The organism is Paenibacillus lautus NBRC 15380 (assembly GCF_004000945.1).
GTDB lineage: Bacteria > Bacillota > Bacilli > Paenibacillales > Paenibacillaceae > Paenibacillus_AQ > Paenibacillus_AQ lautus.
Genome location: NZ_BIMF01000005.1, coordinates 57,672 through 115,342, shown reverse-complemented (window position 1 = coordinate 115,342; position 57,671 = coordinate 57,672). Strand labels below are relative to the sequence as shown.

Annotated in this window: 59 protein-coding genes and 1 tRNA gene (2 of these 60 cut by a window edge); 46 read left to right on the top strand and 14 right to left on the bottom strand. The window is 49.9% G+C overall.

The genetic code is table 11. The features are described 5' to 3' along the window. The 5 genes from PLA01S_RS11710 to PLA01S_RS11690 form a co-directional block, all read left to right on the top strand. A protein-coding gene (locus PLA01S_RS11710; RefSeq protein WP_127592384.1) for a DUF4129 domain-containing protein crosses the window boundary here: on the top strand, positions 1-979 show its 3' portion. Its footprint begins 326 nt before the window's first position; 979 of the gene's 1,305 nt are visible here — the last part of the coding sequence; the start codon falls outside the window, past its left edge; its stop codon occupies positions 977-979. A 12-nt stretch (positions 980-991) separates the two neighbouring features. Continuing rightward, a complete protein-coding gene (gene pulA / locus PLA01S_RS11705) occupies positions 992-2,944 on the top strand; it encodes a type I pullulanase (RefSeq protein WP_127592383.1) in 1,953 nt (650 codons plus the stop codon). A gap of 138 nt (positions 2,945-3,082) precedes the next feature. Further along, a complete protein-coding gene (locus tag PLA01S_RS11700) occupies positions 3,083-4,654 on the top strand; it encodes an S-layer homology domain-containing protein (protein WP_246059450.1) in 1,572 nt (523 codons plus the stop codon). Between the two features lie 130 nt (positions 4,655-4,784). Then, positions 4,785-5,240, top strand: coding sequence for a RidA family protein (locus PLA01S_RS11695; RefSeq protein WP_127592381.1), 456 nt, complete (start codon positions 4,785-4,787; stop codon positions 5,238-5,240). Between the two features lie 2 nt (positions 5,241-5,242). Then, positions 5,243-5,758 (top strand): GNAT family N-acetyltransferase, encoded by a 516-nt coding sequence (locus PLA01S_RS11690; protein WP_127592380.1) that lies wholly within the window; start codon positions 5,243-5,245, stop codon positions 5,756-5,758. Positions 5,759-5,831: 73 nt separating this feature from the next. Here the strand turns inward: PLA01S_RS11690 and PLA01S_RS11685 are convergent, their stop codons facing one another. Next, a complete protein-coding gene (locus PLA01S_RS11685) occupies positions 5,832-6,680 on the bottom strand; it encodes an alpha/beta hydrolase family protein (protein WP_127592379.1) in 849 nt (282 codons plus the stop codon). A 192-nt stretch (positions 6,681-6,872) separates the two neighbouring features. Between PLA01S_RS11685 and PLA01S_RS11680 the strand changes: the two genes are divergently transcribed. The 9 genes from PLA01S_RS11680 (at position 6,873) to PLA01S_RS11640 (ending at position 12,126) form a co-directional block, all read left to right on the top strand. After that, positions 6,873-6,945 (top strand) — tRNA-His (locus PLA01S_RS11680). Positions 6,946-7,077: 132 nt separating this feature from the next. Then, on the top strand, positions 7,078-7,338 hold the full coding sequence (locus PLA01S_RS11675; RefSeq protein ID WP_071220257.1) for a YqkE family protein: 261 nt from the start codon (positions 7,078-7,080) through the stop codon (positions 7,336-7,338). A gap of 173 nt (positions 7,339-7,511) precedes the next feature. Continuing rightward, a complete protein-coding gene (locus PLA01S_RS11670; protein WP_127592378.1) occupies positions 7,512-8,090 on the top strand; it encodes a uridine kinase family protein in 579 nt (192 codons plus the stop codon). Between the two features lie 136 nt (positions 8,091-8,226). Continuing rightward, positions 8,227-8,946 carry a DsbA family oxidoreductase gene (locus tag PLA01S_RS11665; RefSeq protein WP_127592377.1) on the top strand — a complete coding sequence of 240 codons (720 nt, stop codon included), beginning with the start codon at positions 8,227-8,229 and terminating at the stop codon, positions 8,944-8,946. Positions 8,947-9,045: 99 nt separating this feature from the next. Continuing rightward, positions 9,046-9,852, top strand: coding sequence for a GNAT family N-acetyltransferase (locus tag PLA01S_RS11660; RefSeq protein WP_127592376.1), 807 nt, complete (start codon positions 9,046-9,048; stop codon positions 9,850-9,852). A gap of 38 nt (positions 9,853-9,890) precedes the next feature. Further along, positions 9,891-10,490 (top strand): DUF4269 domain-containing protein, encoded by a 600-nt coding sequence (locus PLA01S_RS11655; protein WP_127592375.1) that lies wholly within the window; start codon positions 9,891-9,893, stop codon positions 10,488-10,490. Continuing rightward, positions 10,483-10,953, top strand: a complete 471-nt coding sequence (locus tag PLA01S_RS11650) for a DinB family protein (RefSeq protein WP_127592374.1) — start codon at positions 10,483-10,485, stop codon at positions 10,951-10,953. Before PLA01S_RS11655 ends, PLA01S_RS11650 begins: the two co-directional genes overlap by 8 nt. 53 nt (positions 10,954-11,006) lie before the next feature. Further along, a complete protein-coding gene (locus PLA01S_RS11645) occupies positions 11,007-11,624 on the top strand; it encodes a TVP38/TMEM64 family protein (protein WP_164817407.1) in 618 nt (205 codons plus the stop codon). A gap of 184 nt (positions 11,625-11,808) precedes the next feature. Continuing rightward, the gene (locus PLA01S_RS11640; RefSeq protein WP_127592373.1) at positions 11,809-12,126 is read left to right on the top strand and encodes a hypothetical protein; all 318 of its coding nucleotides are present in this window, start codon (positions 11,809-11,811) and stop codon (positions 12,124-12,126) included. A 93-nt stretch (positions 12,127-12,219) separates the two neighbouring features. Here PLA01S_RS11640 and PLA01S_RS11635 read toward each other — a convergent pair whose 3' ends face one another. From PLA01S_RS11635 to PLA01S_RS11625, 3 genes are read right to left on the bottom strand one after another with little or no spacing between them, the layout of a single operon-like run. Further along, the gene (locus tag PLA01S_RS11635; RefSeq protein ID WP_127592372.1) at positions 12,220-13,932 is read right to left on the bottom strand and encodes a CotH kinase family protein; all 1,713 of its coding nucleotides are present in this window, start codon (positions 13,930-13,932) and stop codon (positions 12,220-12,222) included. 18 nt (positions 13,933-13,950) lie between these two features. Beyond that, complete coding sequence (locus tag PLA01S_RS11630) at positions 13,951-14,658, bottom strand: DUF4956 domain-containing protein (protein ID WP_127592371.1); 708 nt, start codon at positions 14,656-14,658, stop codon at positions 13,951-13,953. Positions 14,659-14,661: 3 nt separating this feature from the next. Then, positions 14,662-15,375, bottom strand: coding sequence for a polyphosphate polymerase domain-containing protein (locus PLA01S_RS11625; protein ID WP_127592370.1), 714 nt, complete (start codon positions 15,373-15,375; stop codon positions 14,662-14,664). Positions 15,376-15,635: 260 nt separating this feature from the next. Here PLA01S_RS11625 and PLA01S_RS11620 point away from each other — a divergent pair, with 260 nt between their 5' ends. The 4 genes from PLA01S_RS11620 (at position 15,636) to PLA01S_RS11605 (ending at position 19,422) form a co-directional block, all read left to right on the top strand. Beyond that, positions 15,636-16,982: a sensor histidine kinase gene (locus tag PLA01S_RS11620; RefSeq protein ID WP_127592369.1), complete on the top strand. Its 1,347-nt coding sequence runs from the start codon at positions 15,636-15,638 to the stop codon at positions 16,980-16,982. After that, complete coding sequence (locus PLA01S_RS11615; RefSeq protein WP_127592368.1) at positions 16,979-17,617, top strand: response regulator transcription factor; 639 nt, start codon at positions 16,979-16,981, stop codon at positions 17,615-17,617. The genes PLA01S_RS11620 and PLA01S_RS11615 overlap by 4 nt, the downstream gene beginning before the upstream one ends. A gap of 190 nt (positions 17,618-17,807) precedes the next feature. Then, a complete protein-coding gene (locus PLA01S_RS11610) occupies positions 17,808-18,761 on the top strand; it encodes a DoxX-like family protein (protein WP_127592367.1) in 954 nt (317 codons plus the stop codon). Further along, positions 18,745-19,422, top strand: a complete 678-nt coding sequence (locus PLA01S_RS11605; protein WP_127592366.1) for a DUF4166 domain-containing protein — start codon at positions 18,745-18,747, stop codon at positions 19,420-19,422. Before PLA01S_RS11610 ends, PLA01S_RS11605 begins: the two co-directional genes overlap by 17 nt. Here the strand turns inward: PLA01S_RS11605 and PLA01S_RS11600 are convergent. Continuing rightward, entirely contained in the window at positions 19,412-20,710 is a 1,299-nt protein-coding gene (locus PLA01S_RS11600; protein ID WP_127592365.1) for an MFS transporter, read from the bottom strand. The genes PLA01S_RS11605 and PLA01S_RS11600 overlap by 11 nt on opposite strands. A 157-nt stretch (positions 20,711-20,867) precedes the next feature. Here PLA01S_RS11600 and PLA01S_RS11595 point away from each other — a divergent pair, with 157 nt between their 5' ends. From PLA01S_RS11595 to PLA01S_RS11560, 9 genes are all read left to right on the top strand, one after another. After that, positions 20,868-21,623 (top strand): DUF2087 domain-containing protein, encoded by a 756-nt coding sequence (locus PLA01S_RS11595; RefSeq protein WP_127592364.1) that lies wholly within the window; start codon positions 20,868-20,870, stop codon positions 21,621-21,623. A gap of 27 nt (positions 21,624-21,650) precedes the next feature. Further along, a complete protein-coding gene (locus PLA01S_RS11590; protein WP_100537905.1) occupies positions 21,651-22,004 on the top strand; it encodes a GIY-YIG nuclease family protein in 354 nt (117 codons plus the stop codon). A 150-nt stretch (positions 22,005-22,154) separates the two neighbouring features. Continuing rightward, positions 22,155-23,003, top strand: coding sequence for a DegV family protein (locus tag PLA01S_RS11585; RefSeq protein WP_100537904.1), 849 nt, complete (start codon positions 22,155-22,157; stop codon positions 23,001-23,003). Positions 23,004-23,126: 123 nt separating this feature from the next. Continuing rightward, the gene (locus PLA01S_RS31935) at positions 23,127-23,282 is read left to right on the top strand and encodes a hypothetical protein (RefSeq protein WP_164817406.1); all 156 of its coding nucleotides are present in this window, start codon (positions 23,127-23,129) and stop codon (positions 23,280-23,282) included. A gap of 149 nt (positions 23,283-23,431) precedes the next feature. After that, positions 23,432-24,775 (top strand): beta-N-acetylhexosaminidase, encoded by a 1,344-nt coding sequence (nagZ, locus tag PLA01S_RS11580; RefSeq protein WP_127592363.1) that lies wholly within the window; start codon positions 23,432-23,434, stop codon positions 24,773-24,775. A 257-nt stretch (positions 24,776-25,032) separates the two neighbouring features. After that, positions 25,033-25,983 (top strand): RNA polymerase sigma factor RpoD, encoded by a 951-nt coding sequence (gene rpoD, locus PLA01S_RS11575; protein ID WP_076322045.1) that lies wholly within the window; start codon positions 25,033-25,035, stop codon positions 25,981-25,983. 202 nt (positions 25,984-26,185) lie between these two features. Beyond that, positions 26,186-27,208: a UDP-N-acetylmuramate dehydrogenase gene (locus PLA01S_RS11570; protein ID WP_127592362.1), complete on the top strand. Its 1,023-nt coding sequence runs from the start codon at positions 26,186-26,188 to the stop codon at positions 27,206-27,208. Positions 27,209-27,333: 125 nt separating this feature from the next. Then, positions 27,334-28,263 (top strand): manganese-dependent inorganic pyrophosphatase, encoded by a 930-nt coding sequence (locus PLA01S_RS11565; RefSeq protein ID WP_127592361.1) that lies wholly within the window; start codon positions 27,334-27,336, stop codon positions 28,261-28,263. A 334-nt stretch (positions 28,264-28,597) separates the two neighbouring features. After that, a complete protein-coding gene (locus PLA01S_RS11560; protein ID WP_127592360.1) occupies positions 28,598-29,113 on the top strand; it encodes a hypothetical protein in 516 nt (171 codons plus the stop codon). Positions 29,114-29,338: 225 nt separating this feature from the next. On the opposite strand, the gene PLA01S_RS11555 is transcribed toward PLA01S_RS11560, so the two are convergent. Further along, positions 29,339-30,064: a DUF1707 domain-containing protein gene (locus tag PLA01S_RS11555; RefSeq protein ID WP_127592359.1), complete on the bottom strand. Its 726-nt coding sequence runs from the start codon at positions 30,062-30,064 to the stop codon at positions 29,339-29,341. A gap of 283 nt (positions 30,065-30,347) precedes the next feature. Here PLA01S_RS11555 and PLA01S_RS11550 point away from each other — a divergent pair, with 283 nt between their 5' ends. From PLA01S_RS11550 to PLA01S_RS11525, 6 genes are all read left to right on the top strand, one after another. Continuing rightward, positions 30,348-31,115 carry an amino acid ABC transporter substrate-binding protein gene (locus PLA01S_RS11550; RefSeq protein ID WP_127592358.1) on the top strand — a complete coding sequence of 256 codons (768 nt, stop codon included), beginning with the start codon at positions 30,348-30,350 and terminating at the stop codon, positions 31,113-31,115. Between the two features lie 155 nt (positions 31,116-31,270). Further along, positions 31,271-31,930 (top strand): amino acid ABC transporter permease, encoded by a 660-nt coding sequence (locus PLA01S_RS11545; protein WP_113058793.1) that lies wholly within the window; start codon positions 31,271-31,273, stop codon positions 31,928-31,930. A 15-nt stretch (positions 31,931-31,945) separates the two neighbouring features. Then, a complete protein-coding gene (locus tag PLA01S_RS11540) occupies positions 31,946-32,692 on the top strand; it encodes an amino acid ABC transporter ATP-binding protein (protein ID WP_127592357.1) in 747 nt (248 codons plus the stop codon). Positions 32,693-32,885: 193 nt separating this feature from the next. After that, entirely contained in the window at positions 32,886-34,379 is a 1,494-nt protein-coding gene (locus tag PLA01S_RS11535; protein WP_127592356.1) for an alpha-N-arabinofuranosidase, read from the top strand. Between the two features lie 8 nt (positions 34,380-34,387). Beyond that, positions 34,388-34,663 (top strand): DUF6171 family protein, encoded by a 276-nt coding sequence (locus PLA01S_RS11530; RefSeq protein WP_127592355.1) that lies wholly within the window; start codon positions 34,388-34,390, stop codon positions 34,661-34,663. Between the two features lie 144 nt (positions 34,664-34,807). Further along, positions 34,808-36,049 carry an MFS transporter gene (locus tag PLA01S_RS11525; RefSeq protein WP_127592353.1) on the top strand — a complete coding sequence of 414 codons (1,242 nt, stop codon included), beginning with the start codon at positions 34,808-34,810 and terminating at the stop codon, positions 36,047-36,049. A gap of 164 nt (positions 36,050-36,213) precedes the next feature. On the opposite strand, the gene PLA01S_RS11520 is transcribed toward PLA01S_RS11525, so the two are convergent. After that, positions 36,214-36,606: a DoxX family protein gene (locus tag PLA01S_RS11520; RefSeq protein ID WP_127592351.1), complete on the bottom strand. Its 393-nt coding sequence runs from the start codon at positions 36,604-36,606 to the stop codon at positions 36,214-36,216. A gap of 131 nt (positions 36,607-36,737) precedes the next feature. Then, the gene (locus PLA01S_RS11515; RefSeq protein ID WP_127592349.1) at positions 36,738-37,652 is read right to left on the bottom strand and encodes an AraC family transcriptional regulator; all 915 of its coding nucleotides are present in this window, start codon (positions 37,650-37,652) and stop codon (positions 36,738-36,740) included. Positions 37,653-37,844: 192 nt separating this feature from the next. On the opposite strand from PLA01S_RS11515, the gene PLA01S_RS11510 reads away from it, so the two are divergent. Further along, complete coding sequence (locus tag PLA01S_RS11510; RefSeq protein ID WP_127592347.1) at positions 37,845-39,608, top strand: glycoside hydrolase family 35 protein; 1,764 nt, start codon at positions 37,845-37,847, stop codon at positions 39,606-39,608. A 95-nt stretch (positions 39,609-39,703) separates the two neighbouring features. Here the strand turns inward: PLA01S_RS11510 and PLA01S_RS11505 are convergent, their stop codons facing one another. From PLA01S_RS11505 to PLA01S_RS11495, 3 genes are all read right to left on the bottom strand, one after another. After that, positions 39,704-40,957, bottom strand: coding sequence for an MFS transporter (locus PLA01S_RS11505; protein WP_127592345.1), 1,254 nt, complete (start codon positions 40,955-40,957; stop codon positions 39,704-39,706). Between the two features lie 29 nt (positions 40,958-40,986). Next, positions 40,987-42,030 (bottom strand): ROK family transcriptional regulator, encoded by a 1,044-nt coding sequence (locus PLA01S_RS11500; protein WP_246059448.1) that lies wholly within the window; start codon positions 42,028-42,030, stop codon positions 40,987-40,989. A 184-nt stretch (positions 42,031-42,214) separates the two neighbouring features. Further along, positions 42,215-42,961, bottom strand: a complete 747-nt coding sequence (locus PLA01S_RS11495) for a sulfite exporter TauE/SafE family protein (protein ID WP_127592341.1) — start codon at positions 42,959-42,961, stop codon at positions 42,215-42,217. 128 nt (positions 42,962-43,089) lie between these two features. Between PLA01S_RS11495 and PLA01S_RS11490 the strand changes: the two genes are divergently transcribed. The 4 genes from PLA01S_RS11490 to PLA01S_RS11475 are packed head-to-tail and all read left to right on the top strand — an operon-like array spanning position 43,090 to position 47,237. Beyond that, positions 43,090-44,142, top strand: coding sequence for a LacI family DNA-binding transcriptional regulator (locus PLA01S_RS11490; protein ID WP_127592339.1), 1,053 nt, complete (start codon positions 43,090-43,092; stop codon positions 44,140-44,142). Positions 44,143-44,167: 25 nt separating this feature from the next. After that, positions 44,168-45,328 carry a Gfo/Idh/MocA family protein gene (locus PLA01S_RS11485; protein ID WP_127592337.1) on the top strand — a complete coding sequence of 387 codons (1,161 nt, stop codon included), beginning with the start codon at positions 44,168-44,170 and terminating at the stop codon, positions 45,326-45,328. A gap of 50 nt (positions 45,329-45,378) precedes the next feature. Next, the gene (locus PLA01S_RS11480) at positions 45,379-46,110 is read left to right on the top strand and encodes a ThuA domain-containing protein (protein WP_127592335.1); all 732 of its coding nucleotides are present in this window, start codon (positions 45,379-45,381) and stop codon (positions 46,108-46,110) included. A 20-nt stretch (positions 46,111-46,130) separates the two neighbouring features. After that, a complete protein-coding gene (locus tag PLA01S_RS11475; protein ID WP_127592333.1) occupies positions 46,131-47,237 on the top strand; it encodes a Gfo/Idh/MocA family protein in 1,107 nt (368 codons plus the stop codon). A 132-nt stretch (positions 47,238-47,369) separates the two neighbouring features. Here the strand turns inward: PLA01S_RS11475 and PLA01S_RS11470 are convergent, their stop codons facing one another. Beyond that, entirely contained in the window at positions 47,370-48,062 is a 693-nt protein-coding gene (locus PLA01S_RS11470; RefSeq protein WP_127592330.1) for a pentapeptide repeat-containing protein, read from the bottom strand. Positions 48,063-48,143: 81 nt separating this feature from the next. Then, a complete protein-coding gene (locus PLA01S_RS11465) occupies positions 48,144-49,973 on the bottom strand; it encodes a DUF2334 domain-containing protein (RefSeq protein ID WP_127592328.1) in 1,830 nt (609 codons plus the stop codon). 172 nt (positions 49,974-50,145) lie between these two features. On the opposite strand from PLA01S_RS11465, the gene PLA01S_RS11460 reads away from it, so the two are divergent. The 3 genes from PLA01S_RS11460 to PLA01S_RS11450 all read left to right on the top strand — a co-directional run bounded on the left by PLA01S_RS11460 (position 50,146) and on the right by PLA01S_RS11450 (position 52,286). Further along, complete coding sequence (locus tag PLA01S_RS11460) at positions 50,146-50,673, top strand: GNAT family N-acetyltransferase (protein WP_127592326.1); 528 nt, start codon at positions 50,146-50,148, stop codon at positions 50,671-50,673. A gap of 94 nt (positions 50,674-50,767) precedes the next feature. Then, positions 50,768-51,853: a redoxin domain-containing protein gene (locus PLA01S_RS11455; protein WP_127592324.1), complete on the top strand. Its 1,086-nt coding sequence runs from the start codon at positions 50,768-50,770 to the stop codon at positions 51,851-51,853. Between the two features lie 100 nt (positions 51,854-51,953). Then, complete coding sequence (locus PLA01S_RS11450) at positions 51,954-52,286, top strand: hypothetical protein (protein ID WP_127592322.1); 333 nt, start codon at positions 51,954-51,956, stop codon at positions 52,284-52,286. A gap of 203 nt (positions 52,287-52,489) precedes the next feature. On the opposite strand, the gene PLA01S_RS11445 is transcribed toward PLA01S_RS11450, so the two are convergent. After that, positions 52,490-53,383, bottom strand: a complete 894-nt coding sequence (locus tag PLA01S_RS11445; protein WP_127592320.1) for a hypothetical protein — start codon at positions 53,381-53,383, stop codon at positions 52,490-52,492. A gap of 361 nt (positions 53,384-53,744) precedes the next feature. Here PLA01S_RS11445 and PLA01S_RS11440 point away from each other — a divergent pair, with 361 nt between their 5' ends. The 5 genes from PLA01S_RS11440 to rhaA form a co-directional block, all read left to right on the top strand. Continuing rightward, positions 53,745-54,584 carry a WXG100 family type VII secretion target gene (locus tag PLA01S_RS11440; protein ID WP_127592318.1) on the top strand — a complete coding sequence of 280 codons (840 nt, stop codon included), beginning with the start codon at positions 53,745-53,747 and terminating at the stop codon, positions 54,582-54,584. A 17-nt stretch (positions 54,585-54,601) separates the two neighbouring features. Next, a complete protein-coding gene (locus tag PLA01S_RS11435; protein ID WP_071220301.1) occupies positions 54,602-54,802 on the top strand; it encodes a hypothetical protein in 201 nt (66 codons plus the stop codon). A 5-nt stretch (positions 54,803-54,807) separates the two neighbouring features. Beyond that, positions 54,808-55,128, top strand: a complete 321-nt coding sequence (locus tag PLA01S_RS11430) for a DUF4176 domain-containing protein (protein ID WP_127592317.1) — start codon at positions 54,808-54,810, stop codon at positions 55,126-55,128. 202 nt (positions 55,129-55,330) lie between these two features. After that, the gene (locus PLA01S_RS11425; RefSeq protein ID WP_127592315.1) at positions 55,331-57,400 is read left to right on the top strand and encodes a bifunctional aldolase/short-chain dehydrogenase; all 2,070 of its coding nucleotides are present in this window, start codon (positions 55,331-55,333) and stop codon (positions 57,398-57,400) included. A gap of 114 nt (positions 57,401-57,514) precedes the next feature. Continuing rightward, positions 57,515-57,671, top strand: the 5' end (the start) of a protein-coding gene (rhaA, locus tag PLA01S_RS11420) for an L-rhamnose isomerase (protein ID WP_127592313.1). It continues 1,109 nt past the right edge of the window; the window shows 157 of its 1,266 coding nt (coding positions 1-157); its start codon is at positions 57,515-57,517; its stop codon lies beyond the right edge, outside the window.

Here is a 57,671-nt window from a genome sequence, read left to right as displayed (position 1 = left end):
GGTAAGCTGGAATCTGATGTTTCCGGGGACGTATTTCTTAATCGGTTTGATTTTGTACGGGGTCAGCAGTTTCATATTAAGTTTCATGGATTCGTTCCGTGGTGGAATATCTTCTCTGACATGGATGGGGGCAGCCGCGTTAGGATTGACCCTGTTGATTATCAATCGGCAGTTGGTGTTGGATGAGACCCTGCCAGGCAATGATCAGCCCGTATTGGAACGGCGCGTGCTGCGCTACAATCGCTGGTTTATCATCGTATTGCTGCTTCTTGTTGCGGTCGTCGCTTTTCTACCGCAGCTGCAGCAATGGGTCTCTGATATGGCGCGGGGGATCGCTGCATGGATCTCCGGATGGTTCGCTTCCGGAGCGGAGCAGGCCCCGGAGCCGCCTTCGATGTCGGAGCCTCCGCCCGAAATGTCATTTCTCGATGAAGAAACCAAGCCGCCGAGCCCATGGATGAAAGTATTGGAGCAAGTGCTGATCTATGGCGTGTTCACCGTTATAGGGATCGGGATACTGTATGTTCTATTCAGGTTTGGCAAAATACTGCCTAAGCTGTATAGAAGATTCTCTGCATGGATGAACAGGATGATGAACAGACAGAACATTCAACCCTCGCTAGGTTATGAGGATGAAGTGGAGAATATTGAACATGACCCGGCATCCAAGCGGCTAAAACGGCTGTTGTCCGGCATGCGTATCGGTGGAAAGTTTCGGGCGGGAGAAGGATCGGAGCATTTGAATGAGAAAATTCGCCAAATGTATCGCATGATACTTTCCCGAAGCATCAGGGAAGGCTATAATTGGAAAGCGTCGCTAACACCGCGGGAAACCGAAAGCGATCTTAAGGAATGGGACGGGCGGAAGGAACGTATTCCACAATCCTTGATTGAGCTTTACGAGGAAGCCCGCTATGGTACCCGTACCATCACGGAAGAAGAAGTTGAACAGGTACGATTGGATAGGAAGCATACATGAGGAGTGAACATCTTGTCGGTACAAAAAGAAAGCAACGCTGTTATTCACTACGGAGATCCCGCGGTCACCGGGGGAGTCTCCGTCTTTGATAAGGAATTTGACAAGCTATTTTATTACGATGGAACGGATCTGGGTTTAACTTACCAACCTCAAGAGTCCACGTTTCGCCTGTGGGCACCGACGGCTAGTGAGGCATACGTTCTGCTCTATCCGGATTGGCAGGCAGCAGAAGCCCGGCGTTTCGCGATGACTCGTGATGTGAAGGGAACTTGGCTGCTGAAAGTAGGAGAAAACCTTCAAGGCATGTTCTACACCTATCAGGTCCTTATCGGGGATCAATGGAACGAAGCTGTCGACCCCTATGCCGCCGCTGTAGGCGTCAATGGGGATCGTGCTTACATCTTGGATATGGCCTCGACCGATCCAGAACAGTGGACAGAAGACAAACCGCCATTCCATAGTCCTCTAGATGCCGTGATTTATGAACTGCATGTTCGTGATTACACCATTCATCAAGACAGCGGAGTTAAGTTTAAAGGCAAGTTTAAAGGTCTGGCGGAGACAGGTACCCGAGGTCCCGGAGGGATTCGTACAGGGCTTGATCATATTGTCGAGCTTGGGGCCACCCATGTGGAGCTGCTCCCGATCTACGATTTTGCAACGGAAAGCGTGGACGAAACCAGGCTTGATGAGCCGCAGTACAATTGGGGATATGACCCGAAGAACTACAATGCTCCCGAGGGTTCGTATGCTACGGATCCGTACGTGCCGGAGGTTCGGATTCGTGAACTGAAGCAGCTGATTCAGACATTCCACGATCAAGGCCTTCGAGTCATTATGGATGTGGTGTATAACCATGTATATGACGGGTATCTGATCAATTTCACGAAGCTGGTTCCCGGATATTACCTGCGCTATACGAAGGACGGCAAATTCTCCAACGGATCCGGGTGTGGTAATGACACGGCATCCGAGCGTCCGATGATGCGGAAATTCATTGTGGAATCCGTTCTGCATTGGGTGAAGGAATACCGGGTTGACGGTTTCCGATTTGACCTGATGGGATTGCTGGACGTGGAGACGATGAATGAAATCCGGGCGCGCCTGGACGAGATCGATGCGTCGATCATCACGATCGGCGAAGGTTGGGTCATGAATACCGAGCTGGATGAGAGGAAGCGAGCGAACCAGCAGCAGGCAGCCGTGATGCCGCGTATCGCTCACTTTAACGACGGATTCCGCGATGCGGTCAAAGGAGATATTTTTCATTTTGATTATAAAGGCTTTGTGAGCGGCGGAGATGGATTTGAAGACAAGGTGAAGCAAGGCATTGTGGGCGCCATTCCGTATTCCAAAGATATCAAGGCGTTTGCTTCCGAGCCGGATCAGTGCGTAAACTATGTGGAGTGTCATGATAACCATACGCTATGGGACAAAATTATGCTGTCGACCAAAGGGGAGAATGATGCCTTACGCCGCGATATGCACCGGCTGTCATCGGCCATGATTCTGACCAGTCAAGGCATCCCTTTCCTGCACGCTGGTCAAGAGTATTACCGTTCCAAGAACGGAGTGGAGAACAGCTACAATGCTAGTGATGAAGTGAATCGGCTGGACTGGGGTATGGCATCGGAGCACCAGGATGGTGTGAAATACATTCAACGGCTCGTTCAGCTCCGCAAGCAACATCCAGCATTCAGATTAAGGGATACCGCGTCGATTCGTAAGCATCTTCACTTTGAACGATGTCCTGAGCATACTGTCGCTTACACGCTTCGTGATCATGCGGGCGGTGACCCACAGAAACATATCTATGTGCTCTATTATGCCGCACGGAGAGAGTCCTCCCTGGTTTTGCCTGAGCTGGGCGAATGGAAGATTCTGCTTGGCGAAGAGCATATTACGCGTTTAACCGGGGATTCCCTTGTTGTAAAAGGGATCGGTGCGGTTATCTTATCCTGTTAAATCTATACCGGCAGTGAATATTACCAAGAAATGAATAATGCCTGAGTCTATGATCATCTGATATGCTGATGGTATCAGATGATAGAATAGAATCGAGGCGTCCCTTTGAAGAAATATTTCCTTTCACTTTGTTTGCTGTTGTCTTTTACATCGCTTTTTGGCTCTCTTCAGGCATCAGCGGCTCAAGCTCCTAGTCCGACCGATTTTCACGATATCTCGGCAAGCTTTGCAAAAGACGCGATCCATCGTCTAGCCAAGAGAGGTATCGTAAGCGGGGATGGCACAGGAGCTTTTTTGCCGCGTAATCCGGTTACGCGTGCCGAATTCATGGCCATGGTTGCCAGAATGCTCAAGATGGAGCCCGTTCCAAATGATTTGTCTGCCTTTCAGGACGTATCCAAATCAGCTTGGTACTACGGCTGGATTCATGCAGGACTTAATCTATCCATCGTGGAGGGGAACGGCTACAAGTTCTTTCCAAATGCTTCGATAACAAGACAAGAGGCCGCGGTCATGGTTATTCGTGCCATGAAAGAAAGTGGTTATGATAATGGAAATACGGCCGGCCTATATACGGATTCGGGTTGGATCTCGGAATGGGCATGGAGTGCGGTTGGCAAAGCGACGAATGCAGGCTGGCTGCAAGGAAGCAAAGGGCAATTCAGACCGCAGGACGCGATCACCCGGGAAGAGACGGCGATGCTGCTGGACAGGGTCCTCCAATCGGGAAATGTGAAGTCCATGATCGATAGCCAGACCCCCGCAAATATCCATATGGGCTGGTTATATAACGGTACAACGAAGCAATACATCTCCTATGCCAAACGGGCCGGCTTGAATGTTCTGGTACCGCGTTGGTACTACATGGAGGCTAATGGCAAGGTGACGGACCATACCGACAAGGAGCTGTTGAATTGGGCTCATAACAACAGTCGGCAGGTGTGGGCTATGGTGGGGAACCGCGGGAATGCGGAAGGAACTAATCAAGTTTTAAGCAGCGCACAGTCCCGAAAGTCTGTCGTTGACAGTATTTCAGCGAGTGTATCCCGGTATCGATTGGATGGGATCAATATTGATTTTGAGAATGTTATGCCTCAGGACCGGCAGAATCTGACGGCCTTTATCACGCAGTTATCCATAGAGATGAGACGGCTTGGAGCCAAGTTATCCATCGATGTTTCCCCTGATCTGAAAACGGATTGGACGGCTGCATTCGATTATGCAACCCTTGGTACACAAGTGGACTATATGGTGCTCATGAGTTATGACCAGCACTGGGGCGGTTCGCCCAAAGCGGGCTCCGTTTCCTCGCTCCCTTGGAGCGAGTCTGGGCTGAGCAAGCTGCTGACCCAAGTTCCGGCTAAGAAGAGCATCATCGCGTATCCGCTGTACACGAGAGATTGGAAGATTGCTTCGTCGGTATCCTCGCATGACATCAGTTTGGTTGAGCAAGGACATCGCATTCGCCTGAACAAGGCTTCATTCACATGGAATGAGAGCGTGGCGCAGTATGAAGCAGCTTATACCAGCGGCGGCATTCCGCATCGCATATGGACCGAGGAGTCCCGCTCTTTATCCATGAAACATCTCATGGCCGCCAAATATCAGATTGCCGGTTATGCCTACTGGTATCCGGGCGCCGAGACGACGGACGTATGGCAGGCCATTCATAATGCGGAGCGTTATGCTTATTATTCGTTCCGGATCTAAACATCCGACATGTTGAATTTAAGACCAGCCTCGAAGAGTGAGGTTGGTCTTTTTTTTACTTGTAAAAAGGTCATTCCGTGATACAATAATTGAAATTTAGATAGAATATATTTCCTGTAGGAGTGATCACATGACCGTTCATGCCGAGGAACGTCTGGAGCAGCTGGGTATCAGCCTGCCTAAAGCAGGCTCGCCAGCAGCCAAGTATGCCAACTATGTCATCGTTAACGGGTTGATGTATGTTTCAGGCAAGGGGCCCTCAGGACAGCCGAGAGGGAAGCTCGGGGAGCATTACACAACAGAGCAGGGGTATGAATATGCCCGTCTGACCGGGATTGAAGTTCTGGCCGTATTAAGAGAAGGGCTGGGGTCACTTGATAAAGTGAAGCGCGTGGTTAAGGTTCAAGGCTTCGTTAACGCAACAACCGACTATGAGGAGCATCATAAGGTGCTGAATGGATTCTCGGACTTGATGCTAGAGGTGTTCGGGGACCAAGGGATTCACGCCAGATCCGTATTCGGAGCCGTATCCTTACGGGATCAGCTGCCCGTCATTGTAGATTCGATCTTTCAAGTGGAGGAATAGTCATGGCATTAGCATTAAGGGAGCTGCAGGTGAAGGAGGATGAAAGTCTGCTGCTCATGGTCCAGGAAATCGGCCAGGGCGGGAACGGCTTCGTTAATGGACTAAATAGCGGGAGCATGGAAGAGTTCGCTTCCAAGGTACAGCGCAATTACGAAATGGCCAGAGGCATCGATCTGCCGGATCAGTATGTTTCCCAGACGATATTTTGGTTGTACGATAACGACAAGCCTGTAGGATATGGTAAGCTGAGACACCGCTTGAATGACAATCTGCTAGAGCTAGGAGGACATATCGGGTATGTCATCAGGCCGTCGGAGCGTGGGAAAGGATATGGCAAGCGGCTGCTGGCGGAGCTGGTCAAGAAAGCCAATGAGAAGAACATAAGCCGTGTCCTTCTGACCTGCGATGAATTCAACCTGGCTTCCCGTTGCATCATTGAAACGAATCACGGTGAGTTAAGTTCCATTACGAACGGGACGTGTAAATACTGGATTGAGACGGCTGCTGGGCACAACTAGTTGGAAGCCTTGCTAATCAACAATTGCTTGGAGAGAGAAAAGTAGAAGGAGAGGCGCGCTCCTCAACTTCTCCTTATTTCTTCAGCCAGTCGAACATCCGGTTGATCGCCGCTGCATGCTGCGGTGGCGGGAAATGATGTCCCAGCCCTTCGTACAGGTGGGCTTCCGGCTGGTGTCCCTGTTCTTGAAGCTTATCCAGCATCCGGTAACTATGTTCCACCAGGACCTGCTCGTCCCGCGTCCCATGGACAATCAGAACGGGACATCGAATTCGGGCCGCATAATGGATTGGGGACCGAAGAAGGTATCGTTCCGGAAACTTGGTTGGCGTACCGCCAATGACGCGTTTCATCATCCTGCGCAGATCGATCCGTTCCTCGTAGGTTTGCGCCAGGTCGGAGACACCGCTCCAGAGAATCATTTTGGATACATGTGGTGACAGAGCAGCTGCCACGGCAGCATTGATCGCACCGCGGGAAAAGCCCAACAGATGAATACGGCTGTTATCTATCCATGAAATGCGTGATAGCCATTCGATTGCGGAGATCACATCCATCGTATCGGCACCGCCGAATTCATCCCTGCCCTCGCCGCCTTCGTTTCCGCGATAGGCCGGAGCAAACACGGCATATCCTTGCGCCGCGAATTCTTCAACCCACTTCAACCTTACCGCGCCGATCCGGCCTATGCCACCGCGGCAATACAGTACGAGCGGCAACTTAGGGGCAGTCGATCCTGAGAATCCTTCCCGGATAGTGTCCTTATTTAAGGAGCATGCCAGCGTGCCGATTATTGAAACGCCGTGAATTGCGTTGAACGCTTTGGACATCTCATGTGCGCTCGAACGGGGCAGTTGCGGCGGCAGACCAAGATACCCCTTGACATGCAATCCCTCTGAGACATAGTCAATATGATAGATCATCGTTGTGCTTCCTCCCGTGCTTATATCATCATGTTGTATCGAATAAGGGCGCTATTATCTAGTTGGAATCAAGTAAGTATAGTATGTTCTTTCCGTTGAAATCAAGAATGGGATGTAAGAAATTACAATTTGCCAAATAGCTAAATATCTGATAAATTATGATCTCGGGCATATCCATTGCTCATTGTCATGGCGGTCGTGGCGAAGGGGTTAACGCACCGGATTGTGGCTCCGGCATTCGTGGGTTCAAGTCCCATCGATCGCCCTCAAAATTAAAGTATACATAATGAGAAGGAGAGCCGAGAGGCTCTCTTTTTTCGTGGTTATAATCAAGCAGATATAGATGCCAGGTCCTTCATAAGATGATATAATAATGTGAAAATCGAGGTGAATGAACATGGCAAAAAAGAAACAAAAGTCCCCCTTGCCGCGAACCGAAGCTGCCGATAAACCCGCTACGTTAAAGGATATGCTGGACCCTCAAGTTCTGGCGAAGTTGAAGGCAACAACCGAATCCTTGAAAGCCAATGAAGCCGAGCGGCTTGAGAAGGAAAGACAGGAACGGGAAGCTGTGCGCAAGGCCGAACAGAAGCGGCGCGACAATGATTTTGAATATTTACTGGAACACAGCGAGATGGATTGGAAAAAATATAAGTGACAGGCGGCGGTATGCTGTCTGTTTTTTTGTTTGGTTTAATCGTGGTCCGTCTTCTGTGAACGTACGCCGATTGACGTGTTTTCTGTAACGCTGGAACTTTCAACTTCCTGGGATCGGTTGTATAATAATGGAACCTATACATTGGACATACATGCGGAGGAAGATGAAAGGATATGGAGCGTAGGCAGACTTTAAGGATCGGGATTGGCGGAGGTTCGGGCAGCGGCAAGACAACGCTAAGTCTTAATCTCAAGGAGAGGTTAAGCGAGTACCGGGTGGCCATCTTCCATATGGATAAATACTATAAGTCCGTTAGGCCCTTGGCCAAGGCGCCCTTCACGAATCAAATATTTGAGGATTTTAACCATCCGGATGCCGTCGATATCGAGCGTCTGACCGAGGATTATGAGCACGCCGTCCATAGTGGCGAATACGATGTAATCGTTGTTGAAGGATTTCTCTTGTATCAATTCGAATCCCTTAGGAACTCTCTTCATTTGAAGCTGTTCGTAGATTGCCCCGCGGATGAAAGGATGCTTCGCAGAAACCGGTGGTTTATAGAAAAAGGGCATAGCGAGGAAAGTGTGCTTCAGGAATATTTGCAGCTTGTAAGATACAGGCACGATGAATATGTTGAGCCTACCCGCTGGCATGCGGATCTGGTGATCAATAGTTCCCTGAAGGGAAATCAAGGCTTAAAGGTTGTGACGGATTGGGTTCTTGCCAGATTAGAGGAGAACAGCCCCGCTTAGATAACCGGCGTGTTTGTACTCGGTATCCTGAACATTCTTGCAAGACCTTTCCATATTCATGTGAGGTGTTGATGTCATGCTGAAAGCGGGTTACAATAAGTAAGTTAGTATTCATGCTCGCTAGGAGGCGAAAAGAATGAAAGTGGAAATATGGTCGGATTTTATGTGTCCGTTCTGTTATATTGGTAAACGCCGTTTCGAATCAGCTTTGGAACAATTTCCTAATAAAGATCAGGTTGAAGTGGTATACCGCAGCTTTGAGCTTGATCCCAATGCATCGTATAAAGCCGGGGTTTCCATGGACGAGATATTGGCATCCAAATACGGCATGAGTATCGAACAGGCCAAGGCTGCGAACGCCAACGTTACCCAGCAAGCGGCAAGCGTCGGGCTTACTTATCACATGGATCGCGTCATCCCGGCCAATTCATTTGATGCACACCGCCTGGTTCATTTTGCATCCGGGCATGGTAAAATGAAAGAAATGACGGAGCGGCTGTTCCGTGCACACTTTACAGACGGCGAGAATCTTGGTGATAAGAATCGGTTGGCCGATCTGGCGGCTGAAGTCGGCCTGGAGCGGAAGCAGGCTGTGGCCGCGCTCGAGAGTGACGATTTCCAGTCCGAAGTAAGGGCAGACGAAGCAGCAGCAGCAAATTTGGGAATTCGGGGAGTGCCGTTCTTTGTGCTGGGAGGCAAATACGCCGTGTCCGGCGCGCAGCCACTGGAAGTGTTCACGGACGCTTTAGATAAGGCTTATCGTGAAGCGAATCCGCTAGTGATGGTGAATGATTCCGACAGCAGCGACGGCATGTGCGCCGACGGATCATGCGATCTGCCGGGCAGCGCGAAATAAAACATACACAGCAAGTAAGAGCCCGAAGCATCAGCAAGCGATCTTCGGGCTCTATTTATCCCGTTAAGGAGAACTAATCATTAATACATAGGAGGCAATATGCTGCATCTTCCATCTGAGGAACTTATCCATCGAATTCAGGATTCGGAAACGGATTATATGTTTGATCGAATGAAAGCAATCGAAGGTCGGACCGGAAATCCCGAAGGGGTCGAAATGAAGCGCTTCGGCCATGCGCTGTGCTTGTATAGCAAGACGATGCCTTGGCTTTCTTTTAACACGGTGAAAGGACTGCGTTCAGAGGATCTATATAACTTGGATGATATCATCGACTTTTATCAATCGAAGGATCGCAAATTCCAGTTCGAGATCGTACCCGGCCTGGTGAATCAGGAAGTTCTAGCTGCGCTTGCCGATCGCGGATTCTATCAATCTGCTTTTCATAATGCAATGTATATGAACCCGCAAGAGCTGAAGGGGGTGCAAGGTAATGGAATTGTGATCAGAACAATAGACAAAGATGAATTTGAGGATTATGCTAAAGTTCATTGCCGTGGAACAGGATTGCCTGATCAAGGGATTCCATCTGTAGCCTCGAATAATCGTGTATTGTGTTCACGACCGGGATGGAGCTTCTATATGGCTTATGTCGAAGATGAGCCGGCCGCAGCTGGCGTCATGTATGTTAATCAATCGACAGCGTCACTAACATTTGCGGCAACACTCCCGGAGCATCGTAGTCAGGGCTTGCAGCGGGAGCTGCTTCGCAGGAGAATACAGGAGGCGAAGCTTGCAGGATGCGACCTGGTTGCCTCGCAGTGCGCTTTCTTATCGCAGAGTCATCGTAACATGGAATCGGTCGGCATGAAGCTGGGCTATGTTCGGACGACGTGGACCGAGCGCTAACCTGAAAGTTCAGCGGAGTAAGGCAGGTGGAGGCAGCCATGCAAGAACCTATGGATTTTCTTAACTTGGAATACTTACGTCTAGGCTCTGATAAACAGAAGCAAGCAGCCATGGTTATAGACGAGCTTAGACTATGGGATCATTTGAAACCTTGTAACCCGATATTGGTGGGCACGATTCCTATCGGGATTCACATCGCTTCAAGCGATCTTGATATCATCTGCCATGTGACGGATTCTGCCCGTTTTGAGCGGGAGCTCATGACGCGTTATAGCGAACTTGTTTCGAATTTCACGTGCTCATCCCGTACGGTCAACAACGTGGATCGAACGGTAGCGCGTTTTCGGTATAAAGGATGGGAGTTCGAGATTTTTGCGCAGCCATTACCTTCTACGAAGCAGAATGGTTACCGTCATATGATCGTGGAATACAAGCTTCTGAAGCAACTCGGTGAAGCTGCAAGACAAGAGATTATCGAGCTGAAGAGGTCGGGTTACAAGACGGAGCCTGCCTTTGCGAAGCTGTTACATATCTCGGGCGATCCTTATGAAGAGCTGCTCCAGATGTATCACTGGCCGGAGGATCGACTTGACGCCTATATTAAATCTTATATGGACAAGGAGGATGGATATGAGTGACAAACAGCAGCTGCTGAATGAGTATTCCGCATGGATCGGCAAAGTGAGAGAGTTCGCGGAACAGGAAGAGGGATATTGGAGCACCCCGATTGCAGAGGGGAAATGGGCCGTACGTGATGTGGTATGCCATATCATGCGCTGGGATGAGTATTTTTACAATGAAGCCATTGCCAAAATCTCTACAGGGGATGCATTGACCGTCCGGCATGTGGATTATGACACGTTTAATGAAGAGTCGAGGCAATATGCCAAGACGTTATCGACAGAAGCGCTGGTGGATCAGACGATAACCGCAAGGGAGAAACTGATTCGGGTGATTGAAGCCTTGCCTGAAACGTCATATGAGTTGCGGTACACGGACGGTGACGGGCATCCCTTTGAGGTGGCGCAATTTATGCGGGATTTCATCTGGCACGACAACCACCATCTGGCTCAGCTGAATCAGGCGCTTCAGGTCGGCTAGTCGGCAATACTTAGCAGAAATGGGTGAAGTCATTGAATGGCTACTTGGACATCATGTCTTACTTTACAGAGAGCAATCTGGAATGGTGGTTAGAACAGTTTAGAGCTTTAGGTCCTCTGCCGGGCATCCTTCTGACTTTCCTGAAATCCTTCATTCCACCGATGCCCACGATCGTGATCGTAGGTGTTAATGCGGCGGTGTATGGGCTTTGGGCCGGGTTTCTTTACTCCTGGATCGGTATGGTGGCAGGATGCTTAACGACCTTTCTCATCGTGCGCAAAATATCCGGTACGGCCCTGATCGAACGCTGGGCGAATAAACCTAAAGTTCAGCGCGGTATGCGCTGGATTCAGCGCAACGGATTCAGTTACGTTTTCCTGCTTGGCATACTTCCCGTAGGGCCGTTTGTCGCTGTCAATGTGGCCGCCGGGCTGGCCCGAATGAACCTGATGTCCTATCTGATGGCTGTAACCTTGGGCAAGGGCATTATGGTGTTTTGTGTCTCTTACATCGGTGCCAACCTGTCCGATTTTATTGCTGAACCTTTTAAATTGTTCGGTGTCCTTGCCTTTATCGTGCTGTCCTTGTGGGTCAGTCGGAAGCTGGATTCATATTTTATAAGAAAACAATCGGTTCAGGATCAACAAGCAGAGTTAGGCCCCATGAAATAGCCGACTCCGTGATGCTTATTTAGGAATGGTTATATTGCCAAAACAGGTTATCGATTTGCCTCAAAATTTAAAGCGGGCGGTATGGGTGCACTAGCCATATCGCCCTTTTGCTTATCATGAACTTATTTTTGCTGTATAATGGAAAAATAACCAGTACCAGCATGATTAAAAAGGAGTAAGTGTTATGACCAAATTGGCCTCATCGATTCTCGAAATGATTCGTATGATGATCATTATGATGATCTTTGTAACCGTTCTGGGCAACATAGAACATCAAATACTGAAGAACTGGGTACCTTGGGAAGGACTATACTTCCTGTTCCTGTTCGTGGGGAATGTACTGTGGTTTCTGGTCCTTTATCGCAATCGCCTGCAATTCAGCGGTTGGTATCGTTCAGCTGCGACCCAGCACAAGCTGTCTAGAAATACGACGAGGATCGTCATGGCGCTGGGCATGATCCTGATCGGAGCGCCCATCATGATCACGTGGTTCATTGTATAATAGGTGTAAACCATCGGTCATAGGCTCAAACGATCGTAGATAAAGGGGCAGTTCCCAAGGTATCGACCTTGGGAACTGCCCCTTGTTAGATGATTACAGTCTTTTACGTTTATACAGTGTTACGAAGAGACAAGAGAGAAGCAGCAGGGCGATGGATACTCCGGCGTACAAGGCTTCCTTGGGACTGCCTTGTTCCTCGGCATTCCCGTTTGACCGATCGCCCGGCCGGCCCATTCCTGGGCCTCCCTGCATTTGACCGCCAAACTCGCCGCCGAATCCGTTCCCCATCTGCCCCTGAGGGAAATCCGGCACTTGGCCTTGACCATTCTGGACAGGGTCTTGAGGCATGACCGGTTGATTTCCATCAGAAGGGGGCTGATCCGAAGATTGGGTTTGATCTTCAGGAAGCTCTTCTGCATTTTGTGATGGTTCTGTATTTACGGCTGGAGCAGCATCAACCGTTGTTCTTTCGTTGTTGGTGGGCGTGTTCCCGCCAGGTACCATACCGCCGCCACCGCCCGGACCCATGCCGCCGCCGCTGCCGGTTCCATCGCCTGCGGAAGGAATCGTTCCATCCAGCTGCTGCTGGATATTATCCATGGACTCTTCCACGAATGAAGTTAATGTCGGGATGGATTGCTCGTACTCCTCATAGGTGTAGAAAGGTCTCGGGTCTTGCTTAACGTGCCCGGAAATTAAATCTTGTAATTGCGCCACCCGTTCATTGAATGTTTCCTGCTGCATGTAGCCCTCCAGCATCTCCGAGAGGATGGCGTGATAGCGCTCCTTATATTTGTCAACCTCGAGCAGCTTGGCAATCAGGGGCCGTTCCGCCAAGGCTCCCTGAGTAGGCTCGTCAATAAGGATGCCCGATCCGCCGAATCCCCCAAATGCCATATTGTAATCCCAAGGCAGGACAGAGAAGACGCCTTTGTTCTCATACAGATAATAGTTCTGTTTGTTCATCCCCAGGTAGCTGTCCATATTGGAAGCAACGACGTTCAAGGCAACGTACTTAAGTACATTATCCACGTCCAGGACCTTCTCATAATCGGAGCCGTTATTGAGCTCGTCCAGCATATCGATCAATACATCGTCATTGGAGGACTTGGATTTCATGACAAGTCCGGTATAGGAATCGGGGTCATTGCCAAGCCAAGTCAGATCGCTGCCCGCACCGTTCATTTCGGCCTTGTACAACGCGCCGTAGGAATTATTGAAATGACGCTCCAGATAGGAGTCGCCAATCTGTTCAATCGCGAGGTAGAACCCCCATAATTCATCGTTAACGTATACATTGACGTAAGAGAAGCCGGGTGTTGGCAATCCGACTGAATCCGCCAGCTCGTAGGTCAGGAATTCCCGCATATACGAGGCATCGCTGTAGTTGTTGTTCAGATTGATTTTACTGATTCCATTCAAGGTTTGATTGAGGTATTCGTCAAAGGATAGTTTGAAGCTGTAGCGGTCGGAGTCTGAATTGACTACGCTGCGCAGGCTTAAATTGCCTTTGGTGCGAATGCCGACATGATCCAATTGCATGCCGTTGTAATTGACGGATGCTTCTTTGTATTCTTCGGCGCTGGCGTTGTCCAGCATATCCTGAAAATCGGCTTCGTCCATCGTGATTTTAACATCAATGACCTTATCCTTCGGAAAAACCGCCGAATCGATTTGCTCCTGCTGGGCATCGCTGTCCGTGCTGCTCATCGTTTCGGCAGGTGTGGGTGTCCATTGGCAGCCGGAGCTTAGGAGGACTATGGCCAGCGCTAGGGACAGCAGGAGCGTCATTCTTTTCTTTTTCATCTCTGACCACCGCCTGACTTAGGATACATAGTCGCCACTGTAACTGATCAGTACCGCGTTATGAACGCCCGGGAGCTGGGACAGCTTGTTTACGAACTGGCCTTCGGCGTCACGCAGCCTTACTTCCAGCGTCACTTCAATGCTGCCTGGCGTCACGGTTTTTTGCTTCAGATTATAACGCTTCACGGCTTGACCGATTTGTTCTTTTACGGCCCGCTCGCTCTGCTCATGATCGCAATGGACCACGAGCAGATAAGGGGTATCCACTGTCGCTTTCTTAATGAAGAAGAACAGGATAAGACCGACAACGACGGAGCCGATGGCAGCCAGCGTATAGAACCCGGCTCCGGTGACGATCCCGGCAACCGCGGCCCAGAACAGGAAGATCAGATCGGTTGGGTCCTTGATGGGGGTACGGAAACGGACGATGGAGAGTGCGCCGACCATACCGAGCGAGAGCACGAGATTGGAGTTGATGGCAATGATGACAACGGCCGTGATCATGGTCATCCCGATCAGAGACACGTTAAAGCTTTTGGAATACAGCACGCCGCTGAAGACTCTTTTATAGAGCAGATAAATAAATAGTCCGATAACAAAGGCAACGGCCAGCGTAATCAGAATTTTGGCGATGCTGATGTCGGATACGAAATTTTCCATGACGGATTTTTTGATGATATCCGAAAAATTGGTGGTATTTGTATTGCTTGAAGTCGTAGTATTCATGAACTATTGATCCTCCCATGTGTTATATTTCAGAAATTTACGGCACATCACATACTTAGAGGCCGATTGACGGCCCAGTCCTTCCAACTGCAGCGCGATTTTGATGTAATCCGGGATATACTCGTCATATTTGACTTCCAGTATGATCAGATTCTCATCCATCGCCCGGATGGGCAGCAGATTCCGATTGAACAGATCCGTGGAGTGCAGGCCGGTTCGAAGCTCCTTGTCAAACGTGATCCGGACATTTCCGTTAGCGCAGACATACGGCTCGCGGACATAATCGACAATGACTTTGGGCCGCAGCAGCTTATGCTTCATCTCGTGATACAGCTCCATCATTAATGGTTTATCCGGCTGATAGAGGCATTCGTATTGACCGGTCATGATCTGATCGACCATTTCCCTTGTGAGCGGCTCCTTCAGCTTGGTGATGTAATCCCGGAATTTGATTTTCTTCTCAAAATGGATGGTGTCGTCGGTTACGTTGTAGATGCGGATGCGGTATTTCACCCGATCCCGGACGCCCGCCAGCTTCTCGTATAATGCTTTGTTGTTGATATCGTCAAAGTACAAGCTTCGAATGTGATATTCCCCGCCGGGTCCGGCATGCTGATCGTAGGTCACTAGATTCTTCAATCGTTGACTGATGATCCGATATTGGTGAAGATTCACAAAAAACTTCAGCTCGTTCCGGTATTTCAATGGGGTTGTCATGTTTCCACCTCGTTTCTCTCTGTCATGCATATGCTTGTTTGCTTACGAGATCTATCCTATCAATCGTTCCTGATATCTTTCTTAAACGCGGCTGAATGTAAACTGAATGTTTTCGCTATGTAAAAATCGAAGCTATGAAGTAAACCAATTTCATGATTCGATGGATCCGACTTGTTCGTGAAGATAGGTAGGAGGCCCCCGCAGCTGTCGCAATTGTGGTAGGATGAAACTATATTCGGGAAGAGAATGGACGATGTTTCATGATGTATTATGTGGTAGCGCTTTGGAGCGCGGCGGCTGTGCTGCTGTTCAATCAGCCTCGGAGCGAGGTGAACCGCTGGGCAGCTTTTTTTCTGTGGAGCGCAGGAATCGGGGGTTTAACGGATTTGCTTGCGCCTTCCGGTTTTATTGCGGCCGGGTACGAGCCGTGGATTCAATTTCTAAACCATACCTTGACACCGTATTGCGTGTTAATATTTTGCTTGGTGTATACACGCACGCCCGGGCAGCGTAAGAGAAAACGCGATTTCAAAATAGGCTTGTTTTTGCCGGTGCTGGCGATGCTGGCCCAGGTGCTTTTGACGGAAGATTACCGAATTCATTATGGATGGTTATTCGTATGGACGGTTCCCTATTATGTGGCCGCCTGTGCCTTGCTTATTCGCGCGTTGTCGCATGAGATGAATCCACAAAAACGCAAAAGCATGTGGATTACCACCTGGATTATGGTGCCTACCTTGCTTGGCGTGATGCTGTTGATTAATGTTGGAAATCTGATCTCGCCCGGTTATGATTCGTTCCGGTATGTGTCTCTGTTCATTCTGTATTCGCTGGGCGTTGCCGTCATCTGTACCTTTGTGTACGGCGTCCTGGGCGTACGACTGAAATTTGAGCGCGATCCGCTGGATCGCACAATGCAAGCCGTCAGCTCGGGGACTTCCATGCTGAATCATACCATCAAGAACGAAATCGGGAAGATTGCGATGAGCGCCGAAAATGTAAAGCAGCTGCTGCCACTGGACAACGGCGTTGCCATCGAACAGCTTGAAGTCATAGCGAACTCATCGGACCATCTGCTTGCCATGGTGGGGCGCATGCAGCAGCAGATGAAGGCGTTTAAGCTTGTGGAACAGCCTCTCCGCGTGGATCAGCTGCTTGCGAAGCTGCAGCTCCGCGAACAGGATCTGTTGCGCAGGCATGGTGTTGAATTGAAGGTGATTTGCCGTCAGCGGCCTTGGCTGCTCGCAGATCCCGTCCATTTGAAGGAAGCGATCAGCAATCTCATGCGTAACAGTGTGGAGGCGATGCCTGAGGGAGGGCTGATTACGATAACGATAACGGCAGACCGCAAAGGAGCGGCGATTACCGTTAAGGATAACGGGATTGGAATTCCGAGAGCGCAGCAGGCGCTTGTGTTTGAACCTTTTTACAGCACCAAGGGCCATAAGAAGGATAACTTCGGGCTTGGTTTGTCGTATGTTTATAACGTGATGAAGAAAAGCGGAGGCTCCGTAGGTCTGGAGAGCCGCGAAGCGGTTGGTACGGAGATTACGTTATATTTTCCGCGCAGTAAAATCATTCGTTTATCCGGGAGGGAAGAAGCTTGAATCGCATACAAATCTTCTTGGTAGAGGATGATCCGGATTGGATTAAATCGATGACCGTTTTTCTAAATGCGCAGGAGGATATGATCGTTGTCGGGACGGCCGAGTCGTCCGAACAAGCGATTGCGATGGCGCAAATCCTATCCTTTGATATCGTGCTAATGGATATTCAGCTGACTGCCGGCCGACTTGACGGGATATACACGGCCGCCGAAATTCTTGAGCGCAAGCCGCAGGCCAAGGCCATCATGTTGACCTCACTGGGTGACGAGCAGGTGATCACGCAATCCTTTACGGCCGGTGCCGTCAATTATATTGAGAAGTCGAAGTTTAAGGAGCTGCCGGCTGCCATCCGAAGCGCTGTGCTTCATCCGGGATCGATGGAGGTGCTGCTCAAGGAATTCGCCCGCCTTAAGCGCGAAGAGCAGCTGCGCGGCTTGACGCCTGCGGAGCGTGAGGTGTTTGATCTATTGGATGAAGGGTACACCCATTCCCAGATGGAGAAGAAACTGTTCAAAACCGAGAGCACGCTCAAGAACCAGATCAATAAAATTTTGAAAAAGCTCGGGGTAAGAAATAGCAAGGAAGCCGTGGAGAAGGTCCGCCGCAAAGGGATCGTGCGAGAGAACGACAACTAGCTCTAGGATCAATTATGGCCGGATTATATAGAAGGACCGGAAGAGGTACTACGAAACGTAGTACCTCTTCTTGGTATGTTCTACAAAAGAGAGGTCTAACGGGGAGTCCCCCCACGGCTGTAAAATGGCTTGTAAATAGAGAGGTGTCCGGCAGAAGACCTAAAGGACATCCCAAGGGGAGCTGAAGCGCATGAAGAGAAAACCGATCTATGTCGAGCTCGATATCCAGACGGATATGGAGAAGCTGTGGACGTTGACGCAGAGGCCTGAGCTGCATCAACAGTGGGATTTGCGGTTTTCCGAGATCCATTATTTGCCGAAGGCTGATTCGGACATCCAGCAGTTTCTATATAAAACCCGCATTGGTTTCGGATTGGAAGCTACGGGGACGGGAGCTGCGAAAACAGCCGTGCACCCGAAGACGGGGAATCGCATCTCGGTACTGCGATTCGGCTCGGATCAGCGCTGTTCCCTGATTCGGGAGGGAAGCGGCTATTGGAAGTATGCGGACAAGGGGGGCGGCATCATAAGCTTCTCTACCCAATACGATTACAAAACACGGTTCGGAATGGCAGGCGAGTGGTTTGACCGGTTGCTGTTTCGGCCTTTATTCGGCGCGGCGACGGCTTGGAGCTTTGATGTGCTGCGTTTGTGGGCAGAGAAGGATATTCCGCCTTCGGCAACGATTCCAAAGGCACTCATCCATGCCTTGAGCGTACTTATGCTGGTCATTCTATGGTGTTATGAAGGGCTGGTACCGAAGCTGTTGTTCCCGGAAGCCGGTGAGCTTGATCTGTTGCGGCAGTCGGGCTTGGCAGGAGGGCAGGAGGGCTTGGTGCTGACATTTCTAGGCATAACCGAGATTGGCGTTGGGTTATTGACGCTGCTCTTCCATAAGAGTCGGTTGTGGTACAGGCTGCAAATTCTCTTGCTGTCGGTCTTGATGCTTGGAGCATGGATGACGGCCCCCCAGTTAATGAAGGCTCCGTTCAATCCGTTAACGCTTAGCGGATCCATGATGGGATTATGCTTCATGGCTTTGCTGTCTGCTGCAGATTTACCGAGTGCCTACCGCCCCGCACGAAGACCCGTCCCCGGGTATAACTCCCGTAAAGGAGGGGAGATGCATGACCTCGATCTATGAACAAGCGCTGGGCTTGCAATTTCAAATGCTCCATCCCAAAATTCGGGAGCGGTTCGGGTTTGACAGCAAGGATCATATCGCTTCGATTGGCGAAGGCATTATGGAAGAGATCTGGTACGCGCCTTGGGCCGCGCTGCCTCTGTATATAGGCACGAAGCGGCATATTATGTTTCCGAATCGCGGAAAAGGGATTCCGTTTCGGATCGAGAACTATGCGTATCGGGATGAATGGGGAAGAGAAACGGTGACGTGGTGCCGCAGCTTTGATTTTCCGGGTGTCCAAAGGCGGTTTGATGCCACGATGATCTATAGTACGCAGCGCAGCCGAGTCGTGGATTATTTAGGGAATAAACAGCACTTGGCGGTCGATCTCCGGATAGCCACAGGGGCTAACGGCGGAATTCGCATTCAATCGGGGGAGCAGAGGTTTTATGAGGGGCTTTTGCAGTTTCGATTTCCCCGGTGGTTCACCGGAACAGCCGATGTAAACGAATGGTATGATGACGGGAAACAACAATACCGGATATCCGTTGAGGTAGACAATCCGATATTGGGGCCTGTCTTCCGGTATAAGGGAAGCTTTCAGGCCCGGACCATTGCCGTAGCTGATGGAGCTGTTCCGCTCCATGTGAAACCACTGCGGGTTGAGGCTAGAGAGTAGCGGCGGTTTCAGAGGAGGAGAGACTGCTGCCTCTGCGCTCACGGAACATTCGGTAGTATAGAAACGAAGATACAACATATAGCGTTCCGGTAATACAAAATGTGATCGCATATCCCCAATAGTTGCCGTAAGTGGTGACGAGTTTAGATTGTACGGGTCCCATGGTGGCCCAGCCTAGCATGAAGGCTGTTTGCGTGACGGAATTGGCGATTCCTCTTCGGTGATCCGGTACGCGGTCGATCAGAATAGAGGATTGTATCGGATTGGCGGCATTCATCAGGGCTTGGCGGAACAGGAAGCCGACCGATGCAATGAGGAGTACGTTCGTGAACCCGGTTAACAGCAGGAAGGGCAAGGATAGCACTTGAAAGAGCACCACGGCCCTGACGGCTCCCACTCGATTCACCAGCGTTGGTCCGATCAGCATCGATACAATCGTCATGACTTGTCCGAGTGATATCAGAATGCCGACCGCCGATAACGATACCGAGAAGCGGTTGGTAAAATATAAATTCAAATAAGGCACGACAAGCCCTGAGCCCAGGCCGATTAACAATTGGGCGAGCGCGAACTGACCGATGACTTTGTAATCCCCCAAACCGGAGGTGTTAACAGCTCCTCCTGCCTGAGCTGGTTGATGAGCCGTAGACGGTGCATCCAGTGCCTGAATCTCCTCGGCCTTCTGATCGGTTGTGAACAAGAGCGGGATAAACGCCGCAAAGGTTGCCAGGCCGCCTATGAAAAGCGCGGTTTTCAAGCTGCCGACCTTGTTCATACCAACGGCCTGCAGGGCATCCGCCAAAAATCCGCCTCCCATGCTTCCGAGCACTTGAGAAGCAAGAACAAGCGAGGCGTGGATGCTAAAGATCCGCATGCGAGCCGATTTCGCCGTGTTTTCCGCCAAGAAGGGGATCGCCAGCACCTGAAAGAAGGATGCGAACAGACCGGTATATATCGCAAGACCAAGCAAGCTGAACTCGCTTTCCAGAAAAGCGCGGGCGATCAGTCCTGCACCGCTTAACAACGCCCCAAGGACGAGGATTCGTTTGCGGCTGCCACGGTCTCCGATCAGGCCGATCGGAATGAACATCAATGCCGTTGCCAGGGATTGAATACTGACCACTGTTCCATTCATGGAGTCATTATACCCAAGGCCTTGTATGTATAAATTGTAGAGCACGCTAAACATGCCGGTACCGATCTGATACAGCACGTTAGCTAGAAAAAAAAGCTTGATGTTACGCGGCCAAGAACGCATTTCTTTTGCCGACTGTTGGATGAAACTCATGATGATACCCCCTAAATTTTACAGCAGCAACCTCTATTCTAGCAGGTTCCACAGAAGGGAGGAAGAAATATTATATCGAAGTGGAGCACGATTGACATGTTATAGACAAAAATATAAAATGTCTATATAAATAACTAATTGAAAAGTGGTGTTTGCATTGGATCCGAACGAGCGTTTCTGGAATGCTTCTATAGATGAACTTAAACAAGGCTATATCGATGAAGGCCCCGTGTGGGTATGCCTCCTGTGCGGCAAGACGATCGAGAAAGGGATCATCTACCCGGACCAAGATGTGTTATATGAGTCAGAACGATACATGATTGTTCATATCCGCCGGGAGCATGGTTCGGTGTTTCAGTATCTGTCGGGGCTCGATAAGAAGCTGACTGGACTGACCGAGCATCAGAATCGGTTGCTGCAGCTCTTCTATCAAGGCATGAACGATAAAGAGGTTCAACAGGAGCTCGGCATAGGCAGCGCATCGACGATTCGCAATCACCGGTTTGCCTTGAAGGAGAAGGAAAGACAGTCCAAGGTGCTGCTGACTTTAATGGAGCTGCTGAAGGAAAAGGATGACCACGCACCGGCATTTGTTGAGATTCCCAAGCAGGCCAAGATGGTGGATGAGCGCTACAATGTTACGGAAGAAGAAAGGCGAGCAATCCTGGCCAAGGTATTTCCCGAAGGGACCGATGGTCCGCTGAAGACATTTAAGCTCAAGGAGAAGCAGAAATACGTCGTTTTGCGAGAAATCGCGGCTCGTTTTAGACCGGGTGTCAAGTATACAGAACAAGAAATCAACGATACGATCGGGAGGGACCATCCCGATTATGTGACGATTCGCCGATATTTGATTGAATATGGTTTTTTGGATCGCAAGGACGATGGAAGCCAGTACTGGTTAACGACTTAAACGCTAAGATTAGGAGGATTTAACGCCATGAATCGCAGACAGGAATTAAATCAAATGTATAAGGAAATCAAGATTGAAGCAGGCGTGTATCAAATTCGAAACACAAAGAACGGCAAAGTATTTGTTGCCGGAACGAATAACTTGAAGACCATGAACGGCAAACGATTCGAGCTGCAGATGGGAACAAGCTACAATAAGACGCTCCAGCGGGAATGGAATGAGTATGGCGAGGATGCGTTTGTCTTTGAGATTCTAGAGACCATGGAGCCGAAGCAAGATCCGTTCTATGATCTGAAGGATGCGGTCAGCAAACGGGAAGCCTATTGGATTGAACAGCTGGAACCTTTTGGAGAGAAGGGGTATAACGCAGAGAGAAAATAAGGCTTTTGTGTGGCGAACCTATGTGTAGGATATGAAATCACGTTCCTTTCGTTTGCAAAGCGCTGTAAGGGTAAGATATGATGAATTTAGCGGCTTAAATCGCTTCCTTTCCTACTTTTTACTACACGAAAGCGAGACGTGAACACGATAATGAGATCCATAGCATGGGTAACCGACAGCACGAGTACGATCGATCCTGAATTCGCCAAGGAAAATCATATTTATATTGTACCTTTGAGGTTGATACTTGGACAGGAGGCGTACAGGGAAGGAATTGACATTTCGGCAGAGGCCTTTTATGAAAGAATGAAAGATGAACCGAAAGTCAGCAGTTCACAGCCTCCGATCGGTGAATTCATCGAATTATATGAATCCCTGAAAGTGAAGTATGATGATATTATCGCCATTCACTGTTCATCCGAGCTCAGTGGAACATTGAATTCTTCTATGCAGGCGGCAGAGATTGCCGAGGTACCCGTGGTTGGCATCGATTCTCAAGCGGGAGCGTTTCCGGTACGCGAAATGATCATGTCCGGGATACACTGGCATAGCCAAGGGGATACCGTGCAGATAATAAAAGATAAAATCCAGTCCATGGTGCAAAACATGTCGTTCTACCTTATTCCAGCAAGCCTGCACCGGCTTCACAGCAGCGGCCGGGTATCCGGCACCCAGCTTCTTCTCAGCAACCTGCTCCGCATTCATCTGCTGCTGCGTTTTGATGAAGGCAAGGTCATTGTGGAAGAGAAGATCCGGACGTTCAAGAAGGCCAAGCAGAGAATGCTGGAACTTATGAAACTGGATTTACAGAAAATTAAAAAGGTCTGCATCATGCACGCAAACAACGTAGAAGTTGCCGAAGAAATCCAGAAGGAGATCAGCGGGGCCCACCCGGCGTTAAAAACCGAAATCATGACTTTTATTCCTGTTGCGGGCATTCATGCCGGCGAAGGGACCATTGCTATGTCGTGGATTAAATATCATCCTGCTTATTCCTAGTTATAGTACAGATCCTGCCTGCAGATACTATCTGCAGGCTTTTGCTTGTTTATCGATTCTATACGACCTTGGATGGTTGTATATGTAGTAGGAGATGATTCCAAGGAAAGGAAGGATGCTAACATGAAGGTGATTATCACGCAAGCTGAGGCGATGCAAAAGAATATATGGGATGATATTATGCTGATGTTCGGAAGAACGGATGAGGATGAAGTGTGGGAGACGGAGCAGTTTATATTAACAGAGGAGCAAGCCCGTAAGCTCGGATTGCTTAAATAGGCGAGCAAGGGCCGCTGTCGATGCGGCTATTGCTTCTTCTTGGCCGGGCAGCTTCAGCTGGTTTGGGCTGTAAGGAAATCATGTTATGATGGAAGGACTCTGTGGAACAGAGGACGAATATAGTAGTGTGAATTTGAAGGAAGGTGACAATGCTGAAGCGTACGACAAAATGGATGTGCTTAACGATGTTGGTTGTCATCTTGCTGTTGGCTGTGGCAGGTTGTCGGGACGGAGCCGAACCGGGCAACCCCGGAGATAACGGATCAGGAGCTTCGCCGCCCGGGCAAGTGCAGGAGCCGCAGACTCCATCTCCAGAAGATGAAGACGGGACACCGCCTCCATCAGGCAGCACGGACAACGAAGGCGAGGAAGGGAATCTGCCTGAGAACGAGACGGATGATGCGGTAGCCGAGCTTTTGAATAGCATGACCGTCAAGGAGAAGATCGGACAACTGGTGCTGGTTGGAATCGAAGGGACTGCCCTGGATGATACCTCGCGCAGATTGCTGGAGGATTACCATGTCGGCGGATTTATCTTTTTTAAGGATAATATCGAGAGCGTCCAGCAGTCAGTAAAGCTGTTCAACGATCTGAAGGAAGCGAATGAAGCGAATCCGGTGCCCCTGTGGCTGAGTATAGACGAGGAGGGCGGACGGGTTACGCGTTTTCCCGATGAGTATGTGAAGCTGCCGTCAAGCGGCAAAGTCGGAAGCAAGGGGGATCTTGCGCTGACGAAGCGTGTTGGCGGTCTTATCGCGCAGAAGGTAGCGGGACTCGGGCTCAACATGGTATTCGCCCCGGTGCTGGACATTAATAGCAACCCGAACAATCCGGTCATCGGCGATCGATCCTTTGGCAATACAGCAGAAACCGTAAGCGCGCAGGGGATTGCCTCCATGAAGGGGATACAGGAGCATGGCGTCGTACCTGTAGTGAAGCATTTTCCAGGGCATGGCGATACTTCGGTCGATTCCCATCTCGGTCTGCCCGTTGTTAATCATGATCTGAAGCGTCTGCATGAATTGGAGCTGGTACCGTTTCAACAAGCGATTGATGAAGGGGCCGATGTGGTTATGGTTGCGCATCTGCTGATGAAGAGCATCGATCCGGATACGCCATCCTCCTATTCGAAACCCGTGATAAATGATTTGTTAAGGGAAGATATGGGGTTTAAGGGTGTCGTTATCACGGATGATATGACAATGGGGGCTATTTCCGGCAGTACGGACGTAGGAGAGGCTTCCGTGAAGTCCGTTGTCGCAGGGAGCAACATGATTCTGATCGGACATGAATATGCATTGGAGGAAGCCGTCATTCAGGCATTGACCGAGGCTGCCCATAGCGGCGTGATCCCGGAAGAGATGCTGAATGACCGGGTGAGGGCAACGCTTGAACTCAAGCACAAATATCAGCTGAGCGATGAGCCCGTGAAGGCTCCCGATGTGAAACCGCTGAATCAGAACACGAAAGCTGTACTAGATCAGCTTAAATAAACGTAGCATATATATTGTAAGAGGATGGACTTGTACTTGTTCGCGAAGAGGCAATGACTAGTTCCCTAAGGCAGATTTGGAACATAAAAAACCCGGTCTCAGGGTGAGATCGGGTGAAATGAACTAGAATATATTAGAAGTTGATATAGTGTGAAAAATATGCTAGAATGAAGGATAAATAACTATTGGCTTAATGTCATAATAACCTAATGCTAGATTAGCATGAAAATATGGGATTGTCAACAGGGGGGCATAGAATGGAGAACCGTCAAAGTGCGGATTTTGCATTGGAACGAGAGGTTACGGATACAGAGAAAGCGGCTAATTCTCCGACAGAGGATTTTTCGGTTCATGACGATCTCTCACTTCCACCAGGCATCAAGATTAGCGATCCGGTTCGCATGTACCTGAAAGAAATCGGTCGTGTTCCCCTCCTTACAGCCGATGAAGAAGTGGAACTGTCCAAACGAATAGAGGAGGGAGATGAAGAAGCGAAACGCCGTTTGGCCGAAGCGAATCTTCGTCTCGTTGTAAGTATAGCAAGACGCTATGCTGGTCGGGGAATGCAGTTCCTTGATCTGATACAGGAAGGCAATATGGGCCTGATCAAAGCGGTGGAGAAGTTCGACTACTCCAAAGGCTTTAAGTTTAGTACGTATGCCACTTGGTGGATTCGTCAGGCGATAACCCGCTCGATCGCTGACCAAGCAAGAACCATCCGGATCCCGGTGCATATGGTAGAGACGATTAATAAGCTCGTCCGTGTCTCCAGGCAGCTCCTTCAGGAGCTGGGGCGCGAACCGACACCGGAAGAAATCGGTAAAGAGATGGATATCACGCCGGAAAAAGTACGTGAGATCCAGAAGGTATCCCAAGAACCTGTGTCCCTAGAAACGCCGGTCGGCGAGGAAAGCGACTCCAACCTGGGTGATTTCATTGAGGATCAGGACGCATTGGCACCGGCAGATGCCGCGGCGTTTGAGCTGCTGAAGGAACAGCTGGAGGAAGTGCTCGATACGCTCACCGAGCGTGAAGAGAATGTGCTCCGGCTGCGCTTTGGACTTGAGGATGGACGGACCCGAACTCTGGAGGAAGTAGGGCAGGTGTTCGGCGTTACGCGTGAACGTATTCGGCAGATTGAGGCGAAGGCGCTTCGTAAATTGCGTCATCCGAGCCGCAGCAAACGTCTCAAGGATTTCCTTGAATAAATCCTGGGCACGAATAAAGTGATTATGAATGAATCCCTTGGTTACGGTCTACGGGCTGTAATCCAGGGATTTTTTGCTATTTAGCCAGGATTCCGCCCCAGATTGACACCACCTAAGCAGTTGGATCATAATGATGTAACATCCCCACATTTAGTAAGGATTGTTATGCCTAATGTGAAGAATAGGGAGTGACATGTCTACGATGACTTTACATACATCTGCTATCGACCGATTGTGCAAGCGCAATGTGGAGCTGTCTGCTTTTTCGACGTATGGGATCGGCGGTTCAGCCAATTATCTGGCCATGCCTGAAACGGCAAATGATCTGGCGGATCTCCTGCAGGACTGCAGGAAACGCGGGATGCCATGGTACATCTTTGGAATGGGCTCCAATATCCTGTTCCCGGATGAACCGAAGCATGATCTGGTGTTTATATCGCTCAAAAACCTGGTAGAGCTGCGGGTGTCGGGAGATAAATGGTACGTTTCATCCGGCGCGCCGATGTCTTTGCTGTCCTTAATGGGTTTAATGGGCGGAACGGATTTGCTCGACTTTACTTTTTTGCTGCCTGGATGCGTAGGGGCCGGCATCTATATGAACGCCAAATATAATGCGCGCCAAATCTGCGATATTCTGGATACCGTTTATTATATTGATACGATGGATTCGAGCTTAAAGGTACAGTCCATTACCGTGGCGGACTGTTTATTTGCATACAAGCAATCCATCTTCCAGCAGCACCCTTGGATCATCGTAGGGGCCGATCTCAATATTCCGGTCAGCTCGGAGGAGCAGATCAGCATGACGTCCGAGCTGCTTACGGAGTGGAAAACTCGCGGCAGCCATCCATCATCATTGCCGTCCTTTTTCTCATTCTTCCTGGGTGAGGTACACGCGTTGGCAGGAAGGGGAATTGAGACGCCGCAGTCGATGCTTGATATCATCAAGTACCGGACGAGTAAACGCCATTTCGATTACCCGTCCTGCGGTTCCGTATTCAAAAATAATTATGATTATGGGGTAGCCGTCGGCTCGCTTGTGGATCAGCTGAATATGAAAGGAACCGAATATGGCGGCGCGATCATCTCTCCGCATCACGGTAACATGATTCTGAACCAGAAGCATGCCAAAGCAACGGACATCCTGTACTTGATGAATCTGATCTCGGAGTCGATTAACAACCATTTTGGATTCGTTCCGGAACCGGAAATTGTACTGGTATAACACAGCCAGAAAATAATCTCTGTAAAGGAATTGGAATAAGTAGAATTTAACGATATAATCAGATAGGTGATCATCTGTTTATCGATATAAACGATGAAATTCTTGTTGCGAGAGGGGCATTACACATGGCTAAAACATTAATTTTTGGACACAAAAATCCGGATACGGACACGATCTGCTCTGCTATTGCTTATGCTGATTTGAAGAACCAGCTCGGCCTTTCCGCCGAGCCTGTACGTCTTGGAGACGTTAACGGTGAAACGCAATATGCGCTCGATTACTTTAAGGTAGAAGCACCTCGTTTCGTTGAGACGGTTGCAAACGAAGCGCAAGACGTTATTCTTGTGGACCATAACGAGCGTCAGCAAAGCGCAAGCGACATTGATCAGGTTCGCGTGATTGAGGTTATCGACCATCACCGCATCGCGAATTTTGAGACAAGCCATCCGTTATACTACCGTGCTGAGCCTGTCGGCTGCACAGCTACCATTCTGAACAAGATCTACAAGGAAAAAGGTGTGGCCGTTCGTAAAGAAATTGCTGGCCTGATGCTGTCCGCCATCATCTCGGACTCCCTGTTGTTCAAATCCCCAACCTGCACGGACGAAGATATCGCAGCAGCTCGCGAGCTGGCTGAGATCGCTGGCGTGGATGCGGACAGGTATGGATTGGAGATGCTCAAGGCAGGTGCCGATCTGAGCGACAAAACCATCGCACAATTGATCTCACTGGACGCCAAGGAATTCCAAATGGGCGGAGCCAAAGTGGAAATCGCCCAGGTTAACGCGGTCGATACCAATGATGTATTGTCCCGTCAAGCCGAACTCGAAGATGCGATTCAAGCGATTATCGCCGACAAAAATCTTGACCTGTTCGTTTTCGTTGTGACGGATATCCTGAACAACGATTCGATCGCTCTTGCACTCGGTAAAGAGTCCAAAGCTATTGAGAAAGCATATAATGTGTCTCTGTCAGAGAACAAGGCCCTTCTTAAAGGTGTGGTTTCCCGCAAATCGCAGATCGTTCCTGTTCTGACCGAAGCATTCAATCAATAATATAGGGTGAGTATCAACAAGCCTGCCATCGACTGAGGAATCAGCGGGGTGGGCTTGTTTTTATATTATGGGTGTTTCCTGGTTCATCCATAACAGAAGATCCTTCCTCGTTCCCATTTTTAAGCGCTTACCAAGATTGAAATATTGTAATGAATTTACATCGAATTGACATCCTTTTTACCAAGTGGGCTCTTATAATAAAGATATAAATGATAAAATACATATACGTTTCAAATATCCAGGAATTGGGTTAATAATGTTTAATGTACAATGTCGAGTTGGGTTCACGAGCTGAATCTATTCAATAGAAGGATGAAGAGGGAGCGATGAGAAGATGAAGAAGTCGGCTTGGAAATTGGGAGCAATGATGCTGCTGGTACTGATCATGATGACAACCGTTGGCGTAGCCTCAGGCAACAATTATGAGCCGGTTCCGAAAGCTTCGAATCAGGAAGCTGTCTATATTAACGGGCTTGAGATTAGAGACGGCAAAGTCTATCTGCAAGTCGATCCGATTGAATGGTACGAGGGAGAAGAAGCGAATCAGGTGTTCCGCGAACGGGAGCAGGACCCTGAGATGACGGAGGCTCCGGACGGCTATTATATCGTAAACGATACGGAAGAACAGATTAAACTTCCTGTGGCAGACGATGCAGAAGTGCTGCTTCAGTTGTACGATCATACCGGACGGTATGAGGATGCTCAAATTTCCTGGAATCAGATGGTAAGCCTGGACAAATTCACGAACATCTACAAAAAGGATGATATCGTAGACATGAAATGGTTTCCGTTTCATATCACCGTTGAAGATGGCGTCGTTGTGAAGATGATCCAACAATACGTGCCTTAATATGGATGATAAATAGAATAGAATGATAAAGAGCCGCTTCCCATTGGTTATTCCTAACCGATGGAGCGGCTCTTGTGTTAAGAGATAAGAAAGTATAAACATCCGAGGCTTAGCATCCTTATCTCGCAAGAAAAACTTCCGCTAAATGCGGTCTGTCTACTGAGAAAGTACGTCGATAGACGTTTTCTTATCGAATGGCAAAAGGGTCAAGCGCAAGCGGGAACTTTACCGGCTGTGTTTCATCGGTTTGAGTTTACCATTCACCACATCGCTGACAAATGGAGCAATTTTGGATTTGCGCTCCTCGTATTCTTCCTTCGTCAGCCTGCCTTCGGTCAACTTCTGATCCAGGCGCTTCGTGAGTGCCTCGACTTGTTGATCAATAACGGCCTGGACGGGCACGCCTTGCTCCTTCGCGATCTGAGCCAGTGATTTTCCGGATTGGAGCGACTGCTTGAGTGCTTCCGGCGTCGTCTTCAGAAGCTTGGCCAGTTCGGCGCTATCCGAGATCAGCCGGCCATGACGCTGGTGCATCCGCTGCTGATGCCAACCGCCTTTGGCGTCAAGCAGCTTGTCAGCCGCAGCGGAGTAATCGATGGATTTGCCCAGCTGCTTCGGATGCGAGGAGATTTTATCCTTCAACAGCTCAACGATCTTGGCTTTCATAGCATCTCTAGATATACCTTGTTCCTTGGCGATCTCCGCGAGCGTCGAGGTTTTGAGTTTATCTCGAAGAACTTGCGGTTCCAGCTTCAGAAATTCGGAGATTGCCTTGAACATATGACCGGGTTTATGTTGCCCGCGTTCGTCTTTGGAAGAAGGAACAGCCGGTGATTCGGTTTGCTGTCCGATCGGTTCCGCTGAGACCGAGACGGGAAGATAAGCAAGGCCCATGACTACAGCGATGGTGACAAGCACCAGCCGCTTCACTGACTTCAAGTGGGTTGTCATTGTTGTTTACCGCCTTTCTAGATGTTGGTCTTACAGTCCTTCATTCTTTCCCGCTAAACTGAAATCATCCTTAAAATAACCTTAAAATAGGATGAAAATACATAAATTTCATATCGGGTGGTGAAAATTGACCATTCTATGAAACTATCGACTCTTCTCTGCTAATATGGTATCATGGAGTCTTGATAACGTACTAAAGTGAAAAAGCAGTTTTTGCATCTGATGCGAATTCCTTTGCATCCAGAATATAGCTGCGTTTAATGTCTACGAGGGGGATTTTTTGGTGAAAAAGATAGCATCAGTATTAGCAGGCTTCATGCTTTTATTAACCGTAGTCGGCTGTTCAAGCTCAGCAAGCGGTGGCAATGAGCTGGTTGTCGGGATCGATGACAAGTTTGCGCCCATGGGCTTTCGTGACGAGAGCAATGAAATTGTCGGCTTTGATATCGATTATGCCCGTGCAGCAGCTGAGAAGATGGGCAAGGAAGTCAAGTTCCAGCCTATTGACTGGAAATCGAAGGAGTCCGAACTTAGCAGCGGCCGCATTGACTTGATATGGAACGGCTATACCATCACCGATGAGCGCAAGGAGAAAGTGTTGTTCACCAAGCCTTATCTGGAGAATAGCCAGGTCGTCGCTGTGCTGGCTGATTCGGATATAACTTCGATCAGCGATTTGGCAGGCAAAGAGATCGGATTGCAGTCGCTGTCCTCGGCTGCCGATGCGTTAAGCGCCAACGAGATTCACACGCAAGTGAAGAAGATCAACGAATTCCCTGACAATATGCTGGCTCTGAGCGATTTGAAGAATGGGCGCGTAGAGGCTGTGGTCATAGACGAAGTCGTGATGAAATACTTCATGTCCAAGGAAGAGGGAATATATAAGATTCTCGAGGAATCACTGGCACCGGAGCAGTATGGGATCGGGGTTAAAAAAGGCAACGAGGAGCTGCTTCAAAGCCTGCAAAAAGCACTGGACGAAATGAATGCCGATGGCACGGCAGCCAAGATTTCCGAGAAATGGTTTGGCGAAAACAAAGTGTTGAAGTAAAACGCTTCATAAGGATGGTTATTCATCCTTCCATAGGTATTCCAAGAAACCGGACTTTGACCAAAGGCTCCGGTTTTGTGTTCCCCATGGGTCTACGATATTTTTGAAGAACTTCAAGCATCTCAAGAAGTTTTTCCATTAGGAGTTAAGCGTATATGAGTATGGATTACATTGTTCAAATCGGCAAACCGATGCTGGAGGGCGCACAGACAACGATACTGTTGTTTTTAATTGCTATCCTGGTCTCCATCCCGCTCGGGTTTGTGTTCACCTTAATGGTTCGAAGCGCAATTAAGCCGCTGGCTTGGTTGGCCAATGCCTATATTTATGTGTTTCGTGGTACCCCGCTGCTGCTGCAGCTGTTGTTCTTTTGTTTCGGGCTGCCGGTGCTGCCCGTGATTGGAGAGTATCTCGTTCTGGATCGTTTTGTAGCCGCATGTTTGGCATTTGTGCTAAACTACGCCGCTTATTTTGCGGAAATCTTCCGGGGAGGCCTTTTGGCGATTGACAAGGGTCAATATGAAGCGTCCAAGGTGCTGGGCCTGAACCGCTGGCAAACGACCACGAAAGTGATTCTGCCCCAAATGTTTCGCGTAGCCCTGCCGGCGGTATCCAACGAATCCATTACACTGGTAAAAGATACGGCGCTGCTGTATGCCGTAGCGGTTCCGGAGTTGCTGCACTTCGCCTATACGGCGGTCAATCGCGATGTCACGATTATGCCGTTTTTCATTGCAGGTGTAATATACCTGCTAATGACGCTAGTGTTAACCATGTTGTTTAAGTTTCTGGAACGCCGATTTAAATATGAATAGAAGGACTGTCGTGTAATGGCAATTATCGAAGTAACCCATGTAAAAAAATCCTTCGGCCAGCTGGACGTGCTGAAGGACGTCAGCTTTGAAATTCAGAAGAATGAAGTGATTGCCGTCATCGGACCTTCCGGTTCGGGTAAGAGCACCATGCTCCGGAGCCTGGTGCATCTGGAGGGGATTAATGGCGGATCGATCAAGCTGCAGGATCAATATCTCGTGAAGGATGGCGTGTATGCCAGCCCGCCGGGGATCAAAGCGATCACATCCCGGATGGGCATGGTATTCCAGCATTTCAACCTGTTTCCTCATCTCACGGTACAGGAGAATCTGGGACTGGCACCTAAACATGTAAAGAAACAATCAAAGGAAGAAGTTAGGTTAAACAGCGCCTCTCTACTAAAGAAGGTCGGTTTATCTGATAAAGCAGATGTATACCCCGGGAATCTGTCTGGCGGACAGAAGCAGCGTGTGGCCATTGCGAGAGCTCTGATGATGAATCCGGACATCATGCTGTTTGACGAACCGACATCGGCGCTGGATCCCGAGCTGACCGGCGAGGTGCTGGCGGTTATCAAGCAGCTGGCCGAGGAGCATATGACGATGGTGATCGTTACGCATGAGATGAGTTTTGCCAAAGAAGTGGCGGACCGAATTATCTTCATGGATAACGGACAGGTCGTCGAATCCGGCACGCCGGATCAAATATTTAACCAACCGAAGGCAGAGCGGACCCGGGAATTTTTAATCCGGGCGACGCGTTGAAGAGAGACTGGCTCAAAGCCCGATCGGAAGATCGGCTTGGGCCGGTTTTTTTTGGTGAAAAATAAGGCTATTTCGTGAAAGCGTTTAAATTACGGGTTGACGGAATACGGTTTGGTCGATATCATTGTTTTAAAGATTATTAAACTGTTTCATATAAATATCTATAAAACCACAGCGAGGAGCGGAATAAGTTATGAGTCATGTTATTACCATTCATTCGGATTTATCCAAAGGCAAGATCAACCGCAATATTTATGGTCATTTCTCCGAGCATCTGGGTCGCTGCATTTATGAGGGCATATGGGTGGGAGAGGATTCACCGATTCCGAATACGGAGGGGATCCGCAATGATGTCCTGGAGGCGCTGAAACAGCTTAACATACCGGTGCTGCGCTGGCCTGGCGGTTGTTTTGCAGATGAGTACCACTGGAAGGACGGCGTCGGTCCGCGAGAGAATCGGAAGCAAATGGTCAATACGCACTGGGGCGGCGTTGTGGAGAACAACCATTTTGGCACCCACGAATTCCTGCGTCTTTGCGAGCTTCTGGGTTGTGAACCATACATATCGGGCAATGTCGGCAGCGGCACCGTGCAGGAAATGTCGGAATGGGTTGAATATATGACCTTTGATGGCGTGTCGCCGATGGCCGCATGGCGCCAGGAGAATGGCCGCGAGAAGCCATGGAATGTAAAATATTTTGGCGTCGGGAACGAGAACTGGGGTTGCGGCGGCAATATGCGGCCGGAGTATTATGCGGATCTGTACAGACGCTATCAGACTTATGTTCGCAACTATGGCGACAACAAGATCTACAAGATTGCCTGCGGCCCGAACGTGGATGATTACCGCTGGATGGAAATCGTGATGCGAGAAGCACATCCGTTCATGGATGCCATCAGTCTTCACTATTACACCATTCCGGGCGAATTCTGGACAGGCAAAGGCGCTGCTACCGGATTCAGCGAACAGGAATGGTTCACCACGATGAAGAAGGCGCTTCATATGGATGAATTGATTACAAGACATTCGGCGATCATGGACCAGTATGATCCTAACAAGCGGATCGGCCTCATTGTAGATGAGTGGGGGACCTGGTTTGACGTTGAGCCTGGCACCAATCCGGGCTTCCTGTACCAGCAGAATACGATCCGTGATGCTCTGGTGGCGGGTTTAACGCTGAATATCTTCCATGAGCATAATGATCGGGTTGTGATGGCGAACATTGCGCAGATTGTCAATGTACTGCAGTCCGTCATTTTAACCGAAGGCGATAAGATGATTCTTACTCCAACCTATCATGTGTTTGATATGTATAAAGTGCATCAGGATGCAGAACGTTTGGCTACCAACTACAGCGGCGCTGATTATGAGATGGACGGCGAGAAGATTCCGCAAGTATCCGTAACGGCCTCGAAGGATCAAGCCGGCAAAATCCATGTGAGTTTGTGTAATGTGAGTCATGTGGAGCAAAGTGACGTGACGATTCAGCTTCGGGGATTAAGCGGAGCGGTGTCTAAGATCGTAGGCCGGCAGCTTGCCTCCGATTCGCTGGACGCTCATAACACCTTTGAATCGCCGGAGACCCTGAAGCCGGCTGCATTCCATGCTTTTGAACAGGAAGGCGACGTTCTGCGTGCCAAGCTCGCACCGATGTCCGTTACCGTTCTCGAGATTACGGCAGGATAAACGAAGGGATGGCGGATAATCGGTGTAAAGGTTGTCATGACGATTACCTGGTTAACGAGGAACAAATTACGCGCGTCCTATCTTCTCCTATGTTTACGTCTGACCGCTGCGTGCCGGATGGTGAGTATGATGCCCGTCTTCGTGCGTGCTTCTCTTGTCCAAAGCTGCAAGGGGACACGACATGCACGCTGTGCGGCTGCATCGTACAGATCACTGCAAAGCTGAAAGACAAGCGATGTCCTTATCCGGGACAGGACCGTTGGGCGGTTGCTGTTAGTGTTTGAAATACAGTTTCACAGGCCTGCCTCTCATGGATGGATCATGGGAGCAGGCCTTTTTTCGTATGGGAGAACTTCCATTATCTTTACAGCAACTTTCAACCTATGTTATGACTAATAGATAAAAGATCAACAGGATAGGGTGTGAACATGAAAAGAGGAGGGTTTCTATACTACTGGACCTCGCATTCGAGTTTGTCGCTGGCAGGCGTTGTCTACGTCATGGTACTGACTACCTTTATGTATCAAGAATCCGGATCGGCCTTTATTGCCGCGTTGTTCCCGCTGTTTAACGCAGTCGCACGGTTTGTCGCCGGCCTTACAGCTCCGCTTGTCATGGAGAAATTTGGCTTCTCCAAGCTTCTGGTGAGGCTTCAAGTCATGAAAGCCCTATTGCTAACCGCATTGGTCATTTCATTCCCATACATATCATCTCAGGTTGCTATACTGTGTGTGTTTATCTTGTTCATTGCTTTTACCGAAGGATGGGGAAACCCGCTTATCCAGTCCATGGTTCCGAGAATGGTTGCACCTGAGCGGCTGGTTAAGGCCAACAGCTCACTATCCGTGACCAGCCAATCCTTGCAGATTGCAGGATATACCTTTACGGGCTTTCTCGTTGTACGGTTTGGACATATGCCGACTTTAATCATGAGCTGCGTACTCATCTGGATATCTGTTTTGTGCCTTTGGATCGCAGCGGGCTCCATGAAGGAGAAGGAACCGGCTGCAGCTGGACGAGCGAAACCAAGCTGGGAAGTGATTCGTGAAGGCTGGTTGCATCTGTGGAGAAATCCTACATTAAGAATCGTCACGATTATGGATATGATTGAAGGGATTGCCGGAACCATCTGGGTGGGCGCGATCACGCTGGTGTATGTCAAGGAAGTGCTGCATCAAGGCGAAGCTTGGTGGGGTTTTATTAACGCCAGTTATTATGTAGGCGCCATTGCTGGTGGGTTACTGATGCTGCTGCTGTCTTCCTTTATCCAGAAAAATCTGATTCTATGCATGGCTGTTGGTTCAGCGGTGTTCAGTTTGCTTACCCTGTGGTATGGCCTGAACAGTATTCCGATTGTGGCTTTGATCCTGTGCATCGCGATGGGACCCGCCTACCAGCTGCGGGATGTGGCGCAGCAAACCGCGCTCCAATCCAGCGTAGATCAAGAGATGCTGCCGAAAATTTACGCTTCGCGTGATATCTTGCTGTCCATGGTAACGAGTTTATCAATTGCCGTCATTGGTCTAATTGCGGATACACTCGGCATTCGCATGGTGTACATTGCAGGTTCAATCTGTATTGCGATATCCGCAGGGTTGTCGTTCACACTCCTGAGACTGCAAAGGAATTCGCCTTTAGCGGCAGAAACGGGCGGCAGCAACTTTTCATAACATGTTATAAAAAGAGCCGGACCTGGATCAGTCTCAATGGAAACTGATCGTCAGGTACGGCTCTTTTTAAGATATCAGAAAGTATAAACTTCGGAGGATCTGCTGCCTGATATCGCAAGAAAAACTACCGCTAAACGTGGTACCGGCGAACCTTAACGATTACTTTAGGCTTTGTTCTTCTTGCTGAACAATGAATCAACCGAGAGCAGGCTGCTGCCGCTAAGGGCAAGGTGAACAGCCATTGCCAGCAGGGCGATATCCAATTCATAGCCACCCAGGAAGCCCATGCCCAGCTTTGCCTGAAAAATAGCAACGACAAGCACAACGCCAAGAACAAGGGAGGCAATTCTCGTTCCCAAACCGATAATCAATGCAATACCACCCACAATTTCGATAATGGCCACAACGGTTGCCATGAATGCGGGGATTCCCAAACTGGCGAAAAAGCCCTCGATGTTTCCAATGCCGCTCTGGAATTTATCCAAACCGTGAGCCAAAAAGATGACGCCCAGAATAACACGAATAATGAAAGTACCCGTAGAAGAATAACTACGCATGAATGGTAACAGCTCCTTATTTTTAAATGGTTATCAACTAACTTTTGTATAGCTGAAACTATAGATTGTATCATACTTAATAATGCTGTTAATTGTCAAGTAACTTACTAAAAATAATCAAATTCCACTATTTAGTGTCTGGGACGGTATTCCGTCGGCGACTGCCCGGTCCAGCGGCGGAATTGCCTTGAAAAGTGGCTGGCTGAGCGAAATCCGAGTTTGTCGGCGATCGCCGTCATTGGCAGATGGGTCGTGACCAGCAGCTCCTTGGCTAGGGTGAGCTTTTGACGGCTGATATATTGTCTTGGTGATATTCCGTAAACCTGGCGAAACAACTTGCTGCATTGGCTGCGGCTTAAATTAAGCTCTTTGGATACCGCTGCGACAGAGATCTCCTCTGTGAGCCCCGATGATAGTTTCTCTTCAATGGCATGCGCCGCATCGGCAGTAAGCAAGGAAGACGGTTTGTGGGAGCCTGATACAGCCTGTGTCGACGAAGGCAGCTTTACTTCGTCCTGCACCTTCAGGAGAGAGAGCACATCGTGGATGATGAGCAATGTATAGGATTGGAGCAGCAGCCTGTCTTCAAAGGTGAGATTGTATTCGGCTCTCGGGTTCTCCGAGTGAAGCGAATGGGCTGCCGGCTGACTGCGCCGAACGATTCCCTCCAGCTCTTCTACGTATGTATTCAGATTGCTGTGCTCGCTTTCCTGCTGGCGAATGTGGCGGTAAGGGGCAGCGGACAAAGAGCTCCGAATTTCCTGATCATCGAGATCAAAATGAACATTGAAGTATCCATACGGCCTGTTGGCTAGATTAGAGGTTTGATGGGGCACCCCGGATTTGATCAAAAGCCATTCCCCTTGCCGCAGCGTAAAGGACTCCCGATGAATTTCCTGCAGGACCTCGCCTTCCAGACAGTACAGCAGCTCGAACAGGTGATGATGATGCCTCGGATAACTCCAGCCGGGCGGCTGGGAATCAAAATGGCATCCCGTTACCTGAAGCGTGTGAATCATATTGGGAAAGCGAAAAGCGATATCCATAATGGGCAGGCTCCTTTGGCATCGAAAATTCCAGTGATTATGCCATCTATTTTATCATAATAGGATCTTGCGAATTGGAATATTCGGCACAAAAGGTATAAAGAATGATCCATTTGGAGATTGAGCAGCACGAGCTTTTGATAGATGATGACAATAGCAAGCGAAATGATACGCGCAGGGAGGAAACAGGATATGAAAGCTCAATTGAAAGCGGTTAATCAACAGTTCGTGCTCGGGGATGAGCCAATACAGATTCTGTCGGGTGCCGTACATTATTTTCGGATCGTACCGGAATATTGGGAAGACAGACTGATGAAGCTGAAAAGTTGTGGATTGAACACCGTGGAAAGCTATATTCCGTGGAATTTGCATGAACCCAAGGAAGGACAATTTACGTTTGATGGCATCGCCGACTTGGAGAAATTCGTTCAAATCGCCGGTGATCTCGGGCTGCATGTGATCCTTCGGCCGAGCCCTTACATATGCGCCGAATGGGAATTTGGCGGGCTTCCGTCCTGGCTGCTGCAGTATCCGGATATCCATCTGCGATGCATGGATCCGGTGTTTCTGGAGAAAGTTGACCATTATTATGATGAGCTGATTCCGCGCCTGGTTCCGTTATTAACCTCCAATGGAGGTCCGGTGATTGCAATGCAGATCGAGAACGAGTACGGGAGCTACGGAAATGATACGGCATATCTGGAGTATTTGAAGGATGGCTTGATCAATCGAGGCGTAGATGTACTGCTGTTCACTTCGGATGGTCCCACAGACGGCATGCTGCAAGGCGGAACCGTTCCGGGTGTGCTCGCTACCGTCAACTTCGGTTCAAGAACGAAGGAGGCTTTTGATAAACTGCGGGAATATCGCGCAGAAGACCCTCTGATGTGCATGGAATACTGGAATGGATGGTTTGATCATTGGCTGAAACCGCATCATACCCGGGACGCGGAAGATGCCGCCGCTGTGTTCAAGGAGATGCTGGACTTGAATGCATCCGTGAACTTCTACATGTTTCATGGCGGAACGAATTTCGGATTCTATAACGGGGCGAATTTTCATGAGAAGTATGAACCGACGATAACCAGCTACGATTATGATGCGCCTCTTTCGGAGTCTGGGGATGTAACAGCTAAATTCGAGGCCATTCGCAGCACGATTGCGAAGCATCAGGGGAAAGAGCCCTCCGATTTCCCAAGTCTGCCTCAGCCCGTTAAGAAAAAAAGCTATGGTTCGGTTCGCATGACCCATTATGCCGACTTGCTGGAACATCTGCCGGTGCTATCCGAGCCGGTGAAACGTACGACACCTGTACCGATGGAACTGCTGGGTCAAAGCTATGGCTTCATCGTTTATGCAACGGATATCTCCGGACCTCGTCAAGGAGAATCGCTGTATCTGCAAGAGGTGCATGACCGGGCACAGGTATTCCTGGACGGTAAGTATCAGGGGACGGTTGAACGCTGGAATCCCCAAGCCCTGCAGATCGATGTTCCGGCAGCCGGCGCGAAGCTGGAGATCGTTGTCGAGAATATGGGGCGTATTAATTACGGCCCGAAGCTGAAGGACTATAAAGGGATCACTGAGGGAGTCCGGATGAACAACCAGTTCCTGTATGACTGGAGCATTTATCCTTTGCCGCTTGAACATCCGAATGCGGCACCGTTTCAACCGTTGGAGGGTCCGCTTGAACAGCGGGATCGCCCAACCTTCTATCGGGGTGAATTCACGGTGGATGACATTGGAGATACGTTTATCCGTTTGGACGGATGGGGAAAAGGGGTGGTCTGGGTCAATGGCTTTAACCTGGGGCGTTACTGGGAACAGGGACCGCAGGCAGCGCTTTATCTGCCTGGACCACTGCTGAAGCAGGGCCGCAATGAAATCTTGGTGTTTGAGCTGCATCATGCCGAAACAGCAAGCATCGAACTTGTCGATCAACCCGACTTGGGCTAATTAGGGTGTAAGTAGACAAACGATAATAATGAATAAAAGGGAGCCCTTTCGTACTCATGAGAGGGCTCCCTTTTGTGTTTCAAGGAATCATAGGATTAGACCAACTGCTTACGGACTTTTAAATAACGGTACAGAATGATGCCAAAGAGTGAGCATAGGATGGCACACAATCCGATGAAGCCATAGCCGGCCTGCAGCCCACGCAGCAAACCAAGCTCTGTTCCGCTGCCGTACATTTGCTTGAATCCGTTCGTGATCGCTCCGATTGCGTAATTGCCGATAACGCTGCCGATTCCCATCATGGTAACGATGAACGTAATCGCGGTGTCGCTCTCTCTCGGATATCTTTTGGCAATTAGAGCCATGACCGTTGGATAAATCGGAGCAATTCCAATGCCTGCAGCCGCGAACAGGAAGGCATAGGATTCCCCGCCAAAGATCGCGACAAAAGTACATACTCCGGTCAACGCGGACAGGATGATAATGGACAGCGTGAAACCGATCCGGTCCGTTATCGGGCCAAGCAGCAGGCGTGCTGCCGAGAAGCAAAGGAAGAAGGCGGACAGCATCCCGGCTGCAGCCGTAGGTTCCCATTTGTACGATTTTTCAAGAAAGTTTACGAGCCAACCGCCAACGGCCATCTCCGATACGACACCGAAGGATAGAATCATGACAACAAGCCACAGCGCGGGATCTTTAACTAATAGCTTGAGCGGAGTACGTTCCGTTTCGGATAGATCGTCCCCGGGAAACTTACTCATGAGTGCCGGTATCATCGGCAGTATGGATAACATCAGCATGGCCAGATACATGCCCCGCCAGTCCAGCGTGTGATTAAACACGGTTACCGTCATGAGGCCGGATGCAATCATTGGTGCCACGGTTGAGCTGATTCCGTAGAAGAAATGGGACAGGTTCATCATCGTGCCTGTGTTTCGCACAAAGATCCGGGCCGCCAAAATGGCGAGGCCGATCTCCAGCATACCGTTTCCAATGTACATGAAGAAGTAGGATGCGGTAAACATCGGGTAGCTGTGCGACAGGAAGATAAACACACCCGAGATGGCCATCGAACCGAAGGCAGCCATACTGACCCACTTGATCCCGATCTTCCGGGTTAACAGCGCGGTGAAAGAGCAAGCAATCAAGTACCCGAGCGCGTTCAGCGATAGCAAGGTGCCGATCTGCATTTCATCCAGATGGAAATCGAATTGAATCCTTGGAATGGCGGGCCCCTTAATATTTTCCGAAATTCCGAAAATGATAAAGCCGAGAAAAATGGTTGCCAAATGAAGGGTGTAGTCTTTGCTGAATTTAGGTTTTGCTTTCGTTTGAAGGTCTGTATTCACGGTTATTCCCCAATCGTCATCGTTGAATTTTACATTGCACTTGTATCGGATATCATCATGTCCAGCGCAAGCCGCTGCAGGCCGGCTATGTAGTCATGTTCCCACTCGCGAAGCAGCATGTCGGGCAGATGCCGTTCCGGTACGTAGGCGGAAGCCCGGTCTTTGATGGAGAGCAGGGTAGAGGGCAGGAGGTTATGCTCACACCACAGAATGGCGTCCGGATTGAGAATCGCGGTGAAGGCGGCGCTTAATCGGCTTAACGCATCGATTTGCTCCTCATCCGGCTCGATGAGACGGCTCATGACAGAACTCTTGCGATCCAATACATCGTGAAAATTGTTGTCTTTGCTCATCGGTACATAACCGATCTCCCCCGTAAAGAACGACTTGCCCCGAACGACGTTTCCGTTGATCAGCAGTCCCGCCCCCGGCCCATTGTGTCCGAGATACACGTATACAAGGGAGGCCTCCTCCGAGCGGCTCAGATTCTGATAGCCAAGCACGGCCGCATTCATGTCATTCTCCACGATGACAGGAATGGAGAACAGGTTCTCCAGGTAAGATTTGAGGTCGTAATCCTGGAATGTCCCATACAACGGAACGTGAAAAATAACGCCATCACGCACCGCAGCCGGCATGCCGACGGCGATCGAGCGGATCTTCGGATAACGGCGGATCCAGCTTCTTTGCTGGGAAGCCAGCGCTTCCGGTCCAAGCTGGAGTATGCCTTCTTCTACTTTTTGTTCGACCAGATCGCCGTTCCAATTAAAAATGGTGTATACGCTCCGCTCCTTCTCATAATAAACGGCGAGACCCAGCATATAGTCCGGGTTAAAAGCGTAGCGGTTTGCACGCCTGCCGCCGCTGGACTCATCCAATCCGAGCAGGGTAACTTCGCCTTCCTGCGCCATCTGTTCCAGAACTTTGCTTACCGTAGGAAAGCTGATGCCGAGCCTATCACTCAGCTCCGCTTTCGTTCCGCTGCCGAGCTCCAGCAGGGAAGCGCGGAGCGCGCGCCGCACGGCATATTTCATGGATTGCGGTGTCGGTAAAGCTTCTTTGCGCGTTGTCATCACCACTTCCCTTTCTTTTTAAACGTGTTTAATAAGTGTCTGGAGATGATTATGGCACATCTGAAAACATGGTGCAAGAACAATTTTGCTGCATGATATCGGAGGGTATCCGGAGGACGAAAAAAGAACGTTCGCAACAAAGGATAAGGGATGCGGACGCTCTAATTCCAGAAGCGGTATAAGATTATCGCAGAAGCATGATGGTACCGCCGAGGATCGGCATAAGGATCATGGAGAACCGCAGCAGCGTTCTTGGCGCTTTGCTTGTAAACTTCGCGCCGATGTACGAACCGATCATCGTACCGGCAACGACCTGCAGCAGCAGCTGCCAGTCGATATACCCTGCTTGGAAGTAACCGATGCCGCCAAAGAGGGCAATCGGCATAATAACCATCATGGTTGTGCCTACGGCCAGCGCAATCGGCAAGTTAAACAGAATCATCAGGGCAAGCTGAATGAATGGGGTCGACCCGATGCCGAACACCCCGGACATGCCGCCGGTGATCAAGCCGGAGATCAGAGCCATCACCCAGAATCGTGAGGAACGGATAGAGGTCAACATGGGCTTCGGCGAAAACTGCATGCGAGTCCGGAGCATAATGAGCAGGCCGGACAAAAATAGCATGATCGCCGTACACCATACCAGCCGATCCTCCGGAATGATCCGGGCGGCAAGGCTGCCTGCATATGCGCCGATGGCTCCGAACAGTCCGACGGCAAGCCCGGTGGATAGAATCGCATTCTTTTCCCTTAGATGGCTGATGGAACCGGAGATCATGGTGAATACCATGGCGGCGATGGAAGTGCCCAGCGCCGTATGTACGGGAATGTGAAATACGGTAACCAGAAGCGCAATAATGAAGCCTGATCCGCCGGCACCGACAAACCCGAGAAGACCGCCCAGAAATAACATCGTGATGAAAATGCTCATATGTGTCTCTTCTTTCGTCGTGGTTTAATCTCAATCTCCCCATTATACATGAAATTAGGTTAAGACAGTTGACAACAGCGAGGCTCCATGAGAAAATGTACGCGCGTACATAAATTGCAGGAGGCTTGATGAATATCGCTAGTCGTAAAGAGGTAGCACAGCTTGCCGGCGTTTCGGAAGCAACGGTATCCCGTGTACTGAACGGGGTCGGACCCATCAAGGAGGAGACCAAGCAGCGGGTGCTGGAAGCGGCGGATCGGCTTGGGTATACCCCGAGTGCGCTTGCCCGAAGTTTTGCCCGCCGAAGAAGCGGTAACCTGGGTGTCGTCATGCCCTACCTGCCGAAAGCCCGCATATTCTCCGCGTACTATTTTTCCGAAATATTAAGCGGTATTGGCAGTAAGGCGCTGGAAAGCCAATATGACCTATTGATGCTGTTCCGTGAGCCCGGCGGTTCGATGGACTACTTGAACCTGTTCCGGACCCAGAAGGTCGATGCCTGCATTATTCTTGGCGCCCGGGATGATGAAGGCGAACATGCGGCCATCAAACAGCTGAGTGAAGCGGATCACCCTTATTGCCTGATTAATCAATACTTTGACGGTGAGGCGTTTCACGTTATGGATGCCGATCATGTGGATGGCAGCTATCAAGCCGTTCATCACTTGACACAGCAGGGATTTCGGAAAATTGCTTTTCTTAATGGGCCGCCTCAGTATTCCAACAGTCGCGACCGGTTAAAGGGGTACAGCCAGGCACTGAATGAAGCGGGAATCGTGCTGGATGAATCTTTGCTGTTCGAAGGTAACTTCAGCCGCAAAAGCGGTTATGCCGCAGCCGAGTTAATCGCCGGGAAGTTAGACCGGATAGAAGCCGTATTTGCCGCCAATGACCGCATGGCGATTGGACTTCAGCAGGGCCTGCGTGCGTTAGGCATTTCGGAAGAGCGGATGCCTGCCTTTGTCGGGTATGACGATTCGGAAGCCGCCGAGCTGTGCACCCCGCCGCTTACCAGCGTGAGAGTTCCGTTCTATGAGCTGGGATGCCTTGCAGCAGAGCATGTGCTTCGCATGCTGGAAGCCTCCGATCTGCCAGAAGGCAACGAAACGAACGCAGTGCTTCATCGCCAGCTGCCAACTCGCCTGGTAATCCGTGCATCTTCGCTTCATCGAAATGAATGAACTCTTATTCAAGGAGGAATGAAGGATGAAACAATTACGTGTCGGCATGATCGGTTATAAATTTATGGGTAAAGCTCACAGCAATGCATACCGGAGCCTACCGATGTTTTTTCCGGAGGCGCTGAAGCCTGAAATGGTGGCGATCTGCGGCCGCAATGTGTCGGCCGTGCAAGCAGCAGCCGATCAATTAGGCTGGAATGAAAGCGTTACCGATTGGAAGGAGCTTGTCAATCGGGAAGATATCGATCTGATCGATATCAATGCCCCAAGCGATGCCCATAAGGAGATTGCCATTGCCGCGGCCAAGGCGGGCAAGCATATATTTTGCGAGAAGCCGCTTGCTTTGACCTTAGCGGACGCCAGAGAGATGCTGCAGGCTGCGGAAGAAGCGGGAGTCACCCATATGGTCGGGTTTAACTATAGATTTTCGCCAGCCGTAAGACTGGCCAAGAAGCTGGTTGAAAGTGGAAGATTGGGTCAGATCTATCATTTTCGTGCCTGGTTCTTGCAGGATTGGATCATGGATCCGCAGTTCCCGTTGGTATGGAGGCTGCAGAAGGAAGTGGCCGGGTCCGGATCGCACGGGGATCTTGGCGCTCACCTGATCGATCTTGCGCATTATCTGGTCGGCGATATGCAGGAAGTGATCGGAACGAGCGAGACCTTTATTAAGGAGCGCCCCATTGCCAGCGAAATGACCGGGTTAAGCGCAAAAGGAAGCACAGGCGGTCCCATGGGGAAAGTGACGGTAGATGACGCTACATTATTCATGACCCGCTTTGAGAACGGGGCGCTTGGCAGCTTTGAGGCGACGCGCTTTGCCGCGGGTCACCGCAGCACCAATTCCTTCGAGATCAACGGCAGCTTGGGCAGCGTCAAATTCGATTTTGAACGGATGAATGAGCTGGAGGTTTACTTTACGTCGGACGATGAGGACGTTCAGGGTTTCCGCCGCGTATTGGCAACCGATCCCGTTCACGATTATATGGAAGCATGGTGGCCTCCGGGACATACGATCGGTTTCGAGCACACCTTTACGCATGAAATCCTGGAGCTTTCGACCGCTATATCGGAGGGAAGGCAGCCTGTGCCCAATTTTGAGGATGGCGTGAAATGTCAGGCTGTGCTGGAAGCCGTGGATAAATCCATTGAAGAACGCCGCTGGGTGCAGCTGTCGGAAATGTAATCAAGTCATTCGGCCTAACTAGGCCGGACACATAAAAAGGAGTGCTATGCATGAAAAAGGCATTAATCGTATGGGGCGGCTGGGACGGACATGAACCTGAGCAGGTTGCCGGCATTTTCGCGGAATTGCTTCGGGCTGAGCAATATGAGGTTGAGGTATCCGACACGCTGGATGCTTTGAATGATGCAGAGAAGCTTCAGGCTTTGGATCTGATCGTGCCGGTATGGACGATGGGAGAAATATCGAAGGAGCAGGTGAGCAACGTATCGCTTGCCGTGCAGAAGGGAACCGGTTTGGCGGGGTGTCATGGCGGTATGTGCGATTCGTTCCGCAACAATGTGGATTGGCAGTTCATGACCGGCGGTCAATGGGTTGCGCATCCGGGTAATGATGGCGTGAAGTACCAGGTTGAGATTAAATCGAGCACCAGCCCGCTTGTGGAAGGGATGCAGGATTTCACGGTGGTCTCCGAGCAGTATTATCTGCATGTGGATCCGGCCGTTGAAGTGCTGGCAACCACCCGTTTTCCGGTTGTGGCCGGACCGCATCTGCTGAACAAAGCTGTGGATATGCCGGTGGTATGGACGAAGCGCTGGGGATATGGACGGGTCTATTACAATTCCCTCGGCCATCATGCCGATATCGTCGATATGCCGCAGGTGAAGGAAATGATGCGCAGGGGATTGCTCTGGGCTGCTGAAGGCAAAGCGTTGTATTCGGGTTCGGACATGAGTTTGTTTACGGAAGGTCAAGGCTACACAGGCATGGGAGACAGCCAATAAGGCAGAAGGAGACTTGGATCATGAAGAAAGTAAAGGTTGGCATCATCGGCTGCGGAAAAATCAGCGGCATATATATGGAAAACTGCCATAAATTCGATATTTTGGAGCTGACGGCTTGTGCGGATATCGATCGTGCCCGTGCCGAGGAACAGGCTGCCAAGTATAATATCCCGAATGTATACACTACCGAGGAGCTGCTTGCAGATCCGGAGATTGAGCTGGTCATTAATCTGACGATACCTGCACTTCACGCGCAAATTATGCTGGATGCACTGCAAGCCGGCAAGCATGTGTACGTGGAAAAGCCGCTTGGCGTAACCCGAGAAGAGGGAAAGGCGGTGCTGGATATGGCCGCGTCCAAAGGGCTGCTTGTCGGATGCGCTCCCGAGACATTCCTTGGAGCCGGTATCCAAACGGCACTGAAGCTGATTGAAGACGGACGCATCGGCAAGCCGATCGCAGCGACTGCATTTATGATGAGCCGCGGACATGAGCATTGGCATCCTGATCCTGAATTTTATTATGCCGCCGGCGGTGGTCCGATGTTTGACATGGGGCCTTACTATCTGACAGCGCTGGTTCAGCTGCTGGGACCGATTCGTCGTATTAGCGGTATGACCGGAACGGCCCTTACGGAGCGGATCATCACCAGTGAGAAGAAACATGGTCAGAAGATTCAGGTGGACATTCCTACTCACGTGGCTGGACTTATGGAGTTTCATAACGGTGCGATTGGCACGCTGATTACGAGTTTTGATGTATTTGGAGGCAGCACGCTTCCTAATATTGAAATTTACGGCACCAAGGGTTCGATGCTCGTCCCGGATCCCAACGGCTTTGGCGGCTCAGTTAATTATCGATTGACCGGAGAAACCGAGTGGACGGAAGAACCATTGCTTCCGGGGTATAACGAAAATACGAGAGGGATCGGCCCCGCGGATATGGCCTACGCCATCCGCAGCGGAAGAGCTCATCGTGCGAGCGGCGAGCTTGCCTATCATGTGCTTGAAGCCATGTGGGGGTTCCATGATGCTTCCGATGAAGGCAAGCGCTATGAGATGGTCAGCACCTGTGACATCCCGGCACCACTGCCGCTGGATTTGCAGAAGTATACTCTTGATCAATAATAGAATGGCGTAAAAAAGCGGCTTATCCCGAAGGGTCCAACGGACCACGGTGTAAGCCGCTTTATGCTATGCACGGATACGTTCTCCATATAAACGAACGAACTCGATGATTTAGGCACATATAACTCACGGTCATTCTTTTACGACTAGACCGAATATTTTGGTTAACGGGATGGCTTGATGCGGTGAAATGATGCATCCTTGAAGATCCTCCAGGGTCACGCCAATATTATGGAAATCCGTTCGGCTTAAGTCGATCCCCGCAAGCTTCGTGCCGGAGAACTGCGATTGATCGATCTGGCAATCTGCAAATTCCACCTTACTTAATTCGGAATGATAAAAGTCCGACTTTACGAGGGAGGTGGATTGGAAGGACACCTGCTTCATGTTAGCAAAACGAAACGTAGCGTAGTCGCCCGTACAATGATCGAATACGACGTTACGGATGGTAGCTGCCGTCAAGTCGAGCCCCAGAATTTTGCAATGATTGAATTGTACGCGGTACATAATGGCCTCACTGAGATCTACGTTGGACAAGTCGCAATGGTTAAACACAAGGTCTGTTAGCTCGGCATGGTGGAGCGTGACGTGCTGGAACGTAACGTTATGGAATATCATTTGATCGAATTGAACCTTGTCGGCTGAAATATAAGACAGGGTCTCGTCCTGACAAGTGGATTGAATGAACGAGGATTCATCGTCAACGCCGAAATCGGATAGAATCATAGGCTCAAGCTGCTTGGGGAGCTTGGGTTTCACGATTTTGACTGGGGGTGATGGACTGGCTGTATTGCTGTTAGTATTGCTTTTGCCATTGGATGACATGATTTCTCCTCCAAACATAGAAATAAGTATAGAGATGATCAGAATAAACCCGGTTTTGTTGTATAGAAGTATATCATGTCCTTATTCGATTGTCCGGTCCCTGGAATTGATGGCGGCGTCCAAGGTTCCGCCGAGCCGATTCGGAGACCATGCCAGCAGACTGACACGGCCATTGCCCGTCAGATCACCAACGAAAGGCATCATCCGTTCTCCGGCAACCCAGGGCCCAAACCGTTCTTCCTGCCGCCCGAAGGCGGTCCCCGAACTATATAGAACGAACCAGTTCCCTGCGGTATGTTCAACGAGGACCAAATCTTCCAACCCATCGCCATCCACGTCACCTAGCATCATGGATATGGACGAGCCCATGGGACTCTTGGCGGAATACCAATCTCCGGCGTCCACGAGCTGTTTCCCGCTGCTTAACCAGACCTGGCATGTGCCCGAGTCGGAGTTCCACACAACCAGGTCATCCAGCCCATCGCCGTTCACATCTCCGATGGAGGGAATCATGCCTTTACCCTGTACGGAAACCTCATGCTGAATGAGGGGAGAATAAAAATCACGCCCGGAGCTATAAGCAATGGCGGCTTTCCCTGTGACAGGGTCCCATAGAAATAAATCATGTCTGCCGTCCCCGTCAAAATCCCCCGTAAGAGCTTTCCAGTCCATAGCTCCAGATTCACAGAGCCAATGACCCGAAGGTACTAAACGGCTGCCTGAGCCCAAGGCAATCTCGCATATCCCCAGCTTGGCATTCCATACAGCCGTATCGATGCTGCCATTTCCATCATAATCGCCTGCCATCGCAGTCCCACCCGGGTAAAGCGGCCAGTCTGCCAACATTGGGCGTATATATTGTATGCCATTATGGATTTTAATGGGGGACAGAACCATAAGAGCAGCGTCGTACCATAGGTTGTTGGCCTCGTCGTGGACGATCCATCGATCTGGCTGCCCTTTTCTCGGGGCGTGCAGAAGCTTAGGGAGTTTCATGGTCATCCTGTCCTGCAATCGGGTTTCCCTGAAATCCGGAATGAAGGGTAAGATTGAGGATATGGACACAAACGATTTACGCTCCCTTTTGAAGGATTGAATGATTCTTCTAAGCGGCGAATGCTCGTCATAATGCACAGTGCCGTCAGCAAGGAAGCGGATATAGGGAAATTCGAGATAGGGGTGGTAGAAGAACGAAGCCAGTTCGTGATCGCCTGTGAAATCCGGTAATGACCGTTCCATACGAGTGACTTCTTCCTCGATCTTGTCACCTGCAACATAATAAAGCGGTGTGGGAACGTAGATCGTTCCGTTCGTCAGCGGATCGTCCGGGGTGTGCTGGAGTCCGGCTGTCCTTGCATCCGGGCTGGAAGGCGGAGATTCATAGAGGATGCCGTTACAGATCTCAATAATGTGCCGCTGGACAGATGAAGCGGTATAGTGGGGAGTTTCATACCAGACCGCTGCAAGACCAGCCGATTGAAACATCTTATGTGCCCGTTGCACCCGCTGATAAGCATAGGAACGCTGCAGCTGCGGGAGCGAATGGACTGCTTCGGGCGAATCATCCGGAGGACAATCGGCACAACATTCGGGATAGGCAAATTCGAATCCGTCACCGCTTACCGATCCACTGTACTGATGCGTATATCCATGAATACCAAGCGAGGCGCCAAGGGCTTCCATCGTTCGTAGCAGCCGGACAAATCGAAGGGAAACTTCATCATGCAGATCATCTAGCGACCGGTTCGTATGGTGAGCCGGATCGACATATCGCGGTATGACGGCCAGGTGAAAGGGTATCCGTTGGTGGTGCAGGAACTGTGCGATGACCAGCAGCTTCGCCTGTTGTTCCTCCGTCTCATACCAGCCGCCCGGGCCGATATCTTCAAGCCGTATCAATGCCTTATTCATCAAGATGCGCTCCTTCCATGGGTAGCTGATGGAGATAACGATCCCGATATATTTATGCCCGGAATAGGCATTGCGTCATCGGGGATGAAGCGTTCACGAAAAAAGAGGATCGCAGATCGTGTTCCGCGAATTACATAAGGATTAAGATATGAGCAGGAGGAAGTGGAAGTACATGCATATTAGACACGCAAATGAACAGGATGCAGCAGGCATCGCTAACGTCCATGTGAATAGCTGGAAAACGACGTATAAAGGGATCGTGGATGATAGCTTCTTAGAAAATTTGTCTGCTGCGGATCGGATCGAAGGCTGGCGCTGGAAACTTGCCAATATGCCGGAGGACGAACAACTTCTGGTCATTGCAGATGAAAATGGCAAGGTTTACGGGTTCATGTCTTACGGCACGGAGCGAGAGCAGAAGATTTCTCACGAAGGAGAACTTTACGCGATCTATCTCTTGGAAGAGATCCAGGGGAAGGGCTGGGGGAATCAGCTATTTGCGAGGCTGAAGGAATTTCTGCAAGTGAGAGGATATCGTTCTTTATTGGTCTGGGTGCTGGAAGGCAATAAGGCTGAACATTTTTATAAACATATGGGCGGCCAGGAACTGAAACGAAAAGAGATTGTAATCGGCGGAAAAACACATACAGAAACGGCGCTGCTGTGGAGTTCCATTGACCGGATTCGGTCCTTCTCCTAGTTTCGTGAGTTTACATTAGAGGGGGAATCTACTATGATGAGGATATACCCCGGTGGGTAATTGCAAAACTTTGCCGACCTGAGGAGGTTCGCATTTGAGTATAATTCCGATAGGTCCTTTTATGATGAGGGCCGACATTGTGATTTTTCTGATCTGCGCGGCGGCCGGTTTCGCTGCGCTTCGAATTCGTTTGCGTCAGATGCCGCAGCGGGAATGGATCCTGGACACCTATTTATCTGTACTTATCATCGGTTTTATTTCATGGAAATTCGGGATGCTGGTGTTCGATCCGATCCGCACCTTTCAGCATCCGGCCTCGCTTATTTACATGACGGGCGGAACCAGGGGGATATGGCTTGGGACTGTTCTAGCCCTGATCTACGCAGCTCTGCGCTGGAACAAAAAAAGGGAAGATTCAGGTCTGCTGCTGAAGTCCGCTCTGTTATCGGCATTCGCGAGCGGATGGGCCGGGTATGTATTTCAGTGGTTGTGGGCGGACGGGGTTGGACTAAACTCTTCATTATTCTATATGCTATTATACGGTACATTGCTGACGATGAGCTGGCTTCAATTCCATTCTCCTCTCACCCGTTTTCTTACCCTGGGATTAGGGAGAAATGGAGCGGTGCTGCTCATTATAGGCGCTCTCTTCGTCTGGGTAATCTATGACTTCGCTTCTACCTCGGCCAGCCAGAAAGAAGCGATCGTATCTCCGAATGTAGAAGGCAAACCGGAAGCCGTTGCTGAAGGGTTGAAGCCCGGGCTTCGCGCACCGGATTTTACGCTGATGAATCGGGAAGGGCAGGAGATCAAACTGTCCGATTATCGAGGGCAAACCGTTCTTCTGAACTTCTGGGCATCCTGGTGCCCGCCCTGCAAGGTTGAAATGCCTTATATGCAGGATTTTTACGATAAATATCAGGATGAGAATGTGATCATTTTAGCTGTTAATATGACGCACCTGGAAAATAGCATGAGTGAGGTACAGTCTTTCGTCGAGAAGAATGGCTTAACATTCCCTGTCCTATACGACCAGAATGGAACAAGCACCAGACAATACGAGGTGGTGGCCTATCCGACTACCTATGTAATTTCTCCAGACGGCATCATCTCCGAGCGGTTTCAAGGCGCGATAGACGAAGATTTAATGGTCAGAGCCTACCGTAAGGCTAGTAATTAAGTAAGGTTAATTGCGGATTTTTGGTGACGCGGACATCTATCTCTGCCGCCTTCTCCCCAGTAGGAATATAATACACAAACGCTGGGGAGGGGGAAATAGAGTGCAGCCAATACCAATTTCGGCAGACGGATGCAGGGGTTACATCGGTAAAACCGTTTGCGCTGTCATGCGTGATGGAACGGAAGTTGTGGGGACTATTCGAGGTGTACATGATCGAGGACTTGAACTCGAATTTGCGAACCCATCCGCATATATATTGTCCACAAAGGGTAAAAAGGGCAAAAAATCTTCGAAGTCAGCTAAAGGCGGTGCGCAAACGTCCGCATTTGGACCTTACGGCTACGGTGCATACGGCGGATATGGCTGGGGAGCCAATGTGTTTGCTTGGGAAGCCATAGCGCTGTTGTTCCTCATTCCGTTTTTGTTTATTTAAACGGTCATAGATTATAGATCACGGGCGCAGTGTTTTTATAGAAGAGACAGGCGGGGGATATCCCAGCACTGTCTCTTTTTTTTAGATATCAGAAAGTATAAACTTCGAAGCATGGGCCTTTCTGATATCGCAAGAAAAACATCCTATAAACGCGGTCTGTCTTCTGAGGATGTACGTCGATAGACGTTTTTCTTATGCAAGTCTTATACACTACGTGTGGATTGGGCTTTGTGGACTGGTTCAGCGGATGTGTTCGATTGACTTAGCAGCCATATAACCGGGGTGAATGCGACGAGAAAACAGCTGCCAGCCAGAATCGGAAGCAAGGACCATTCGGCAATGGAGTATCCGAGAAGCGTCTGCCATCCGATGGCAATCAATCCGAGCAAATATGCCAGACCGCTAATGTGGATCAGAATCGGTTTAACTGCAGGATTGACGGATTTCCTCGTGGACAGCCACGCTACAAAAGGGATCGCTTGCAGTGCATGAAACCCTAGTCCGTGCAGCCAGATGATATTGCCGCCGATCCCGGTAAAGCGTCCCGCATTGATGGAGATCCATAGGCCGGCTGCAAAAGATACCAGCACCGCGATCATGGCATAACGAATGCCGAGTCCGAGTTCCGGATGGGCTTCAATTACACGCTTGCGGAAGTACTGGGCGCCAAGGATCAGGTAGAACACGATAAGCAGAAGCGCAACGGCAGGGAAAATAGTCGAGATGACATGATCAAAGGGCGAGCCATTCTGAACGAACCGCGGATCGACACCGCGGAAATTTTGAACGGTCTCGGCGAAATAGGAGAACAGAACGAGCGGTATATAGCAGCAGCGGTAGAACGATTTGCTTCGTGGCCTCATACCGGAAACCGGCAAAATGATTGCGGTTGATAGGATGAATATCCCCAGGGCCGCGTTGAAGGAAAACGCTTTGGAGATATCTCCATCAGGCGAGACAGGCCCACCATTCAGCAATACCCAGATCCCGCATATTCCGGCTAACAAAAACCCGAGCAGCCCCGTCAGTAAAAGCCAAGTCTCCTGCTTATACAGCTTGAACGCCCAGTTGGTCGCTTCACGTGCAAGTTGATTCATATGAATGACACCCTCTCCGTAATAATGAATTGTTTATAATTTACAGGAGAATGAGGGTGACGTTAACGGGCTGGGGATGTAACGGGACCCTGTACCCCGGAATGATTTCAGTGCTGGACTAAAGCCGGGGATGAAGCGAGAGTTATTCAGGACGGGAGAGAAAGGATGCCAGTTCTTTTTTACTAGATTAGCTACTAAGAAATGAACCTCTCGCTTGATTGCTCCTTTCCTGTATACCTACTAAAATTGTAAAATGTGGTTATTCACCCGGTAGATCGGTTTAAGTAGGTTATGGAATCGAAATTTGCATATAGACTGCCTGAAAAGCAGAGGCAGCAAGACAGAAGGGGCGTCCATATTCATGTCCAATCGAATTTTAGTTACACCCGAGCAATTGGAGCAGGTATCCACGCAATTTGCGCAGTCAGGGCAACTTAGCAGCGATATGGTGGAGCGGCTTCAACGAAGCATTCAAGAAATGGAAGGTCAATGGCAGGGAATGACCCGTGAGCGGTTTTACGGGGATTACCAGCAAGCCAGGGCGACCATGATCAAGTTCGTAGAGTGCTTACAATCGATATCCACCGAACTGAAGCAAATTTCCGTGAAATTCCGTTCCACGGATGAAATGGTGAACGGTGCTGCAGCTGGAGGAGCCGTAGCAGGCGCAGGCATTCTGGCCGGGGCGGCAACCGGAACGGGCATCGCTGCGGCAGCTGCAACCAAGACTTCCGGCGTGTCTGCCAAATCCTCAAGCAACCCGCTGGACGCAGCGCTTGAAGGTGTTGAAGTGGAAGGCAGCGTAATCAAGCACGAAGAGAATGGACTTTATGCCAAAGCAATAACAGGCAGTGCGGGAGCAAGCTTATCCGAAGGAGCGCATGCCAGCGGGGCTGTTGTAGAAGCGGGCTATGCTAATGATCATGTCGAAGGATCAGTTAGCCTCGTTAAGGCCGAGGTTGAGGCAGCTGTCAAGGATGGCACACTCAGTGTTGGGGCTGAAGCTACATTAAACAAATATGAAGGCGGCGTGAATATTCCGCTTCCATGGACGGATAAGGAGCTGCATATCGGAGGTTCCGCCTCACTCGGCGTACTCGGCGCATCCGCTGAGGTAGGGAAGAGTGGTTTAAAGTTCCACGTGCCGTTAGGACCAGGGGCAAGCCTTGTCGGGGTCGGAGGAGCGATTACGGTAAAATAGAAGGAGGAGCACCCCCGATGAGCGATAAACAAAAACGGTTCAAATACATAATGGTGATCATTGCTGTTGTCGGTGTACTGGGGACCGTGATTCCTAATCTGCTTGACACGAGTTACGCAGCTGCGGAAAAAGCAGTCATTTGCCTGTCCTTTCTGATTGGAGTACCGCTCGTAGTGTCGATTGTATATTGGATCGGTAAAAAAATACTGAAGGGTTGATGTATATGGAACAGCATGAGCAAACGGAACAGAAGCTGCTGCCAATCGGATCTGTAGTCAAGTTCAAGGAGTGGGACCAGACGCTGATGATCTATGGCCGAATGCAGAACGACTCCAAGACGTTGAAGCGTTGGGATTACGTGGCCTGCTTCTACCCTCACGGAAATCTTACCGCAGATTCCAATATCTTTTTCAACCATAAGGAGATTTCGGAAATTGTATTTATGGGTTATGTCAATGAAGATGAAATTGCCTTTCGTGACGCATTGATCGAGGGAATTGCAAAGGCGGATCAAATGGCAGCCGCAGGCTCAGACCCATCCTAGATTGTAATATAGCAGCTCTGTCCAGAGATAACTCGGGCAGGGCTGCTTTTTTGTTTGTAATAGATTTATAAGATGGAATTCTAAATAAACCGATATAAATCTGTGTTTATTTTTGAAAATTAACTATTCAAAAATAAACGGGCGTGATATTATGGAAAACAAACGAAAGCAAATTCATATGGTCAATCGGAGGGGAAACTTCATGGTTCAAAGCTTATGGGAACAGTCAAAGGCACAGCAGGCACAAAATACATTGGATGAGCTGGTCTACCGTTCGAACTTGATCGGTTCCGACCGGCGCGTCTGCAACTGGGGCGGCGGCAATACATCCAGCAAAACAACGATTCAGGATTTTCGCGGCAAAGACATCGAGGTTATGTACGTGAAAGGCAGCGGATCCGATCTGGCTACCATGAAATCGGGCAATTTCACAGGCTTGCGCATGGAGGATATCCGGCCGTTATTCGAAAGGGATTCGATGTCGGACGAGGAAATGGTGGCATACCTGGGTCATTGCATGGTCGATGCGAAGCATCCGCGAGCATCCATAGAAACACTGCTGCATGCGTTCTTGCCGTTTCGGCATGTGGACCATACCCACCCGGATGCCATTATCAGCTTATGCTGTGCCCATAACGGCAAAGAATTAGCCAGGGAGATCTTTGGCGACCGATTTGTGTGGGTTCCTTACGTTCGTCCCGGATTTACCTTGTCGAAGATGATTGCCGAAGGGGTGTTGGCTAATCCGAAGGCCGAGCTGGTTCTGATGGAGAAGCACGGGCTTGTCACTTGGGGCGATACTTCGGAAGCCTGTTACGCACAAACAATTCGTATCATTAGTGAAGCGGAAGCCTTCATTGAAGCACGAGTGAACAACGACAAGCTGTTCGGCGGCCGGAAGTTTACACCGCTGGCCTCGGAAGTACGCCGCAGCATCGCCGCCCAAGTGATGCCCGCTGTTCGTGGGGCCGTCAGCGACGCTAAGAAAATGATCCTGTCCTTTGATGATCAAGATGATGTGCTGGATTTTGTCGGCGGGGCCGATTCGCCGAAGCTGTCCCAGGTAGGCGCAGCTTGTCCCGATCATCTGGTTCATACCAAAGTAGTTCCTCTCTTCATCGACTGGATACCTGACGCTGAAGATGTGGAAGGCCTTAAGACCAAGCTTATCGATGGCATTGCTGCTTACAAAGAGCAGTATAAAGCTTATTTTGAACGTAACCATCACGAAGGCGACGTCATGTTTGAGGCAGCTCCGCGCGTCATTCTTATTCCGGGCATCGGAATGATCAACACGGGCAAGAGCTGGGCGATGTCGCAAGTCAGCGGCGCCCTGTATCATCGGGCAATTGCGGTCATGCGCGGTGCGACGGCCCTGGGCGATTTTGTATCCCTGAGTGAAAATGAATCCTATAACGTGGAATATTGGCCGCTTGAGCTGTATAAATTGAGCCTTGCACCGGCCGAGGCGGAGTTTTCCCGCCAGATCGCTTTTATCACCGGGGGAGCGGGCGGTATCGGAAGTGCCACAGCCCGCAGGCTGGTAGCTGAAGGCGCGCATGTCGTTTTGGCGGATTTGAACCTGGAAGGAGCACAGCAGGTTGCCGAGGAGATCAATGCCCAATACGGAGAGAATCGGGCATTTGCTGTTAAAATGGATGTAACCGACGAAGAGGCCGTTCAAAGCGCCTATCGAGAAACTTCCATCACTTATGGCGGTGTTGATATTATCGTCAACAATGCGGGCCTTGCAACATCCAGCCCGTTTGACGAGACATCCTTGAAGGAATGGAACCTGAACATGAACGTGCTGGGCACAGGTTATTTCCTGGTAGCGCGAGAAGCCTTCTCGTTAATGAAGACACAGGGCGTTGGCGGAAGCATGGTATTTGTCGGATCGAAGAATTCGGTCTATGCCGGCAAGAACGTGACCGCATACAGCTCCGCAAAAGCACTGGAGGCACATCTGGCGCGCTGCATCGCTGCTGAGGGCGGAGAATACGGCATCCGAGTCAACACCATTTTGCCGGACGCCATTCTGCAAGGTTCCGCCATCTGGAATTCGAACTGGAGAAACGAGCGTGCAGCAGCTTACGGGATTGAACCCGATCAGCTGGAAGAGCACTATCGCAAACGCACAACACTCCTTGTGAACATCTATCCGCAGGATATTGCCGAAGGCATCGCTTATTTTGCATCATCCAGATCTTCGAAGACGACCGGCTGCATGCTGACGATTGATGGCGGAGTGCCAGCAGCGTTTACTCGTTAATCTTTATCGAATGAAGATGTGACGCATCTACCGCAAGAAATCAAGATTTCTTAATAAGATGGGGAGCTGGGTCTGATATGACCCGGCTGTCCTCATCATACGGGAGGATATGTGATGAGGCAGGATGTTGCAAGGAACTTTGAAGAGGCTAAAAAGCTCTATGGGCAGCATGGCATCAACGTAGACGAAATTTTGACGGAACTTGAACGCATCAAAATCTCGATACACTGCTGGCAAGGAGATGATGTCCGGGGATTCCTGTTCCGCGATC

Bases quoted from the DNA above. Each gene is read 5' to 3' on its own strand.
- PLA01S_RS11440 (WP_127592318.1), top strand. From the start codon at position 53,745: ATGTCCAATCGAATTTTAGTTACACCCGAGCAATTGGAGCAGGTATCC.
- PLA01S_RS11685 (WP_127592379.1), bottom strand. From the start codon at position 6,680: ATGATCTATCATATTGACTATGTCTCAGAGGGATTGCATGTCAAGGGG.
- PLA01S_RS11650 (WP_127592374.1), top strand. From the start codon at position 10,483: ATGAGTGACAAACAGCAGCTGCTGAATGAGTATTCCGCATGGATCGGC.
- PLA01S_RS11555 (WP_127592359.1), bottom strand. From the start codon at position 30,064: ATGACAACCCACTTGAAGTCAGTGAAGCGGCTGGTGCTTGTCACCATC.
- PLA01S_RS11665 (WP_127592377.1), top strand. From the start codon at position 8,227: ATGAAAGTGGAAATATGGTCGGATTTTATGTGTCCGTTCTGTTATATT.
- PLA01S_RS11430 (WP_127592317.1), top strand. From the start codon at position 54,808: ATGGAACAGCATGAGCAAACGGAACAGAAGCTGCTGCCAATCGGATCT.
- PLA01S_RS11630 (WP_127592371.1), bottom strand. From the start codon at position 14,658: ATGAATACTACGACTTCAAGCAATACAAATACCACCAATTTTTCGGAT.
- PLA01S_RS11640 (WP_127592373.1), top strand. From the start codon at position 11,809: ATGACCAAATTGGCCTCATCGATTCTCGAAATGATTCGTATGATGATC.
- nagZ (WP_127592363.1), top strand. From the start codon at position 23,432: ATGCTGAAGCGTACGACAAAATGGATGTGCTTAACGATGTTGGTTGTC.
- PLA01S_RS11560 (WP_127592360.1), top strand. From the start codon at position 28,598: ATGAAGAAGTCGGCTTGGAAATTGGGAGCAATGATGCTGCTGGTACTG.
- PLA01S_RS11485 (WP_127592337.1), top strand. From the start codon at position 44,168: ATGAAACAATTACGTGTCGGCATGATCGGTTATAAATTTATGGGTAAA.
- PLA01S_RS11645 (WP_164817407.1), top strand. From the start codon at position 11,007: ATGTCTTACTTTACAGAGAGCAATCTGGAATGGTGGTTAGAACAGTTT.
- PLA01S_RS11435 (WP_071220301.1), top strand. From the start codon at position 54,602: ATGAGCGATAAACAAAAACGGTTCAAATACATAATGGTGATCATTGCT.
- PLA01S_RS11600 (WP_127592365.1), bottom strand. From the start codon at position 20,710: ATGAGTTTCATCCAACAGTCGGCAAAAGAAATGCGTTCTTGGCCGCGT.
- PLA01S_RS11520 (WP_127592351.1), bottom strand. From the start codon at position 36,606: ATGCGTAGTTATTCTTCTACGGGTACTTTCATTATTCGTGTTATTCTG.
- PLA01S_RS11675 (WP_071220257.1), top strand. From the start codon at position 7,078: ATGGCAAAAAAGAAACAAAAGTCCCCCTTGCCGCGAACCGAAGCTGCC.
- PLA01S_RS11425 (WP_127592315.1), top strand. From the start codon at position 55,331: ATGGTTCAAAGCTTATGGGAACAGTCAAAGGCACAGCAGGCACAAAAT.
- rpoD (WP_076322045.1), top strand. From the start codon at position 25,033: ATGGAGAACCGTCAAAGTGCGGATTTTGCATTGGAACGAGAGGTTACG.
- PLA01S_RS11460 (WP_127592326.1), top strand. From the start codon at position 50,146: ATGCATATTAGACACGCAAATGAACAGGATGCAGCAGGCATCGCTAAC.
- PLA01S_RS11545 (WP_113058793.1), top strand. From the start codon at position 31,271: ATGAGTATGGATTACATTGTTCAAATCGGCAAACCGATGCTGGAGGGC.
- PLA01S_RS11635 (WP_127592372.1), bottom strand. From the start codon at position 13,932: ATGAAAAAGAAAAGAATGACGCTCCTGCTGTCCCTAGCGCTGGCCATA.
- PLA01S_RS11540 (WP_127592357.1), top strand. From the start codon at position 31,946: ATGGCAATTATCGAAGTAACCCATGTAAAAAAATCCTTCGGCCAGCTG.
- PLA01S_RS11445 (WP_127592320.1), bottom strand. From the start codon at position 53,383: ATGAATCAACTTGCACGTGAAGCGACCAACTGGGCGTTCAAGCTGTAT.
- PLA01S_RS11690 (WP_127592380.1), top strand. From the start codon at position 5,243: ATGGCATTAGCATTAAGGGAGCTGCAGGTGAAGGAGGATGAAAGTCTG.
- PLA01S_RS11525 (WP_127592353.1), top strand. From the start codon at position 34,808: ATGAAAAGAGGAGGGTTTCTATACTACTGGACCTCGCATTCGAGTTTG.
- PLA01S_RS11495 (WP_127592341.1), bottom strand. From the start codon at position 42,961: ATGAGCATTTTCATCACGATGTTATTTCTGGGCGGTCTTCTCGGGTTT.
- PLA01S_RS11695 (WP_127592381.1), top strand. From the start codon at position 4,785: ATGACCGTTCATGCCGAGGAACGTCTGGAGCAGCTGGGTATCAGCCTG.
- PLA01S_RS11530 (WP_127592355.1), top strand. From the start codon at position 34,388: ATGGCGGATAATCGGTGTAAAGGTTGTCATGACGATTACCTGGTTAAC.
- PLA01S_RS11610 (WP_127592367.1), top strand. From the start codon at position 17,808: ATGAAGAGAAAACCGATCTATGTCGAGCTCGATATCCAGACGGATATG.
- PLA01S_RS11625 (WP_127592370.1), bottom strand. From the start codon at position 15,375: ATGACAACCCCATTGAAATACCGGAACGAGCTGAAGTTTTTTGTGAAT.
- PLA01S_RS11515 (WP_127592349.1), bottom strand. From the start codon at position 37,652: ATGGATATCGCTTTTCGCTTTCCCAATATGATTCACACGCTTCAGGTA.
- PLA01S_RS11620 (WP_127592369.1), top strand. From the start codon at position 15,636: ATGATGTATTATGTGGTAGCGCTTTGGAGCGCGGCGGCTGTGCTGCTG.
- PLA01S_RS11670 (WP_127592378.1), top strand. From the start codon at position 7,512: ATGGAGCGTAGGCAGACTTTAAGGATCGGGATTGGCGGAGGTTCGGGC.
- PLA01S_RS11510 (WP_127592347.1), top strand. From the start codon at position 37,845: ATGAAAGCTCAATTGAAAGCGGTTAATCAACAGTTCGTGCTCGGGGAT.
- PLA01S_RS11490 (WP_127592339.1), top strand. From the start codon at position 43,090: ATGAATATCGCTAGTCGTAAAGAGGTAGCACAGCTTGCCGGCGTTTCG.
- PLA01S_RS11605 (WP_127592366.1), top strand. From the start codon at position 18,745: ATGACCTCGATCTATGAACAAGCGCTGGGCTTGCAATTTCAAATGCTC.
- PLA01S_RS11470 (WP_127592330.1), bottom strand. From the start codon at position 48,062: ATGTCATCCAATGGCAAAAGCAATACTAACAGCAATACAGCCAGTCCA.
- PLA01S_RS11585 (WP_100537904.1), top strand. From the start codon at position 22,155: ATGAGATCCATAGCATGGGTAACCGACAGCACGAGTACGATCGATCCT.
- PLA01S_RS11565 (WP_127592361.1), top strand. From the start codon at position 27,334: ATGGCTAAAACATTAATTTTTGGACACAAAAATCCGGATACGGACACG.
- PLA01S_RS11660 (WP_127592376.1), top strand. From the start codon at position 9,046: ATGCTGCATCTTCCATCTGAGGAACTTATCCATCGAATTCAGGATTCG.
- PLA01S_RS11590 (WP_100537905.1), top strand. From the start codon at position 21,651: ATGAATCGCAGACAGGAATTAAATCAAATGTATAAGGAAATCAAGATT.
- PLA01S_RS11535 (WP_127592356.1), top strand. From the start codon at position 32,886: ATGAGTCATGTTATTACCATTCATTCGGATTTATCCAAAGGCAAGATC.
- PLA01S_RS11570 (WP_127592362.1), top strand. From the start codon at position 26,186: ATGACTTTACATACATCTGCTATCGACCGATTGTGCAAGCGCAATGTG.
- PLA01S_RS11475 (WP_127592333.1), top strand. From the start codon at position 46,131: ATGAAGAAAGTAAAGGTTGGCATCATCGGCTGCGGAAAAATCAGCGGC.
- PLA01S_RS11655 (WP_127592375.1), top strand. From the start codon at position 9,891: ATGCAAGAACCTATGGATTTTCTTAACTTGGAATACTTACGTCTAGGC.
- PLA01S_RS31935 (WP_164817406.1), top strand. From the start codon at position 23,127: ATGAAGGTGATTATCACGCAAGCTGAGGCGATGCAAAAGAATATATGG.
- PLA01S_RS11480 (WP_127592335.1), top strand. From the start codon at position 45,379: ATGAAAAAGGCATTAATCGTATGGGGCGGCTGGGACGGACATGAACCT.
- PLA01S_RS11500 (WP_246059448.1), bottom strand. From the start codon at position 42,030: ATGACAACGCGCAAAGAAGCTTTACCGACACCGCAATCCATGAAATAT.
- PLA01S_RS11465 (WP_127592328.1), bottom strand. From the start codon at position 49,973: ATGAATAAGGCATTGATACGGCTTGAAGATATCGGCCCGGGCGGCTGG.